Below are 57,671 nucleotides of genomic sequence, written 5' to 3'. Positions count from 1 at the left end.
AAGATCGAGTAAACGATGAGAATAATCCCCAGTGGGATGGTGAGAAATCGGTACTCTTTCAGGCTCAAGCTCTGGGCGAAACCGATAACCGAAATATAGTACAACAGCGTCAGTTTGAAATAAATCGTGAAAAACCAAATGATGGCCATCAGCCCTTCAATACGTTCCAAGAAATTGCCGATGCTTATCTTTTTTGCAAGCGCATAGCTCGGATATATTAAGCGGGCGGTCGTATCTGGGCCCATTACCAGCACGGACATCATTGTAATAATGAACAATACCGCACCCCCAATTACAATTCCCCAGAACAAGGCGCGTCCTACCCTATCTGGGCGATTGACATGCGGAAAAATCATCAAAAATACTGCAGTCTCCATAAACGGGAAGGCGGTGAACGGGACTCCCGCTCCGATGACCGGCTTCATGCCGCCTTCAAGCACCGGCAAAATGTTCTCCCACTTAATTTGCGGAGAAATGAAGATGACAAAGCATACAAATAGCAGAATGAACCAGGGAAAGATAATTTCCGCTGCCCGCATAATCGGTTCCAATCCCAGTCTCACTCCGATGATGACCACGATCAGAAATATAATATGAATGGCTTGAATCGGAGTATCGGGCATAATTTGCGTCGTCATGAAATCCCCGATATTTCTCAATGAAAAGGCAGCCATGGTAAATGGAAAGGCAGCCAAAAAGAAAAGAGACACCGCCTTTCCGAGCCACATGCCGAGGATATCTTCCATAAATTGAGCCAGCGTCTTGCCGGGATACTTATTGCCCAGTGCAATATATAAGGGCAACACCGCCAACCCCGTCGCTATCGACAAAAGTGCCGAGATCCAAGCATCTTGGCTCGCATAAGTCGCAAGATATGACGGAATGATTAAGATGGAGCTTCCGACCATAAATAAGGCGACGATGATTGTCAATTGACGCGTGCTGATTTTTCCTTTGTCCAGCATATATGCTTCCCTCCTTCCTCCACAAACCGCTAGAAGCCGCTATTTTAGCACACTGGTATACCAATCGCTCAAGGGCTTATAGACCGCATGAACCAAGCGCATCGGGTTCGGAAGTTCCACATTCATCAGCATGGCGATGCTCAAAATCGTTCCCGACAAGAGGAGAAAGTAAAATACCCGCAGCTCTTTTGTCAACTGTCTCTTCTTCAGGTATGGGGCCTCCAGCTTCAGAATCGCCGCAGCAACCGCTATCATTGCCAAGCTTGACCACATGTCCGGTTACTCCTTTAATTGATTGAAAAACGGGCTGCTGACTGTCCCCATATGTCTGATTTTCACATCCACCTTGATGTGTACGGGCAAATCGACGAACTGGCGTCTCCAATCATTCTTGATCGTGTTCCAATAACGTGGATTGCTTCGGTGAATCGCTTCCCCGAACCCGAATATATCCGCTTCTAAAGACTTCGCTTTTTTGATTGCTTGCTCCGCATTTTGTTGAATGATCTTCTCGAATTCCTGTTCCAGTCTGTTGATCGTTTTTTCTTTCGTCAGGTCCAGCTTGCATTCAACTTCGCCGATATTGGCCTCAGTGCGGATCTCAACCTCTGCTTCCGGTTTGCCGTTTCTGACCTTTCCTTTCATTTTCGATTTGGAGTGAATCACTTCAATTCCCACCCTTCCCCCCTCGGGGCAAGGCGCATTAATAATCGTGCTTTTCAACGTGTCCGTAATGTTGCTGTATCCCTTACTTTCTCTTTCATTTAGCCAGCCAACCAGCTTGTCCTCCTGAAATACGCCAATTCCTGAATATTTTAAAAATGCAGGCGAATCGATCATTTGCACATTCTTCCTCTTGGTGCCCTCTTCCGGATCCCCTAGAATGGTAATCCCCGTCAATACCGCCTCTTTCCCGTCGCTTACAAGATCCTTAATCAGCTCATCCAGCTTCATGGCTGCGGTCGGTCCCCAAGATTTATCCGACACGTCGAGTGAATTATGCATCTTGCTGGCCGGTATTTTCTCTAATGGGGTGTAGAACGACAATATTTCTTTCGCAGTCAAATCTTTGGCTACGGCAATGTAGAAGTCGGTGCGCAGCTCGTGATCCCGCGACAAGAAATCCAACCCTTCCCTGATTCCTTCTCTGGCTAGTTCGTCCCCGATAATGAACATCCGAAGCTGGGAAAAATAAACCTTTCTCGGAGTGACCGTCGTCATTCTCCGAATGGCCTCGAACACCGTCTTTCCTTTTGCATGGTACATGGTGACCGGAGAACGCTGACTGCCCGGCCTCTTGGTGGCCACTTCGCCCGGATCCACCACCTGGACCGACACCTCATATTGCTCCCCCGACCGATCGATGCCGAATCCCACCGCAATCGCAAGATCGTTCAATTCACGACGGCTCCAGCATCCGGCGATGAATACCAACAGAACACATATTAACAAGGCTGCCTTGCGCTTCACGGCCCCAACTCCTTTTCTGCCGATGACTCTGAAGTGCTTCATTCTCTTGATTTGGGCTTCTGATTTTCAGGAATTTGCTTGCGAATCAAGTTCTTCTTGCCGATAAGACGCGGACGCGAAAGTAAAGCCCACTGCGGCAGCCGGAATATCGCATCCTTCTGATCCGTCGGAATTAACGGCGCAAATGGACTCATATAGGGAACACCAAACGAACGCAAGCTGCTCAAATGAAGCACAATCGCGATAAGCCCGATGATGATGCCGAACAACCCAAAGGAAGCGGCCAGAATCATGAGCGGAAATCGCAGCATTCGAATCGAGTTAGACATGCTGTAAGAAGGGAACACAAAGCTGCATATGGCCGTTGTCGAGACGACGATAACCATCGCTGCCGAAATAATTCCCGCCTCTACAGCCGCTTGTCCGATAACGAGCGTACCGACAATAGATACCGCCGGTCCAATCATTCGCGGCATGCGAAGACCGGCTTCCCGCAAGATCTCGAAGGTTACCTCCATCATGACCGCCTCGATAAAGGCGGGAAACGGAACACCTTCCCGTTGCGCCGCCAGACTAATCAACAGCTGCGTCGGCAGCATTTCCTGGTGGAACGTCGTGATCGCGACGTACAAGGACGGACCGAGCAAAGCGATAAAGATGCCGATGTAGCGCAAAATACGGACAAGGCTGCTGATATCAGCGCGAAAATAATAATCCTCCGCTGAATGGAGGAAGCTGACGAACAAGGCTGGAACGACAAGAACGAATGGAGTGCCGTCTACCAGAATGGCTACCTTTCCCTCCAGCAGTTCCGCGGCAATCACGTCCGGACGTTCCGAGTTGTAAATGGTGGGGAATGGTGTGTACGTCTCATCTTGAATGAATTCTTCGATATATCCGCTCTCCAGAATGCCGTCCGTATCGATTCGGTCCAGACGCGCATGAACCTCCTTGACAACCTTGTCGTCGACGATACCCTTGATGTACATGACGGCGACGTTCGTCTTCGTTACCTGCCCGATTTGCTTCGTTTCCAACCAGAGATTCGGACTCTTGATTTTGCGCCGCAGCAAGGCAGTGTTCGTACGCAGCGTTTCCGAGAAGGCTTCGCGCGGTCCGCGTACAACGGATTCACTCGACGGTTCACTCACTCCGCGGTCTTTCCATCCTTGAGTGCCGACAGCGAGCCCCGTCGCATAACCGTCCAGCAAAATAAATGTGTCTCCCGACAATATCGAATTGAACAACGACTCAAAATCTGCGACTTCTTTGATTTCACCTACCGTGATCACATAATCTTTCAAAATTTGAACGATATTCGGTGCTGAAATTGCCGTTTCACTCATATCCAGCTGCTTTACGTCCAGCATTAACGTCTCCATAATGAAGTCGATAACAACTTTACTGTCCGCCAAGCCATCTGTATAAATAACCGCGATTTTTTGTTCACCGGTCTTGCCGATGGGCACTTCCCTTATAATGATGTCGGTGCTATTCCCGACTGTCTCTTGAATATGCTGCAAATTTGCTTGCAGGCTGGTCTGTAGCGGATGTGTTGTGGCCTCAAGCGCCTGATCCGGGGCAAGCGCTGCCTCATCGAAGTTGATTTCCATTGCTTCTCCCTTATTTAAAAAGCATTTTTGGATACATTATTTCCTTGCGGCGTCATAGATAAACTTAGGTGCCCTTCGTTCAGACAGAAGGTGCTTCGCTCCATCCGCCCTTTTGCTTCATTCTCCCCTTCCATCAGGAGGCAGCAAATCTGATAACGACTCTGGACCCCGTTAGGCTAACTGCCGTCATAATCGGCCGCTTCAAATCATGGTGAACGAAATCTGCCTTATCCTCGGTATTATCCTTTCCAACTGTATGGGAGAGTTGTAAACAACGTGAAACAACCAAGAGAGCGGCTTGCTGCTGTTCTGAATAGAGGGGAGAGTGAGGCAAAGAATCGAACGGGCATACCTTCTTCAGGAAGATAGAAGACATCTTCCACCCCGAATTGTACAAAAAAAGAACCGATAGCATATTGCTACCGGTTCACAACTGTTATTTGAGTTGATCAATCAGTTTCTCGGCCAGACGTTTATAGATGTTAGCATGATGAGTCAGGGCAAGAACCGTCAGCAGCATTCGTTCCTGCTCATTATCCACACGCTCCAGCGCCGCAATCTGTTCGTTCATCTGCATTTCAATTTGTCTGGACTGCTCTCCTTTATGTTCCAAGAAATCACGGTACACCTGCCACAAGTCGACACCGTCTTGATGAAGCGTGCTTTGGAAGAGGGTCTTAATATCTCCGATAGAGAGCGATTGCTTCAAATGATAAATAAGAACCATCTGAATGATGTGCTCGGGCGAATACTTTTTGTTTTGAGCCGGCTGCAAAATCTTATCCTTCGTATAATTGTTAATCATCGTCTTGGTCAACAGCTTGTCATCAGCGTTCCGTTTCGTCTGCTCCAACGTGTTCTCGAATAACGTAATGACCTGGTCCATATATAAATCAAGCTTCGGAATGTCGGATACTTCAATCTCCGGTGTATTCACGAGTTCCCGTAATAAGTCTTGAATAGGTTCGTTCATCATTATCTCCTCTTATTTGATCCCGTTTACGCGATCTCCGTCTCTGTTTCCCATCATCATACTACGAACTAATATATTCAAACAACATTGCGCGTGTATAATATTTGATATTTACACATCTATATTTCATGATATAATACAGTTATTACTTTACGTGGTTTTGAATACTACATACCGATATGTTCATATTAATAGATGTATCATTTAATTGGAGGGGAGATGGAAGCATGCAATTTAAGGAGCACTACAACGTTGTCTTATATGGAGACTCGATTGCCAAAGGGATTGTGTATGATGATGAGAAGGGAAAGTACTCGATGTCTGGCAACAGCTTTGCCCAAATCGTGCAGCATCGTCTCAAAGGAATGCTGCACAATGCCGGAAGGTTCGGCTGTCTGATTACAAAAGGGGCGGAGAAGCTGCAGCATGATGTGCTGAACAAGCGGCCCGACATCGTACTGCTGGAATTCGGAGGAAACGATTGTGACTTCGATTGGGGTCAAATCGCGCAGCATCCGTCCGAACAACACGAGCCTCGCACGAACTTGGATCGGTACACGAACACGTTGCGAAGCATGATTGCCACCTTGAAAGACAACGGCATTGTTCCTGTGCTCATGTCTCTCCCACCGCTTGATGCGGATAAATATTTCCGCTGGATAAGCAACAATAACGAATCTTCCGCGGCCAACATTCTTTCTTGGCTGGGCAGCGTCAGCCGCATCTATTGGTGGCATGAGCGCTATAACGCCGCCATCATTCAAGTGGCGGAGGAAATGAACACGAAGTGGATTGATGTAAGGGGAGCCTTTCTACAGGCATACGATTTCCGCAAATTCATTTGTTCCGACGGCATTCATCCGAACGAGCTGGGCCACCGTTTGATCGCCGACAAAATTACCGATTATATGAAAGCCCACTACCGCTGTCTGCTCAAATCCGTGTAACCTCCAGCCTGATGGACCAAGTGAAGCAAAAATAAATAAAAAGCGGAGGCGCCCAGGGCGTCTCCGTTTGCATTTTCACCGTATGCTATTGAACGATCGTGGCATTGCATGCTACAATAAAGAGTGGCAGCGAAGCTCGCGAAAGATATTATTTTATCCCAATATTATATTATCACAAAAGGGCTCGCTTGTCAAACCTTTCTCTAAAATCGTATGCAAAGGAGCGGTACCATGAGTACGACGAAGCAAACTTGGCGTGAAGAACAACAGCGGGTCGATCGGATTGTCGGCAAAATTCACAAGCGAATGGCTGTCCTTGAGCAGCAGGTCGGCGACATCAACAAGGATATTGTGGACTTCCGTAAAACTTTCTGGGACGATGTGACCGTGAATCTAGACGAACCGGATGATGCGGTGGAGACCTATGCGAGCATGAAGCAGCAGGCAGAAGTACTGTCTGAGCGGGAACGCATTCATCGTCATGCCCGCAACCAACTGACCACGCTGCAGCGGCTTCAGGACACGCCCTATTTCGGGCGCATCGACTTCACGGAAGATGGAGACAAGAATGGAGAATGCGTCTACCTCGGCATCGGCTCCTTCCTCAATGAGAGCGGCGATCAATTTCTCATCTACGATTGGCGCGCCCCGGTGTCGAGCCTGTATTACGATTACCCGCCTGGACCAGCTCACTACGAGACGCCAGGGGGCACCATTTCGGGCACGATGGATCTGAAGCGCCAGTTCATCATTCGGGAAGCCTGTATCCGCAGCCTGTTCGATACAGGCGTAACTATCGGCGACGAGCTGTTGAAGGAAGCGCTCAGCAAACAGGCAGATGCACAAATGAAGAGCATCGTCGCCACCATTCAGAAGGAGCAGAACCGAATCATCCGCAATGAACGCAGCAGATTGCTCGTCGTTCAGGGCGCGGCAGGCAGCGGCAAGACGTCCGCCGCCTTGCAGCGGGTCGCCTACTTGCTCTATCGCTACCGGGACACGCTGCGGGCAGAGCATATCGTTCTATTCTCCCCCAACCCGATGTTCAACAGCTACGTCTCCACCGTACTGCCCGAACTCGGAGAAGAGAACATGCAGCAGACGACGTTCCAGGAATATTTGGAGCATCGGCTTGGCCAGACCTATCAACTCGAAGATCCGTCTGCGCAGATCGAATATGTGCTTACTGCGAGAAATGATGCCGACTATGGAGCACGTATCGAAGGAATTCGCTATAAAGCTTCCAGTGACTTTATGGAGGTTGTTGATCAGTATCTCACGTATCTGCTGCAGGAAAGCATGCAATTCACAGATGTAACGTTCCGCGATGAAGTGCTGATTACTGGAGAATGCATTAAGACGCGCTTCTACGCCATCGATGGCTCCTTGCCGATTCCGAACCGAATCGGACTGCTGGCCGAGTGGCTCCTTGATGAGTTGAAGAATCTGGCTCGTCGTGAACGCAGTAAACCGTGGGTAGAAGAGGAAATGGAGCTGCTTGATAAAGAAGATTACTTGCGTGCTTTCCAGAAGCTGCAGCGGAACAAGCGCTATACTGAGGAATCGTTCGACGATTTCAGCCGCGAGCAGGAGCTGCTGGCCGCCATGATCGTGAAGGAGCAATTCCATCCGTTGCTGAAGCAGGTGAAGCGGCTGAAGTTCATTGACATTCCCGCTATTTACAAGCAGCTATTTGCGGATCCGGAATTCGCCATCTCATTCGCTCCCAACGGCGCGCTGCCGCAGCAGTGGACATCCATCTGTATGCAGACAGCCAGTAAGCTGGAACGTTCGGAGCTGGCGCATGAAGATGCAACGCCTTATTTATACTTGCAAGAGCGGATTGAAGGCTTCCGGACCAATACATCCGTCCGGCACGTATTCATCGATGAAGCGCAGGACTACTCCCCGTTCCAGTTCGCCTTCCTGAAGCGGATGTTCCCGCGCAGCAAGATGACTGCGCTTGGCGACTTGAATCAGGCGATATATGCCCATAGCACCGCCGGATCCGGTCTCGCACCGCTCGCTTCGTTGTTCGGGGCCGATGAGACCGAGATGTTCGTGCTGACGCGCAGCTATCGCTCTACGAGGCCGATCGTCGAATTTACACGCCGGTTGCTCGATACGGGAGAAGCGATAGAGCCATTCAACCGTGATGGCAGCATACCATCAGTAACAAAAGTCGCCGATATGTCGGAGCTAATCGACAGGATTGCACATCGTATCCACGCGCTGCAGGAGGGCGGACATCGCACGATTGCGGTCATTTGCAAGACAGCCGAGGAGAGCCGCCAAGCGTATGAGACGCTGCAAGAGTTTACGCCGCTGCGCCTGATCGGGAAAGAAACGACCTCCTTCGAATCCGGGACGCTCGTCATTCCTTCCTATCTCGCCAAGGGTGTCGAGTTCGATGCAGTCGTCATTTACAACGGTTCCCATGCACAGTACGGAGAAGAGGATGAACGCAAGCTGTTCTACACCGCCTGCACCCGGGCCATGCATGAGCTGCACATCTATTCCGTCGGAGAGTTGAGTCCCTTTATTACCGATCCTGATACGTATGCTCTTGAGTCCTGAAGCTTTCTCTAATGAAAGACAACCTTGGTCCGGAGATGCGCCGGCTGAGGTTGTCTTTTTCCTTCATGAAATCGAACAAGACATACTCCCATTCTGTTGAGGATGGCTATGATAATCAACATAGCGCGATATATATTCTGGAAATGTCAGCATCTCGCTGCCAAGTGTATATTTTCGGTCTCCCGGCCTCACAAAGCGCAAATCGAGGTGTTTGATGACACTTGGGTATATCGGGTGTATCAAATCAATAAAATCAACATCATGAAGAACGTGAGCGACCTCTTGGCCTGAGATGCCCAACCGCTCCAAGATGTTCATCGCCAAGTATCGGATGATGTGGTATCTGGGGTGACATACCGTGCAGAACAAATGGCTTTCCCGGTAATGGCGCTCGATGAAATCGGTAAGCGGGATGTCGATGCCGACTTCTCTGGTTCGCAGATCCGCCATGAAGTTCGCATACATCTGCTTTAAATCCTGAGAAGAGTAGAATTGTTCGTCTGACAATAGAGTAACGATTCGTTCTTTGCTCACTCCGCCCTGCAGTAATTGAATCACATTCTGATCTCCGTATCCGAACAACGGTTCTTTGTTGTCCGGGGTGAACTGAGGATAATAAGGCATGAAGTAAGCATTGCCAATGCTGATGCGCTTGCATCGTTCGGGAAGCCTGCTTAAAAGATACTCGGTGGACAAGTAGGGGCCGAATGCACTGCTCGTTCTCTGATAGATGAACACATCGCACTGATTCAACAAGTGATCGCCTACACCGATTGCCTGATTGCATGCTTGGATTGGAGGAACATCAACCAGCTGGTACGATTGCTGAAATGTTCTGGAGGACGCCAAATATCTGCGAATAGGAAATCCATGGCAGTTCCCAAATACAATACAGTTTTTCATTTTGCTACCTCTCCCATGACATGCCTGCAAGGGCAGAATGATAAATGAGCTCTCATTGCGGTTCAGTCCTTTCGGCAAACATGCCGAGATAGTCTTGCACCGGATTGAGAGGATAGTGACCGAAGGGTAGAAGATAGGTCTCCTGTCCCAAGACGCCTCCCCACTTCATTTCGTAGTAACGAAAATACAAAGGGAACGTAACTTGATGAATATGAGTGAGAAGCGGATCTGATTTTACCGTCGACGCCCCGTCGTTATGGTGTGTGACGCCAAGGACGGTATACATGGTTTCATATCCTGCCAATCCCACTCTCCGGTACCTTAACGTAAAAGATACCAAGGATGTATTTCATGCGTTCCATCCCCTCCTCTATTCCAGAACATGGCGCTCCCCCTCTGGTGAATTCTCTACATTTAATGCAGAGCAGATGCCGCTTGTCAGGGACAAAATGCACCTTCCGTCGAAAATACCATCGCACCCCTTGCTTCCGCTAGATGAGGCATAACAATGAATGCTTGATCAGGCGGCAAGCGCCTTTTTACGATTACACGGACAATCCCCGAGTCTCTTTCCTATTCCGGTACATAGAATAATTCAGATTGTCTCTTCATGCGGTAATTCTATTAATGGGGGAATGATGAATGGCTATTGAGGATGAACATGTCCTACAGCAGAGCCAGCCTAAATTCAATGCTGGGCAGGACGAGGAAATGGAGGGGCTCAGCGCCGTCGGCAATCAAACGGATCGTACGAACATAACGGTGCATCCGGACCCGAATGTCAATCAGAATGCACTGTACGGGATTGTTGCAGATACTTCAACCAACCTGCCTATCAATAATGCAACGGTCGAGCTGTTCCGGGTGCAAGGCTGCGAATCGCTCAGTGAAGGGCTTGTCGTGACCAATGCCGAAGGGCAGTATTTATTTGCTGATTTACCAATTGGACAATATTATATCGTAGCAACGAAATCCGACTTTTTGCCAAACCAGAGCGATCAGATCCATCTAGCTGCACAGGAGTATGCCTCTGTAAACATCCACCTGAACGTCGATGAGAACGTAAATACTGGAACCGTCAGCGGGATGATAAAGGATAAGGCAAGCGGTGCACCGATTGCCGATGCGATTGTCGCTTTATATGAACTGACTGGTTCTATCGAAACGCTAACGTTAATTACGAGAACGAATGCGGCCGGATTATATATGTTCGGAAATCTTCCGCAAGGACAATATAAAGTAAAGGCAACCGTTCACGCGGTGTCGGAGTGATTCCTATGACAATACGAGACCTTTACACACTGACGGCAAGTGCGCCTTTTTCATTAGAGTCAAGAGAAACAGAGGATATAAGTCTCCTGCTGACGAAAGTGCCGCCCAGCTTAAACACCCTCCTATACGGAAAAGTAGTCAAAGCAGCTGGCGGAGAGCCTATCGAAGGAGCCACTATTAAAGTATTCAGTTCGGATCTGGAACCGCTCTATCACACATTGACCGATGCAGAGGGAAATTATTCATTCGTAAACGTCATTCCCCCCGGAACATACAAGGTTGCGGCCGTTGCGGAAAACTATTTACTCTCTGAAGTCAAAAGTTTCTCGATTCGAAAAAGAGTGCCTCTCACAGATAACTTTAAACTTGCATTCAATCCTTTGGCCTTTTATGGAATTATATATGGGAAAATAGTCGCTCAAGAAACAGGGGTGCCATTGTCTTATTGTACGATTGTACTATCACATCCCGATGAGACAGCTTATGCCGAAACGATAACCAATGAGAACGGAGAATACTTGTTCTACCATATACCGCCCGGCCATTATGACATCATTGCGAAGGCAACAGGACACCTCGATTCTGACACGTTCTCTGTCGAGCTTCATCCGAATGATCGGATCCAAGTCAATATGGGTCTTCGAACGGCAGCGATGGCCGAAACCGGGGCTATCAGCGGAGTTATTCAAATCAATAATTCGCCTGCATCCAGTATCCCCGTCTTCTTATACCGGAAACAAGGGGAAGGCGAGGAAATCGTTCAAGTGCAAATGACCCAAGAAGATGGCCTGTATCTGTTCGGCGCAGTGGAGCGCGGAGAATATGTAGTGCGGGCAAAGCTGCAGGAAGGCGGCGTATATATCGAGGTTCTGTCGGTTACCTAAACCAACAAGTAGAACGGCTGAAATTGAATTCGCGTCATCCGTTCTACTTGTTCTTACATACGAGAAATGAGCACTTCATTGACAGGTCGTCTTGGACTCGGCAGCGCCTCCATCTTCGGGTAACCCATCCGGAATTGTATAACACTGTCCCAGCCGGGCTCGCCTATCATATCACGCAGCTTATCTCCGAAATAAGGAGTCAGGTTCAAGGACAACTCCCGGTTCAATCCATAGAGAGATTGAAGGACGTCTTGCGGAATCGGCCTATGTTGATCATAGGGCCCCCGGTTCATGTGGCGATGGGGAATGGCTTGATACAGCTCGAAATGAACAGGCTCCGCAGGTACGCGATGTGGGCGATATGAGCGGCGTCATGTCGTTGCACCATTAGTTTACTTTGTCAGTTTCGATTGCATTCTTTCCATTTCTCTTCTGCCTTACTTCCGCCCCCATCATAACTGATTCGAATAGTTCCATTTCCCCAATTACGAATATTAATATTAAAAATACCCGTATCAATCGTGTTTCTAGTTATAATTTTGAAAATATTGATTTATTATTGCTCTAAAAAAGAAATGTATAGACAAAAACACGAATATTAATTATTATGTTAATCGTGTAAATCACAACGACATACTAGAATCCGCTCAAGGGGTGTGCTTATGAAAAAAGTAGTAATGCTATTATCCATGTTGATGATGATATGTATCGGATTGCCAAGTTACGGAGCGGCAGCGGCCAGCAGCGATGACCAGCCAATCGCCGTTCAAGGCGCTATGGATGTAGAAGTATCGGCGCTGCTCAAGCAAATGGGAAGCTATCGAACGGAAACCTACGGCTCTTATACCTATTATATTGGCTTCATCGACAGTGTTCCTGTCGTCGTATCGAGAACCGAAGTCGGCATGGTCAATGCCGCCGCATCGACAACGCTGCTTATCGAGAAATATCATCCGAAAGCGATTGTTAATCAAGGCACGGCGGGCGGACACGATCCGAACCTGCACGTCTTCGATACCGTCGTAGGCACGAAAGTGATGAATATCGGAAACTATCGAACCGAACGCCTTGCCGACGGTCAAGGAATTAAGCCGGAAACGTGGATTTTTCAGGAGACCTCGATACGCGAGCATGACCAAGAAACGTCCTATGAGACCTTCTCTAGTGATCCCGAGCTCGTCAAGGCCGCTCTAAGCGCCGCTCCTTCGTACAAGCATGGCAAAGTGACAGAAGGCTTTATCGGCAGCGCCGATGTGTGGAACCGGGAAGTCGACCGGATTCAGTGGTTCCATGATAAGCTCGGCACGAGCGCAGAAGAGATGGAAGCAGCAGCGGTAGCTCAAGTGGCGCAGGCGTTCCACGTTCCATACTTATCGCTCCGAACGATCTCGAACTCAGAAGTGTCGGGAGATACGATTGAAGATTTGACAACAGCAGGTCAATACGGGGCGGAATTCGCCGTTGAAGTCGTCAAAGCTATCGATCAACAAATTCAATTCACTTCGCTGCCGTCGATCTATGTGAAGCAAGTCAAGCTGCGGGACCAACAGGCCGTATGGAACAGCAACGGCGAATGGTTAGTGCCAGTACGCAGCGTAACGGAATTTATGGGTGGTCAAGTGAAGTGGGACGATGCGAAGCAGCAATTCATCATTCAACTGAATGATGCAGAAGCTATCGTATCCCTTGCAGATGGCACGGTTGCCTTAGACGGCAAGCCGTATTCCCATACGGTGCTGAAGCAAGACGGAAGCGTCTGGGTCGATGCAGATCTGTTTCATACCGCGTTAGGCTTAAGCGTCGATGTATTAGGCTCCGAGGTATATATTCAATAGGTTATTAATTGGTAATTACGCCATCCCTCTTACCCGGTCGTGACGGAGTGCCGCGGTCGACATCGGCTGCGTTCCGGTGATAGTATAAATACGTGTTCGGGAAACTTAGGCACGCAGCGACATACCGCCCGGAACAATGATGATCCGGCTGTACGAGGAGGAAATCATAATGGCAAACCGTTCAAAAGGATTGACGCTCGTCTATACGGGTGATGGGAAAGGGAAGACGACAGCCGCAATCGGCCTGTGCGTCCGGGCCGTTGGCCGAGGCTTTAAAGTGCTCATTCTTCAATTCATTAAAAGTCCGCAGCGCACATATGGAGAGCAGATTGCCCTCGAGAAGCTCGGAGTGGAGGTCAGACAGCTCGGCATCGGATTTACTTGGACCAAGACCCCGGAGGAACACCGGGAAGCTTTCGCGAAAGCTTGGGCGGAGGCGAAACGGGAAATCACGTCAGGAAGCTACGATATGATCATCTTAGACGAATTGAACAATGCGCTGGCGATTACCAGCTTTCCGATCGATGATGTGCTGCCGTTGGCTGAGATCACCGATGTGATTCAGCAGCGTCCAGAGAAGCTGCATGTCGTCATCACCGGACGTTCGGCCTTGCCAGAAATTAATGATATCGCCGATCTGGTTACGGAAATGCAGCCAGTGAAGCATTATTATGAGGAAGGCATTCCAGCGGTGCTCGGTCTGGAGTTCTAATACAAACGCCCGGATTGCTCTTACAGCAGTCCGGGCGTCTGTATATTTTAATCTTTTAATCCAACACTTTGTCTTTCGTCTCCGGCACGAACAGCAGCATGGTGAGCAGTCCAATCGGGTAGATGATGAATACAAGCGACATCGCTCCCATAATATTGCCGCCGACCGCCAACGCGCCGATAATGGTCGGTCCAAAGCCCGCCAAGCCGCGCCCTGTACCGAAAATGAAGTTCTCTGCCGTGGAACGGGCCTCCGACGGGTAATTCTCCGCCAGAATCGCGCCGAAGCCACCCATCATTCCGTTAGCGAAAAATCCGAGCAGCGCACTTCCCCACAGCAAGGCGGATTCACTCTGAAGGACAAAGAAATAAATAAGGCAAGATACCGTACCGCCTATATAATAGATGGTAAATGTTTTGCGGCGGCCGATCTTGTCCGCCAAAATGCCGAAGATGGCGATACCAACCAGCATCCCTACCGTAGAAATGAGCATCCACCCACTTGCTTTTGCCAGAGAATAACCGTATTTCTGCGATAAAATCGTTGGCATCCATGTAAATATCCCATAATATCCGAAATTCTGAATGAAGGACATAATGATAAGACCGAGGGTCGTCATCGTAATCTTCTTGTTGGCAAACAATTTTTTCAACGGGAATTTCCGGACCTGATTCAGCTGCTGTTGTTCCTCAGCGGTTATCGTACCTGCCGCTTCCTTCTGCTGCAGTTTCCGCTTCATCTCCTGCTTCCGTTCCCACAGCTTCGGTTCAGAAATGCTCTTTCGTACGAACACGGCCAGCAATGCTGGTATGAGACCGAACAGGAATACGGCTCTCCAGCCGAATTGCGGCACGACGAGCGCTGGGATGATGGAAGCGCCAAGCACCCCCAGCTGCCACCCGAGAGCGACACAAGATGTTGCTTTTGCACGCATTTTTTTCGACCAGGTTTCGGTAACGATGGCCATCCCCACTCCGAACTCACCTCCGACACCCATGCCGACCAGAAAGCGCAGGCCGAGAAGCTGCCAGTAACTATCCGCAAAATAAATGAGCGCCGTGGCGACGGAAAACAGCAAAATGGTCACCGTCATCACGCGAATCCGGCCGAATAAATCAGCCAAAAAACCGAACAGATATGAACCGACCATCATTCCGATAGTCGTCGCCAATGTCAAATTGCCGGCTTGCACCGGGCTTAGTGAAAAATCGCGAATAATAAACACAAGCACGAAGGACAGGAGCAGCATGTCCAATCCTTCTGCGGCGTAACCTAGGACAGAGCCGATGAGCGCCTTATAACGCTGCCCCTTGCTTTCTGTCGGCTCCGACGCTTGCCGTTGTTGCGTTACAGCATTCCCCATGATGTACCCAGCTCCTGATGTTCGTTTTTTGCACAAAACTACAAACATTTAATCATAAAGGGAATTAAATTACAATTTATAGTTTCATCCAATTTATATAATCATATGTATTCCATTACAGACACTTCCAGTTCCTTGCTGTATGTATGCGTTTCACCCAACACTTTTGAAGAAAATGATACTTGTATGGGTTGAAATGGATGATTCACACCTTTATAATGATAATGATAATCCTTATCAACTATTTGTTATCATTTTGTATACCGTTATTGTGATTGCGGCTTACTGTAACCGCTATTTAATAGAGTATTATGAATATAGAGGGGGAATCCCGCGTGGAACGATTATACACGGAGCAACTCGATATCGCATATGGAGAGCTGTCGATTGTCAAAAACCTGAATATTGGCATTCCTTCAGGAAAGATTACAGCGCTGGTCGGAGCTAACGGCTCAGGCAAATCGACCATTCTGAAGGCCATGGCGCGTATTATGAAGCCAAAGGGCGGAAATGTCTTTCTAGACGGAAAATCGATTCATCAACAATCGACGAAAGACGTCGCCAAGCAGTTGGCCATTTTGCCGCAGAATCCGGTGGCTCCTGATGGATTAACCGTGTCAGAGCTCATTACCTACGGGCGGTTCCCGCATCAGAAGGGCTTCGGCTCTTTAACGAAAGAAGATAAAGAGATTGTGCAATGGGCCATTGAAATGACAGGCATGGCCGAGTTCTGTGACCGCCCCGTCGATCAACTGTCCGGCGGACAGCGGCAGCGCGCCTGGATTGCGATGGCGCTTGCGCAAGGAACCAACATCTTGTTCCTGGATGAACCGACGACATTTCTCGATATGGCTCACCAGCTGGAAGTGCTGAAATTGCTGCAAAAGCTCAACTCGGAGCAGCAACGCACCATTGTCATGGTCGTCCACGACCTCAATCATGCTACCCGCTACGCCCAGCATATGGTCGCCATCAAACGCGGTCAAGTCGTCTGCAGCGGATCACCGGCAGAGGTTATGACCCATGATGTACTGCGGGAAGTATTCGGGATTGAAGCGGACATCATTCCTGACCCGCGCACTGGCGTTCCTCTGTGCCTGCCGTACGAATTGGGCCGGAGCACCGCAGCTTCGACCTCTGCTGCTTCCAGCAATGCGATGAAGAACATGCAACGCCCACAGCCGATCGCGGCTGGATAGATAGCTGCATCCGAAGTAAAGGTTATGCCGCTATGGCAGCAAAGTTAGTTAAATACTTGTAGCAACGCTATCCACATGTGGACAACTTTTTCAGACACAGTTATCCCCCTTTATCCACATATGAAATGTGAGTTATGAACAACAAAAGCCGTCTCTTTCCGGTAAGCACACTGGAGAGGGGCGGCTCTGTATATTTCCTGATGGCGTATCAACAGTGGCACGTGCAGACAGCTCAGACCATTTGCGAGCGAATACACATCGATTGATTCCTTACTGGTGAAAACAGACCTTTGTCCAGTTGTACAACCCCACGCCGATTGTTTCTGCTGTCATATTTATAAATGGTGTTCATTACACTTAATATGAATAGCACGAAGATATGAGCCTGCGACGGCTTATATGTTCTGATAGGGAGAGAGTGGGGTTGAAAAGAAGAACAATGATGGAGCTTGTGTCCGGGTATGAGGCGAAGCGGTTCACCCCGGTAGAGATTACGATACAATACTTGAAGACGATTAAAGCGAAAAATCCGAAGCTCAACGCGTATATTACCATTACGAAGGAGCTCGCTCTTCGGCAAGCCCAAATGCTCGAAATGAAGCTGATGGCTGGCGAGCAGACGGGACAGCTGTTCGGAGTTCCCTTGTCCTATAAAGATAATTTCGCAACGAAAGGCATCCTTACCACAAGTGGTTCCTTCATCGACCGGAACTTCATTCCGGACAAGAATGCCGCCGTCGTGCAGCAGATGGCCACAGAAGATGCTATTACTTTGGGAAAGACGAACATGCATGAGTATGCGTTCGGCATTACGTCTAACAATCCGCATTACGGCCCCGTCCGCAACCCATGGAATCCCCAGTATACGCCCGGCGGATCAAGCGGCGGATCAGGAGCGGCAGTCGCAGCCAATATGTGCGTGGCTTCGCTCGGCTCGGATACGGGGGGCTCGGTGCGGATACCGGCAGCCTCCTGCGGCGTCATCGGTCTCAAGCCGACCTATGGAACGATATCCACGGAAGGAGTATTCCCGATCTCGTGGACGCTCGATACGGTCGGACCGATTACAGCCAATATGAACGATCTCGCGGTCATGATGGAGGCTTTGACGAACCGTGCCTATACCTCGTTCCTCGTGGAAGACATACGTGGAGTGCGCATCGGTGTGCCTGCGAATTATTTCAATGAGCGCATCGATCCAGAGACATACAAGTTGTATTTGCAAGCCGTTACAGCACTGTCAAGCCTTGGCGCAATACTCATCGATGTCGACCTTCCCTTTCTGGAAGGCAATCAGGAGGCCGTACTGACCATTGCGACGGCCGAAGGCGGGTATGTGCACCAGAGCAGAATGGAGTGCTGCCTCTCTCAGTACGGTGCCGACGTAAGGGCGGTACTGGAATCCTCCGCGAACATTACGGCGGTGCAGTATATTGCGGCTCTGAAGAAGAAAGAAGGCTATATCCGGGAATTTCGGCGGGTATTTGAACGCATCGACGTGCTGGCCACACCTGCCCTGCCGATTCCGCCGCGGAAAATCGGCGTGGAGGAAGTGCAATTCGGCTCCGTAACTGAGACGATATTCGATACGATGACTCGATATACGGGTATTTTCAGCTTGGCGGAGGTGCCGGCGATGTCCATCCCGTGCGGCATTACTAGCGAGGGGCTCCCCGTCGGCTTGCAGTTGGTGGCTGGCTTGTACCGGGAGGATCAGCTTATCCGGACCGGGTATGCCTTCGAGCAGAGCCAACTCGCTGATTTCTATAAGAAGAGAGACAGTCTGGAGACCTAGGCTGTCCGGGTAACCCTAGCAAGGCTGAAAACGAAACAAATACGGGTGTGAGGACTGTATTGTCCCCAGATAATACTCTGATTGGAGAGCCCTTGATTGATGTGCAAAGGCTCTTTTTGTTTTGGGTTTCTGGACAAGCTCAAGAGCCTTCCTGACGGAAGGCTCTTGTTCGTTGTATCGCGCTATTGCTGCTTCGTTCACCCGGCTGTGTCTCTCGTTGCGGCTGATGCAGAAGGAGCTTGGCTGCGACGTATCATAAAGAAATAGCACGTGACGGCACCCATGCCGCAGCAAGCGATGACCACTCCCATCGGAACGGCAGTCTGACTGCCCGCGATGCCGACCAGAGGGGCCGCAGCAGAACCAGCGATGAACGGCAGCAGGCCGAGCATAGCCGAAGCGCTGCCTGCCGTCTTTCCTTGATTTTGCATAGCCAGCGAGAACCCGGCGGTATTGACCATCCCTGTGCTGGATAACATGACGAACAGGCAGATTAAGACTGCAATTAGCGGAGCCTGCAGTAAAATGACCACTAGCAAGGCCACACCGCTAGAGGCAGCTAGCAAAATTCCGGTCAGGAACAGTCTGGACTCGTGGAACCTTGCAGCCAGCCGACCCGTCACTTGGGTAGCGAGAATGAGGCCGAAGCCATTTATCGCAAAGAACATGCTGAACGCTTGCGGCGATGCGCCATAAATATCCTGCAAGACGAACGGGGAGCCTGATATATAGCCGAACATTGCGGCCGTTACGAGTCCCTGCGTGCAAGCATAACCCATAAACACGCGGTCACCGATCAGGCCGCGGAACGTCGATAAAGTTGTCTTCACGCCTCCCGTTGAACGACGCTCGTGAGTCAGCGTTTCTGGAAGACCAAGCGCAGCTGATATAATCATCACAATGCTTAGCAGTCCGAGCACGACGAATACACCGTGCCATGAAGTCACCTTAAGCAGCTGTCCGCCTGCGATCGGCGCAAGAATGGGCGCAAGCCCGTTAATGAGCATTAGCAAGGAGAAGAACTTCGTTAGCTCCGTCCCGGAATACATATCACGCACCATCGCGCGTGCGATGACGATCCCGCCGGATCCAGCCATTCCTTGAACAAAGCGCAGAACGATAAGTCCCCAGATAGAAGGCACGACAGCACAAAGGAACGACGCGATCGCATAAACGATTAGTGAAATAATGAGCGGAATTCGACGACCGCGTGCGTCACTGAGCGGACCGAGAAACAGCTGCCCCACTGCTAACCCGAGCAAGCATGCTGTCAGACTGAGCTGGACCAGCGATGTGCTCGTATTCAAATCATTCGCGAGCATTGGCAACGACGGCAAGTACATATCAATGGAGAGCGGGCCGATAGCCGTCATCGACCCGAGAATCATAGCCATGGACAACCGTTGCTTGCGCGTGGAACGCGTGGAAGAAGGCCCGGGAGTATCCAGACGATTCGTGCGTATGTTCATTTCCGGCTTTCCACCTTTCTTTCATACAGTCTAGCTGTTGATTTTCATTATAACATTAAATCTTTTCATCATATAAAAAGGGTGGCTTCAACCATTGAAGTCACCCTGTTCATTACATAAATCTGGCTGCAGAGCGTTATATTGTGTCTGTTAGAGGTTGTTCAATAGGCCCCAGTGACCAATTTTGAACATGCACTTTTAGTAGAACTTCACTACTTCATCATGAGGCAAGAAGGAACGTTCCCCCGGCTGCTCCGCAGGCCATCCGAACGGCATTTGCCCGATCAAGGTCCACTGCTGCGGAATGCTCCATTTCTCTTTCACCTGATTATCAATGAGCGGATTGTAATGCTGCAGCGAGACGCCGAAGCCTTCCGCAGAGAGCGCTAGCCATACTGCATATTGCAGCATGCCGCTGCCTTGCTGCGACCAATTGTTGAAGTGCTCCTTATAGAGAGGGGCTTTCTCTTTCATAGTATCCACCGTCGCTTGATCCTCGAAGAACAACACGGTCCCTAATCCATCCTTAAACCCTTGCAAGCGCGCTTCCGTAGCTGAAAAACTATCAGCAGGCACGATAGCCTGCAACGTTTCTTTCACGAGAGCCCACAATTGTTCATGACTCTCATCCATGAGCACGACCAGCCGACCACTCTGCATATTGAATGCAGATGGCGCATGAAGAGCCAATGTAACAATCTCATCAATGCGCTCCTTCTCCACCTTCGGGCTATTCGTTACAGCGCGAATCGAACGTCTGCCTTGAATGGCTTCGACTAAAGTGCGGCTTTCCATTTGATTAGCCATCATCCATCATTCCTCTCGTAAGTAAAAATCTGAATTATATTCCCCTGAAACACGAGCTAGCATGCAAATACGCGCAAGTGATATGTTTATTTCATCCTAAACCCCAATGTAACTATTATAGTTACAACGAGAATGATAATCAAGCATTGATTATTCCAGCATCAACACAAGCCTTAAATCATGGTTTAGACGCACGGGCCATTAAGGATACAATCAGAATCCAATGTGCTGGGATGGAAAATACTTAATAAGCAGTATGTTGCGCGCAATAAAAAGAAGCGCCGCGGCGTTAATATCGTCGTGGCGCTCCTCCTGTATTCGTTCATTGCGACGCTCTGCTAGTCTACACGGAACCCCCGCCCGGACGATCGAGATGGTACAGCTTCCGGTAACGCGGAACACGCTCCATTAAATCAGCATGCGAGCCTCTCATTTCAATTTTTCCGTTCTCGATAAAAATCACTTCATCCATCTGCTCTACCCCGACCAAATGGTGCGTAATCCATACGAGCGACTTCCCTTGGATCGTCTCAAACATGGTGGCCAGCAGCTCCCGTTCCGTCCGCGGATCGAGTCCTACGGTCGGTTCGTCCAGAATAACGACAGGCGTATCCTGCAGCAAAATACGCGCCAAGGCGATCCGCTGCCGTTCGCCTCCGGAGAAGCGCTGCCCAGTCTCCAGCATCGGCGTATCATATCCCGCAGGAAGCGAATCGATTAATGCATCCAAGCGGACTTGCTTCGCTACGCGGCGGATATCCTCATCCGATGCATCCCGCTGGCCGAGCCGGATATTATTCGCCACCGTAGTGTCGAACAAGTGTGGGCTCTGGTTCAGCACGGAGATGACGCGCGGGATGGCCTCGCCGTAAGCGGACGCGGGGACACCGTTAATGGCGACGCTGCCCTGGCCCGGTGCAACCGCCCCTTGAATCAACTTCAGCAAGGTTGATTTGCCTGCCCCGCTACGGCCGATAAGCGCAATCTTCTTCCCTTGCGGGATATCCATTGAGATGCCATCGATGGTCCATGCATCCGCAGCATCATAACGGTAGCGCACCTCATCCATCGTTATGTGGGCATTGGTCTCCGCCGTCCGCAGCACTTCAGCCGGCACCGCCTGTTCAGCGGATCCGGCAGCTAGGCTGGACGAATCTTGAATTTTGCCAAGCCGCTCAAGTGAATCCTGGTATTGTGGAATCTTCTCGACAGCCTCGGATACGGGCAGGAATGCATCCATCAACGGGAACACAACGAGTGTGAAGGCAGCGATTAACGTGACAGAAATATGACCGTCCGCAGCCTGCTGTCCCGCCCAATAGGCCATAGAGACGACTGCCAGGCCTACCACGCATTGACCGATGAAGGTTCTCCATCTTGCCCACCCGCGCAGCGTCCCGTCCACCCGGGCGACAGCGGCTTCGTCCGTCTCATACGAGGCAACGAATTGTGGCGACCGTCCGCTGATGACCCAGTCGCTCATGCCGAGCACTGCATCGGTCAGCTTCTGATAGAGCTGGTTGCGTTCCTGCTTAACCTGCTTCTGCTTCGTTCTTGTGACCAGCAGAGAGATCCAAGGCAAGACGAATACAATAATGAGCAGATACAGCGCCATCAGAAGGGCAAATGGCACGTCGAACCAGCCCAAAGCCGCAATGCACACCACATACATCACGACAGCGATGATGCTCGGAAAGACGGTACGCAGGTACACATTTTGCAAATATTCAATATCATCCGCCAGCATGCCAAGAATATCCCCTGTACGGAATCGGGAACGGATGAACAAGGCTTGCGGCTCCAACATGCGGTAGAGGCGAACCCTCATGCTTGATAAAATGCGCAGTACCGCATCATGCCCCACTAGACGCTCGATATAGTGTACCGCCGCTCTCCCGATCCCGAACGTTCGAACTAAGACGATTGGAACGTACACCATTAATATATTTTCCGGGCGAAGCGCAGACTTCGAAATGAGATAACCGGATGTGAACATAAGTGAACCGGCGCATAACGCGGTTAACATGCCGAGGGCAATGATGGTTGCGAAGCGCCAAAAATAGGTTCGTAAATAGGGGCGAAACCATGCTTCCCGTTTCAATGTACTCCCTCCCCCTGAGATGCCATCATTTCGTAGTACACGCCTCGCTGCGCGAGCAACTGTTCATGCGTGCCGGTCTCGGCCACGCGGCCATGATCGAACACGATAATCCAATCCATATCCGGCATCCAGTGCAGACGATGGGTCGCCAGAAAGACCAGCTTGTGCTCGAACAAGGAAAGCATCGTCTCTTTTAATTCATACTCCGTTTCAATATCCAAATGCGCAGTCGGCTCATCCAGCAACACGATCGGACGATCGCACAGGAACGCGCGCGCAAGCGCGACACGCTGCTCTTGACCGCCGCTTAAGGCTCGTCCGCCATTGCCGATCATCTCATCGCAGCCCTGAGGCAAGCTGGCTGTCAGCCCGGAAAGTCCAGCCGCAGATAAAGCACGTTCCACCTCTTCACTCGACGCCTCTGGGGCATAGAACCGGACATTGTCCGCCAGAGAGCTGCTAAAGAGGTAGGGGTGCTGCGGAATGTAAGTCGTTTCCTTGCGCCACGCTTCATCGGTCAACGCATGAATGCTCTTGCCGTTCAACTCGAACTGCCCTGCCGAAGGATACAGGAAGCCCGCCAGCACATCGATGAGCGTCGATTTTCCGGCTCCGCTCTCTCCGATAATGCCGATTTTTCGCATTCCTGTAACCTTGATCGAGACGTCTTCTAAGGAAGACGGCCCCTCTTCTTCGTGCCGTACGTGAATTCCAGATAGCGTCAGCGTGCTTTCCTCTGTCCACGTGAAGGATGACGGCAGATCGGATGACATAGTCGACGCCGCATCATGAGCGAGAATGGAATCAATTGCCTTCCCAGCCTCTTTTCCGTTCAAGGTGGCATGATAATCGGCCCCCACCATGCGAACGGGCAGAAAATATTCCGGCGCCAATATAAGGATCGTCAACCCCGTTACCAGCGTCATGTTCCCTTCCACAAGGCGCAGCCCCAAGCTGACCGCCACCGATGCTACAGACAGCATCGTGAAGAAGTCGAGCGAGAAGGAGGACAAGAAGGCAACGCGAAGCGTCCGCATCGTCGCCGTCTGGTACTGGTCACTCACCCGTCCGATCGTGCCGCTGTGCGCGCGGCTGCGCCCAAGGAACTTGAGCGTTTCCAGTCCGCGAAGCGCATCGACGAAGTGGTTCGATAATATCCGGTACGACTCCCATTGCCGATCCATTTGCTTACGCGCGGCCAATCCGACCAGGATGAGGAACCCGATCAGAATGGGCATCGTCACGACGAGGATAATCCCCGCGACCAAGTCCTGCGTGAAAATATAAGCGACCACCATAATCGGTGTAATCGCCGTGCCGATCATACGCGGCAGAAACAGCTCCAGATACGTACGGAACTGCGCTACGCCTTCCAGCACAAGCGTTACCAAATTGCCGGTTCCTTCTGACTTGGCAAATCTCGGACCGAGCTGAAACAGTTTCTCCATCAGCCGTTGCCGCACATCCGCTCCTGTCATTTCGGCAAAGCGGTACGCCACCTTCTGTTGAAGGAGAGCGGTAGCTTGACGGACAACAAAAGCAAGCAGGAACAACATTGTCGTTCCGGCCTGCTCCTGCAGCGGCTCCCCGGCAAAGAGGGCGGAAATGACTTCCGCCAACCACTTCGCCAGAAATATTATGGAAATACTTTGCACGAGGGCAAGGACGGTCAATAAGAACAGAACCGGCTTGATCCCTTTGTATCCGAGTAAGTTGTTACCCATTAGTATTCCAAATGCTCCTTCTCATGTACGCGTTTGTGAAATACGAAATAGCTCCATATTTGATAGCCTAGCACGAACGGCAGCAGGGTTAACGTTACTATCGTCATCACCTTGAGCGAATATGGGCCAGAGGCTGCATTATGAATCGTCAGGTCGAACGCTTTGTCAATGGAGCTGACCATGACGCGCGGGAACAACCCAATGAACAGCGATGCAATAGATAATACAATGACCGTCCCCGTCATGCCGAAGGCCCAGCCGTCCTTTTTCTTCGAAGTAAAGGCGCCTGCCAGAACAAAAGCCACCACACCGAGCACCGCTACCGCGAACAGGATGCCTCCGTGCGCTTCGAACACATCAGTCATAAAGTAAGTCATCGTTCCGAACGCAACCAGCAGTATCGCAAGCGGGATCAACAGCTTATGAGCCAGCTTGCGCGCCCGTGCCTGCAAATCGCCGATCGTGCGCAGCGTCGTGAAGAACAACCCATGCACGAGACAAAGCATTGTAACGGTGACTCCGCCAACGAGCGTATACACATTCACCATGTCGAACAAGCCGGCGTTCATCTCCATGTTCTGGTCGATAGGAACCCCTTTAATGAGCCCTGAAAAGGCTACACCCAGCAGGAACGGAGGCAGCAGGCTGCCAAGGAAAATGGCAAGATCCCACGTCTTTTTCCAACGTTCGGTCTCCACCTTGCCCCGGAACTCGAACGCGACACCGCGCCCGATTAAGGCAAGCAGAACAACGACGAGCGGCAAATAATATCCGCTGAACATGGTGGCATACCAGTTCGGGAAGGCAGCGAACATCGCTCCGCCTGCCGTCAGCAGCCACACTTCATTCGCATCCCAGAACGGTCCGATGGAGTTGATGAGCACGCGGCGTTCTCCATCCGTGCGGGCCAGAAATTTCGTGGACATCCCTACCCCAAAATCAAATCCTTCCAAGAAGAAGAAGCCAACGAACAAAACAGCGACAAGTAAAAACCAAAGTTCATTAAGAGAAATCATGGTGTCCCTCCCGATCAAATGGGTCATTTGAATGTGCTGCCTTTACGGTTTCATTCGGACCCTTTTTGATGACACGAACGAACAAATATACCATTACTATACCAAGTATCGTGTAAATAGTTGAGAATGTGATTAAGGAGAATAGAACCTCTCCCCCGCTCACGCTCGGAGAAATGCTGTCCTCCGTCCGCATCAATCCGAATACGGTCCAAGGCTGACGGCCAAACTCAGTCATAATCCAGCCTGTCGTATTGGCGATAAATGGAAGCGAAATGGCAAACAACATAAAGCGCATAAACCAAGTGTTCTTGTTATCCAGCTTCTTGCGATAAGACAAGTACAAGCCATACATGGCGAGCAGAATCATGAGCGTTCCCGCGGCAACCATGATGCGGAAGCTCCAGAACGTCGTGCGAACCGGCGGAATGTAGTTGCCAGGACCATAGGTCTGCTCATATTCCGCTTGAATTTCGTTCATGCCCTTTACTTCACCAGAGAACTTGCTATAGGACAGGAAGCTGAGCAAATATGGAACCTTGAACTCCATACTATTCTCTTTCTTCTCCGGATCAATCGCCGCAAACACGGTCCAAGGCGCCGGATCCCCGCTCTCTCCCCACAAGCCCTCTGCGGCCGCCATCTTCATCGGCTGCGTGTGAACCAGATACTGCGCTTGCTGGTGGCCGAAGACGGCAACCAGGATGGACGAAATGAGCGCTACGATAACGCCGAGATGGAACGACTTTTTGAAAAATTCCGTATCTTGCTTCTTCAGCAGCTTATAAGCGCTAATACCCGTGATAAGGAACGCGCCCGTCGCAAAAGCAGCAAATATCGTATGTGGAAATTCCACCAACAGCTGGCCGTTCGTGATGAGGGCGAAGAAATCATTCATTTCCGCGCGCCCGTTATTAATCGTAAAGCCAACCGGTCTTTGCATGAACGAGTTTGCCGCCAAAATCCAGAATGCAGACATCGTCGTTCCAAACGCGACTAGCCAAATGCAGAGCAAGTGCAGCTTCTTCGATAACCGCTCCCAACCGAAAATCCACAAGCCGATGAAGGTCGATTCCATGAAGAATGCCAACAACGCCTCAATAGCGAGCGGCGCACCGAAGACGTCACCTACGAATCGGGAGTAATCTGACCAGTTCATCCCGAATTGGAATTCCTGTATAATCCCTGTTACTACACCGACGGCAAAGTTAATGAGGAACAGCTTCCCCCAGAACTTAGCCATTTTCTTATATTCTTCTTTTCCTTTGACGACATACATCGTCTCCATGATTGCGATTAGCAGCGCTAATCCAATCGACACTGGCACGAAGAAGTAGTGAAAAATCGTCGTCGATGCGAATTGGATGCGTGACAATATAACCGTATCCATCAGTTTCCCCTTCCACCTTTCTCTTCATAATTACAAATCATTTAAGTCTATTAGGTCCCGTTCAACCCTAAGCGGCTTCTAATTGTATTAGGCGCTATTAGGCAAAAATCGACATTGGCTTACCCCTATACCGGAGTCGAACACGGGATCAATGATGTTGATTACACGATTCATGTGATATTTTGTCAGATTAAGGCCTCTGGTAATGTGATTTATGTCACATCTTTTGGGGGAGAGATTGAGCAAAATGCGAACTTTGTGCCATTCGTCACAAAATAGTAATAATTGAAATATAAAAAGAAGAAAAATGACATTGAATTCTGTCCATCTCACTTCGTTCGGAGCCTATCCCTATCTGGTTGCTTCATCCATTCATGTATGAATTACCGTAAATTGGAATGCGCTAGACCCGCCGAAGGTCTAGGATACGAACCGAACCGCAGACCATTTTCATGCAACCCTTGTTGCATTAGGATGAAGATAAGAGATAAACAAGTACGACATAATGCATCGTGGTGCTTAATATAGAGTTCTCAGGGGTAAAGGAGTGGCTAGAAACGATGATGGAACGAGGAAATAAGATGAAGACACAGCGGAAAGCACAGGTGCTTGTATTGACAGGTGCCATTGGGCACGGCCATGTGCAAACGGCCAATGCGATCCGGGAATCGGCCGCAGCGTGGTTCCAGGAAGATGTCGATGTGCACGTCGTTGACTACATGGAACAGGTGGCCCCCCATTTGCACGGGGTCGGCTCCTATTGCTTCATTCAGTGGCTGAAGCTGTTCCCGAATATGTACGGCTATCTGTTCGAGATGACACGCAAAGATCGCGGACTCGCCCAGTTGTTGAAAAGCGTTCGGCTGACCAGTCTGCGCCCCTTGTCCAAGCTGGTGCAGCGTATGAGACCAGACGTCATCGTCAGCACGTTCCCGGCTGCAAGCGCGGCCGTCTCGAAGCTGAAGGAACGCGGCCTCGTCGATTGCCCAGCCGTTACCGTCATTACGGACCATACGGATCACAGCTTCTGGATCCACCCGTACACCGATCTGTATATGGTCGGGTCACAGGAAGCACAGAACGTGCTTGTCGCGCAAGGCATCTCCGCGGCACGTATAGAGGTGACGGGAATTCCCGTACGTCCAGCCTTCTATAATACCTATGACAAACAAGAGCTGCGTGAACGCCACGGGCTAGACGGTTCCGCAATGACGGTGCTGATGATGGGCGGCGGATGCGGCCTGCTCGACGCATCGTTGCTGCGGGAGTTGGAGAAGGCTCCTTGGGCGAGCAGCATGCAATTCATCGTCATCTGCGGGCGCAACGAGCGGCTGCAGCAGCAGTTGGAACGATGGGCGGAGCTGACGCCCTTGCGCGTGCACATCGAAGGCTATGTCGAGGCCGTACACGAGTACATGGCAATGTCCGACCTGATGATTACGAAGTCAGGCGGCGTAACGACAACTGAAGCAGTCGTGCAGAAGCTGCCGCTGCTCGTCTATAAGCCGCTGCCCGGACAAGAGCAGGATAACATCCGCTACTTGCTTCGGAACGGGCTAGCCCGCCGAGCCAAGAGCGCGGACGACCTGCTGTCGAAGCTCGCTTCCTTCGAAGCTCACCCGGAGCAGTTGGAGCGAATGCGCGAGCGCGCACAAGCCGAGCAGCAGCATACGCCTGTCAGCGCGTTGCAGGCTATTCTGAACGTGCTGAATCAGCCGGCGATGCAGCGCAAAGCGGCTGGGCAATGGTTCCGGCGACGCAGAATCGTATAAGCGACTAATCGTCTAACCATCTATTCAAGCAGCTATTCGACCACTCGATAACAATTAGTCTATTAGTCTATTAGTCTATTAGTCTAATCGTATGTGTGACTGGTTATATGTGTGCCTAATCGTCAATCGCCGTCCAACTTTGGTCTGGAGCTTATGCATGGACGAATATAATCTAGCATACATGTCTGGACCAATTGGGTCTGGCGCTCATGCCTAACCGGCTTATATTTTGCGGTCAACCTAGACAACCTCGTCTGTGCCTATGCACAGACGACTTCGGTCTTATGCTCACGCCCAGCCAACCTTCACTCTAACACTTGTGCCAACCAGCTTAACTCTATCGTCACGCCTAGATGACTCATTCTAACCACTTCGGTTGTCATTCTGGCCTAACTGCCCTCACTCTGACGCTCTCGTCTGGCCCGGTTCTTCCTGTTGAGATGCTTGGTAACGCGAATATGGATGAATCGGGATGCTCTGAGCCCAATGGAGGCTTCGATAAGAGCATCCATTGGAAAACATACACCAGAATGGCCTGTCGCATGCAGAAACTCTCCTTTTCGTTGGAAAACATCCAATCAAATCACACCCTATACATGCTCCGCAGCCATTTTGGGTAATTCCATTGCACATTTTCCAATGGATCGCCCCGTCTACTGCCTTGACTCTAAGAAACATTGGACAAAATCCAACGGAATCAAGCGCCCCATACTATAATTCAAAAAACAAGCTATTCCTCCGGCTAGTTCCACCGAGCCAACTGGACGAGTAGCTTGTTTTCGTTGCATGACACGATTATCCTACACATTATTTCCGCTCCTGCTTCGAGGGGGCATACAACCGCTCCACCTTGTCATCGGGAATTTCCTTCTCTCCGTACCGCACTTCATTGTACGCTTCACCCAACTCGGTCAAGACGCTAATATTCGCTGCACGGTCCTGCCGTCCGATCTCCTGAACTGTCTCCTTCGGCGTCAGATAGGAGCGGTGCTCGTATCCCTTCGCCTCAGAGCGCTGCAGCTGATCCCGATACAGATAACGCACGCGTTCGCGATTGGTCTTCAGTTCCGAATATTTAGCATGCGGCCTCCCCCATCTCCGCATGGCCTGGTTCCAAGGCTGCATGACATTGCGGCGCAGCTTCTCCCACTGAAACATGCTCGTTTGCTCATCGATATACCCAACTTCTGACGGTGTCTCACCCTTTTGGCTGAAGAACTGAAGCAACCATTGCCATAGCTTCGGGAACCATTTCTTCACGGCAAATCGGAACAAGTAAATGAAGCCAGCAATGATGGCGACCGCGAGAGCGCACCAGACGGCGACGATGGCGATCCGCTCCAGCAGCTGCGCGAACGCGCTCGGCTCCTCGGCTTCCCCCAATCCCAACAGAGGCGGCGGCTCCGGCATTGACGGCGGTATGTCGGGCACGGCATCCGTCGGCGGACTGCTGCGGAACAGCCACCCGAGCAGCGCTCGGGTCCAGTTCATAAGCGTATCCATCGCCGAACCGAACGTGAGAGCGACAGCCATCATAATAAAGGCAAAAAACGAACCAGCATACCACGCATTAATATGGCTCACCTGGGCCGGAACCGAGCTGCGAACACCTCCGGCATCGCCAGATCCGGCACTAAGGTTGGCCTTGCGCAATTGGCTCCAATTCATTTGAAACAGCGTGACGACGATGGCGATTATTCCAGCCCCTACCAGATGATCTTGAAACGGCATCATTTCTGGACGAGATATAGATACGATATAAACAATGAAATAGACAGCCAACGCAATTCCGTTCCAATGCACGGTATCCATCCATAAGTCTAATTCGGACACAATCTTTACACCCCGGCCAAAGAGAACGAAGCACATTACAAGAGACATGATGCGGGGGATATCTATCGGTCCGGACGCAGCATACAGCACGCCCCCGATAACCAGTACCAACATGAGCCATAGGTTATCCCGCTTCCAGCGGAAGATCTTTTTCGCCATGACGCCGAGCAATGCAAACAGAGGCAATATGCCATACCAGAACGAGGCTCCCGCCTGTTCGGGAAGCAAATATACAGTAAGCAGAAATACGATCGGAAACGCCAACACGTATTCCAACAGGCCGCGACATCCGTCCGATATCCATTTGGATTTATCCGGCATTCGGATTCACCTCTTTCGCTTCAGTCACTCGCAGGCTCGGCTCGGGCAGGACGACCAGCTCGACACCGTTGCCCCTCATTCGAATTCGGGATAGAACCGCGTTGCCATCGCTCAGCCGAATCGGCGTAATGATGACGAAATCAGTATTCGCCGCATCCTCCCACTGCTTCATTAGTGATTCGAACGACAAGGTCAGCTCCAGCTCCAGCTTCGACATTAGATCGAACATGGCGGACAGGTGGTGCGATCCCGCAGCCGGTGTTAGCGTTACCGCTTGCCCCTTGGGACGGTCGTGCAAGCTTCCGTTACAGCTGAATCCCGTCTCGATGCCTTTCATCACAGTCAGGTTCGCAATGGAAGCCGCGTATGAGAGCGCCTGCTCGACGCCTTCCGGCCTCGTAACCTTGGACCACATCCGTTCGCTCGTTTCAAAATTAACGATAATCATCAGCTTGCGGTCCGCTGTATAGTCGAACTTATGCACTTGCAGCTGGTTCGTCCGGGCCGTCGCCTTCCAATGCACCGACTTCAGTGAATCGCCGGCACAGTACGGTCGTACGCCTGATTTCCAAAACGGATCCTCCAGTATCCACCGGCGCACGGTAATGTCCCCAATCCAGCTTTTATTAGAAAAAGGGATGTGCTCGATCGGCACCAATTGGGGAAATACGACGATTTCCAAAGAAAGCGGGATCCTTCTGACCTTATCGATAATTCCGAACGGATCGCCCACAGTCATCGTCGCACTGTCCAGCTGGTACACCCCCCGCCCCATGCAAGTAATGTGGTGCCTTCGCACGATTTGGGTATAAGGCATCAGCGCGAATAAGCTCTTATGGTTCTGCGAGATTTCCCCGACATCCACATCCAGGTTGCTCTGACTCTCGAACCGGAGCGAGCTGTGGATCATAGATTCCAGGCGCACCCAAGGCAGCGGCAACAGCTTGTCATTTCCGATAGTCTCAATCATCTCTACGCTCTCACCGACGAACAGCTTCTGCTTCGTGAACGTGCGCGTGTAGTATACGTTCTTCAACGCCCACTTCTTATACACTATCCCAAGCAGCGCCAAGGCGATGCCCAGGAACAATATCAACCAATGGAGCGGCATCATGATGCCCCCTTACTCCGTCAATTGCGGTTCCGTCGGCACGGGAACTTGGCTTACGATGTGCTGCAATACCGACTCCGCATAGGATGTTTGGAGCTGGGATGTGTTGTGAAAGAGCAGCCGATGGGCCAGCACAGGAACGACCATGGCCTTCACGTCATCTGGTGAGACATAATCGCGGCCGCCTATAACGGCATACGCCTGAACCGCGCGCAGCAGCGCTTGGCCGGCCCGGGGGCTGGCACCGAGCGCTATCTCATGATGCTTGCGTGTCTGTTCCACGATTTTGAGCAAATACTCCAGAATCGAGTCATCGACGTGCACGTTCGTGTAATGCTTTTGCGCATTCACGATATCTTCCTTGGAAGCGACGGGCTCGATGCTTTGCAGCGGGTTGCCGGAGCGGAATCGTGACAGGATCGCTTTGCTCTCATCGAAAGAGGGATAACCCATCTTCAGCTTCAGCATGAAGCGGTCTAGCTGTGCTTCCGGAAGCGGAAAAGTCCCGTAATTGTCTAGCGGGTTCTGTGTTGCTAACACGATAAACGGCTCCTCGAGCACGAGCGTGTCCCCGTCAATGCTAACTTGCCGCTCCTCCATGCACTCCAAAAGACTCGATTGCGTCCGCGGTGTAGCCCGATTTATTTCATCTGCAAGCAGCAGATTGGTGAATACAGGACCTGGGTGGAATTGGAACTCACTGACCTTCTGGTTGTACACATTCATTCCGCTCAAATCCGTTGGCAGCAGGTCGGGCGTAAATTGAATGCGCTTAAAGGCACCGTCAATCGATTTCGCGATTGATTTCGCGAGCAGCGTCTTTCCTGTACCGGGAACGTCTTCCAACAGCACATGGCCTCCCGTGATCAGGGCGACGAATATCATATCGATGGTCTCGTCTTTACCGACGATGACATGTTGCACATTTTCCTTTATCGATTGGGCCAAAGCATGAATGTGGGATAACTCCATGGAAGCAGGCACCTCGTTTCGTATGGATTTCACAGGAAACCGTTTTCTTGGATCCATCCTTCTTCCTTCTCCATTATCCTGCTGAATTCCTTTTCGATCTCCATTTCCCTCACTTACGAATTGGACCATGGAGATTAATAAATTACCACCTATATACTCACGCCTCTGTTTACATTACATATTTATTATGGAATTATTTCCAACATATTTCATACATCTATATTGAATCCATTATACTGTATAGGCGAATTGTTCCTAGAGGAGGAGGTTGTAGTAACTTAAAATCGATGAACACAAATAAAAAATAACATTTTAAAAAGCCATTGACATTTAACCAATTGATAACTTACCATAAATATAGAAAAATAAAACAAATTTAGAAATTGGAGGGTTCATTATGGGTTTGTCTGTGCGCAAAATGAAGTTCGTAACTGGTATTTTGCTGTTTAGTGCAATGCTGCTGCTAGTTGTAACTGTTTTATCGCCTTTCGCCACTGCTCAAGCTCTTGCTGGAGACAAAAGTAACGAAGCTACTTCTCAATTTGAAGAAGAATTAGCGTTTATTTTTGAGGAAGCATCCACGCTAAAAGATGGACTATTTGTTCTTGACACTGAGAAAATTGAGCAACGATTCGGCAAAGATCAAGTAGAGGGTATTGCTTTATTAGTTGAATTTATCAACAGTACTGCCCCTGGTTCAATGTCTACATTTAGCTTTGGATCCTGTATGTTGGATGCTTTGAAGGATTATTTGGGAATATCGGTTGTTGAGGCAGCACTAAGTGGTGGGTTGTATGCTTATTTAGTAAAAAAGGCATGGAAAGATGCTGCCAAATTACTTGTTCGCTATGCAATTACTATGAACGTTGCGGGTTTAACAGCTACTCTTATTTTCTATAGCGGCAAGTGTGCCATTTGGGGTTACAAAGCAGACGGCGAGATAGCTTATGGATAAAAGCAAGTTACCGAGCAGATTTAGTTTCATTATTTTCCCTATTATATTCTTCCTATCCTTTGTTGCAATAAAGCTCTTATTTTCCTCCTTAGATTTCACAGAGATACTCACTGATATAGCCTTGATTTTAGTTATTTATTACATCATAGTAGCAATTTATTGGTTTTTTTTCAGAAAAAAATAGCGATGCTTTCTACATAACAAGACTTCTCCAATTAGGAGGAGTCTTGTTATCAATTAGAGACAAGGCCGGATCTGCACCCGATTTAAATACGTTGTTGTAAATATTTGCCTAATCTTATTTTTACTTGTATCGATTCTATCATCAATCTGTATTCCAATCAATCAGCCCCTCGCTCGTGAGAACGCCCGATCCACGAAAGACACGTCTAACTGAAATCATGATTGGCCGGTAAATTGGTTATAGTAACATCGACACGATGTCCAAGGAGGAATATTCAATGGATAATACGCATGAATTTGTAGAAAAACTGCACGATGCGCAACAGAAGAACGAGAAGAACAGAAAGAGCGGCAAAGGCAATCCCGGCCACAGCTTGCCCGGCAAGAAGAAGAGCACAAACAAATAACGGCGGGAAGATAGATATACTGCCTGCTTTGCGAATGGAAGCACCGTCCCTGCGATCTGAATCATCGCAGCCTATGGTTAAACACCTGCCTTTTTCTTCATGCAAAAAAGCCATGATCCCGAGGATCAGGGCTTTTTGTATACGAAACATGTTCATGTATCCTCGGTATTTGAATAAACCATGCAATATTGCTCCAAATCGCTGTTCGGAAGCGGAATGACATCAACGATGCTAAAGCCGTAATGCTCATATACCGGGATGTTGTCCGGATTTTGCGTTTCCAGCGTGCATGCGATGCTGCGTTTGTTGCATTCCTCTATTAGAGGCTTCATGATGCGAGAGACGAAGCCTTGCCCCCGATATTTGGATTGCACCACGAGCATGTCGAGGTGAATGTACTCCCGATTGCCGAGCATGGACAACCATTCCGAGCTCATGCTGTGCAAGATGGCTAGCCCTCTTGCAAATTGCCTGATGCCGATGTAACGGCATATCGGAATGGACTTAATGATGGCAAGCAGCATTGCAGATACGTCCTTGAATCGCGATACGATGGATAATCCAGTCCGATCTGTTCGGAATACGAGCGCGACCGCCTCCATGTTGCCGGAAGTCGAGTAAACGTCGGAATACGGATACAGCATCGTGACATAATTGCGGAAAAAGATTCGGAGCACATCGAGTCTTGTCGAGCGGTCGGGCAAGATATGCTGGTACAACGGATCTTCCACAAAGCCTTCGGCAAGTACATCGGCTGCTCTGCGGATGTCTTTACGGTCTAGTGTTATCAATGGCGTGCTACAAATAGTTCCACCCCGGATCTGTAAAAGTGTCGTTCTTGGATGCGAAGCGCCCTTGTCCAGCGCTTGCGTTATCATCGTACCGCCGGAGGAACGACGAGTCAAACCCGCTGCGCGCATGTCCCGATCGGAGACGTGGCTAGTCCCCTATCTTTTGCAAAAGACCATATATTGCTATATCTCAACTAACTATGCTAAACTAAAAGCACAAAGCAATTTGATTAAGGTAACCTTATTCAAAAGAGGTGGAAACCGGTGCCGAACAATAAAATAAAGCTTGGTGTACCCAGCGATGAAGGACAAGTCAGCATCATGTTCACCAGAGGAGGTCCCCGCGAAGGCGCAGGCCGCAAAGGATTCGGGGAAACTAAGAAAATATCTTTGACTTTAACCAAAGAGCTATGGGGAGAAATCGAACAGCATTGCAGTTCGCGGAGCTGCTCCCGTTCGGAAATCATTCGAGACATCATTGAATCTTATTTCAATGCAGAGTCGGAGGGATAGGTGAATTCATTTGTTGATTGAAGTACCGCAGCCTATTCTAGCCGAAGCGCTGCAGCACGTAATTAAAGCAGTGTCAGCCAACTGTCCTATTCCCATAATGTCTGGAATTCTACTGCGAGCGAATCGGGATGGATTGACGCTCGTTTCCGGCAATTCGAGCATGATGGTTCAATATGAGATTCCTGCCACGGAAAATGTAAACGTTCAGCGCACAGGAAGTATTGTCATCCCTGCAAAATATTTTAGTGAGATCATTCGCAAATTCCCTGCAGGCGTTGTGACACTAGAAATGAAGGAGCCCCTTATCATTACAATTCAAAGTGGGAATGCGGTTTACCGTTTGTGCGGCATGGATGCGGAGCATTTTCCTCAAATGCCAGAAATCAATGACGGCATTCAAGCTCACATTTCTAGCACCGCGTTGAGAAACATGATTCGCCACGTCGTGTTTGCTGTCTCTCCCTCGGAGAAAAGACCTGTATTAACAGGCGTATCCTGTCAAATTGATCGCGATGGCAGCCTCCGATTTCTGGCAACTGACAGCGTACGACTTGCCTCCCGGCTCACCCACGTGAGCTTGGCACAAGACATGGTCATACCGCCCGCAATCATCATTCCAGGGAAAAATGTACATGAATTATCGAAAATGCTGAACGAGGAACAGGAAATGGTTGAAATTACGATTGGCAAAAGTCAGATTGGATTTAGAACAAAAAACCTATTGTTTCAATCCGCATTAATCGATGGATCATATCCATCCGTGGATAGGTCAATACCGCAAACCCATTCGACGGAATTGATCGTCGACTCGGTTGAATTGCTGCATGCGATGGAACGGGTCTCCCTCTTGGCCGGTGACGACAATATGATCCAATTGAGCATCAACGAGCATAACGACATCGAATTGATTTCCAATACTGCAGAAATAGGGGATGTATTAGAAGGAGTGCATGCCGAGGAAATGAGTGGGGAACGCCTATCCATTTGTTTCAACGGAAATTACATGAAGGACATCCTTCGTTCCGTCGATAGCGCCAAATTGAGACTTGCATGTTCTGGAAAATGGAAACCGATAGTCGTGCAGCCAGTTGATGACACCGAATCTACATACATGATTACCCCATTACGGTCACATATGTAGCTTCGAGCGCACAACAGGTTGTGTGGTATCTGCAGTTGCACAACAGCCCCCCATCACAGGGGGGCCAACATGCCGTGCGAAGCCCGGTCAGAGGTCAGTGTCTACCATCAGACCGAGACATCGTCACTTCAAGCCTGTCGCAACTTGAAGCAACTGCTCCTTCGTGACGTGCGGCGAATCGCTCGCTACTCGCAAGATGAACTGCTGTCCTGCCTGCCCGCTCATCCAGAACAATTCCTGATACCGATTGGACTCGCTGAACAGGAACTGGTCATTGACCGTATAGTGCGCCTTCGCGCCTTGGACGTCCAGTTCTTCGTATTGCACCGATTCCGAAGCAAGGCCTTTGCTCGTGACGTTCATGTCAGGCATAACCTCAACAGTCACGTAGATTCGATCGTTGTCTGCATTTTTATAGGTTGTGGTATAGCTTTGAAATGGCAGCTGCGGCCCCGGCACGACACGCCAGGCTACGCCATTCCCGTTCTGCTTGCTCTCCTGGCGCAGCTCATCGAGAAGGCTGTACCCTTTCTCATCGACCATGGACTCGTAAGGATTCCCTTCCTTCCCTTCAGAGAAGGTGAAGCTGTCAGGCAACACACGAGGCAAGGAAAGCGGAGCATGCAGCTTCTTAACAGTCTCATTCCACTCCTCTGCGTCCTGCACTTGCTCCTGCTTAGTTACACCGAGCAGTGGATGTCGCTTGTATAGAGGGTGCTCCTCTTTCTCCAATGACGCCACGTATACGACTGCGGCTTGCCCGACTGCCAACTGCTGTTGCACATCCGCCAACGCGTGGCGGATATCTTCGGCGGACGTCCGGGTTAATACAAATTTGGCATCAGTCCGCATCTCTATGTTCATCGTTCCCTGCTCGGCGCTGAACAGCAGCTTCTGTGCCGAATAGGCGAACCCGGTCAGAAGAACGACGGCGAGTGCGACTGCTGCCATTTTGCGCGTGTTGAACTTGCGAACTGTGTAACCCTGTCTCCCCTCTGCCTGAATATGGATGTGATACAGTGCTCCTATTCGTTCATCAAGCGAAGAAGGGCAGCTGACCAGATTGGTTGCCAGTTCATATTCACGCTTCAGTCTTTTTTCCATTGACATAGGTAGACGACTCCTTTCCTGCATTCCGCACCTCGAAAAGATGGCGCAATCTTTTCAGTGCGAGATGATGTCTCGATTTCACCGTTCCCACAGGAATGTGAAGAATGACCGCGATGTCCTCTAAGGAGCAATCCTGATAATACCGGAGAACGATGACTTCCTTCAGCTTCTGGGACAGCTTCTCCACGGCCGGTGTCACTTCCAATTGATCGCTTAGAGCAAGCAAATGCTCCTCTATGTCGTTATGCTGCGGCGCATCAAGCCCCGTCGTTACCCGCTCCAGCAGGCGGAACCTTCTCCACTCGCTTCGTTTCCAGCTGCGCACCTGCCTTACGATCAAGCCGTTGAACCAAGCGTGGAATGGCTGTTCAATATCATATTTGGATAAGCTGCGAAACAGTTCCAAGTACACTTCACTCATGATGTCACCCGCGTCTTGCTTATACGGGGCAAGAAAGTAAATGAGTCGGTACGCATGATCGCGGGTCGACTGGTAGACGTATTGGAACGCTTCGTCATCCCCTTGGCTCATCCGGATAAGCCAAGGCTTCAAATCGGATTCCTTCATGTGGCCAGCCTCCATTCAGGTCTTACACGATATATTGGTCGCATCCCTCATTTAGGTTCACTGCAATGTGTCGAGCCAGACCTCGCTTAACCGTCGAATTCCCTCCTCTATCCGCTCCAATGGAATACCGCCGAACCCGATGAAAAATTCCAAGGCGCCGTTCACAGGAGGATGCAGCCATGTAAACGAAGCAGAGGCAAGACGAATGCTGGCAGCACCCGCCAACCGGATCAACTCTTGCTCCGTGCGGGAACTATCGACTCTCATCAGAATGTGGAACCCGGCATCTTCCCCAATAATGGAAGCCCGCTCCCCGAAATAGCTGTGGATGGAGGCGATGAGCCGATCATGCTTTTGCCGATACAGGTTGCGCATTTTACGCACATGCTTCTCTAGGTGGCCCCGTTCCATAAATAACTGCAGCGCATGTTGGTTCCACCGCGATGCCGACTGCTCGAAGAGCGTCCGATGCTCCATCCGCTGATAATCGCCGAGCAGCGACTTCGGCAGCACCATATAGTGAACGCCGATCGCCGGGGACAGCACTTGGGCAAATCCGCCCAAATAAATGACGTCCGCGTCTGGATTCAATCCTTGCAAAGAGGGAATCGGGCGGCCGTAATAGCGCAGTTCACCGTCATAGTCATCCTCGATGATGAATCCGTTCGTCTTCCGGGCCCACTCCAACAGCTGCAATCGCTTCGCGATCGGCATAATCATCCCCCGCGGAAATTGATGTGACGGAGACACGCAGACGATGCGGGCGGAGCTATCGTATAATTCACCGAGGTTGATTCCGTCTTCCTCCAATGACACGGGCGTCACTCGATAGCCGTGCTGGCGGAAGGTGGACGGACATAGCAGATATCCGGGGTTTTCTACAGCTATATGGTCCGTATGCTCTATCAATATCCGGCTGAGAAAAGATAGCAGGAAGTGCGGATCGGAACCGATCACGACTTGCTCTGGACTGCAGCGCACCCCTCTGAACTGGTGCAGATACGTTGCAATTTCCTGCCGTAGGCCGGGCTCCCCCTGTGGATCCCCGTACCAGAGTAATTCCTCCATACCCGAGCGAAGAGCATCATGGAACAAGCTGCGCCACACCCGAAACGGGAAGTGGGAACCGTCTATGTTCGACATGTGAAAGTCATATTTATATACCTTCGTATCGCGGGCTGGAGCCGCTCTATTCGAGGCTTCATGTGGCTGAATCGGGCGGTCCCCTGCCCCGCTTCCCAGCCGCAAATACGGCTCTGGCAGATGCTGCACGTAGTAGCCCTTCCTCGGCACACTGGCAATGAACCCTTCCGCAACAAGCTGACTGTACGCCAGCTCAACCGGCGTCGTGCTCAGCGCAAGGAAATCAGCCAAGGCGCGAATCGAAGGAAGCCGGGTATGTTCGGCCAGCCGGCCAGATACAATTTCATCCTTAATATATTCGAGCAGTTGCACATATTGGGGAATATGGCTGTTCTCATCAAGCTTGGGGATGAGCAGCATGTAAGTCCCCTCCTCTGTCCTTTTGTTTTTTACAAATCTGTCTATTTTCGAGTATACAAGATTTGACTATAGTTGGAATAGAACAAACAGGAGGGTTGCAAGATGAACACTATGGAACAAGCAGGAACACCCGTACGATTTTTGGAAGGCGCAGGCGTCTATTTACGGCCTATCGGCTTGGAGGATGCGGAGTCCTATTATTACAAGCTGTTCGATCCGGAAGTCAGAAGACTGACCGGTACGCAGAAGCATTTTTCGAAGGAACAAGTTGTCCGTTACATCGAGGGCAAAACACAGGACTCATCCGGCATGCTGTTGCTAATTGCGCTCTGTGAGACGAATGAGGTCATCGGGGACATCGAGCTGCAGGATATCGACGGCATTAACCGCAGCGCTAATATACGCATCGCCATTGGCGGCTCGGCCCATCAGGGGAAAGGATACGGCAGCGAAGCGATTGGCCTGCTGCTCGAATACGCATTCGGTACATTGCAGCTGCATCGGATCGAGCTGAACGTATTTGCCTTCAACAAACGTGCCATCCATGTGTATGAAAAGGCAGGGTTCAAACGCGAGGGCGTGCAGCGCGATGCGCTCTACTACGACCACAAGTACCATGATTCCATCATCATGAGCATCCTGGAGGATGAATACCGGAGCACCAAGTGACGGCGCGACACTAGCGTCATATCGGCAAGCCAGGGAGCGCGATGCTCCATGGCTTTTCTTATCTGATGATGTAATCGCGCCCATCCGTTATGACTAATCGTTGACTATTATCATAATGTATTATAATATCATTATTGAAATTAATAATGGTAAAAATAAGCATTCAATTACAACGGCTCATCCAAGCCGCTTGACGAACAGAAAGGGGCATCGTATGAACACAACGACCGGCAAGGCAAAGCGAACCAGTCGGAAGAACTGGGCTAAAATGCTGGTGACAGCCCTGGCTGTTCTCGTGTGCATCATCGGTCTCGGCTTTGTGTATGAATGGGTCGCATCCTTGCAGGCCAAGCAGAACTATCCCCCGCCGGGCAAGCTGGTCGATGTCGGTGGATTTCGCCTGCATGTGAAGAAGATCGGGATTGGCTCGCCGACGATTGTCTTCGAGGCTGGCAGCCGGGAGTCCAGCCACATCTGGAGAGATATCCCTGAGCAGTTGGCGAAGGACGCGACGGTCGTCACATACGACCGGGCCGGCTATAGCTGGAGTGAGCAGGCGGATACGGAACGGACCGGTAACCGTATCGTGCAAGAGCTGCATACCGCGTTGCAGCAGGAAGGCATTCGCGGGCCGTATATTCTTGTCGGCCATTCCCAGGGTGGCATGTATTCCCGACTGTTCGCGCAGCAGTATAGGGATGAAGTCGCCGGATTGGTGCTGCTGGATGCGCGACCGGAACAATTCTCGCAGGCAACGGATGCTATCTTTGAGCGGGAAGGACTGGATCCGGATAAGGCGGGAATTCCACCTACGGCCTTGGTGAAGTTATTAAAAGCGTCGGGGGCTATGCGACTGTTCCAGAATTCCCTATTAGCTCAATTGCCGACTGAGGAGAGGCCGCTCTATGTCAATGTGGATGCAGCGTCAGCTTACTTGGAGACGGCGGAAGAAGAAGACAGGCACATGACCGAGGTGGAAGAGGCTATCCGCGATCAACAGCTCGGATCCCTTCCCGTCAGAATCGTCACTCACGCCATTCCGAACGACGCCACCGCATTCGGCATGTCCGCAGAGAGCAGCCGCCAACTGGAAGATATATGGCAGGATCAGCAAAAGGGCTTGCTGGACATATCCACCGACAGCGAACTAATTATAGCTCAGAACAGCGGTCATATGATTATGCATGACGAGCCCGATCTGGTAGTTGAGATCGTGCAGGGATTATTGGCACAACACCGGAATTGAAACCCGTTGTTGTGTCATTTTGCATTTGATAAGCCTCGCTTCTCTTGGCTGCCGCAGCCATTTCACACGATTGACAAATGTTAGTTGATTGACAAGTCGTATACATGGGCATTATTATATCTATAAACACGATGTGTAACCGGTTACACATGGAAGGAATTGAAACCGTATGGCCACAATCAAGGACGTGTCCAGACTGGCGGGCGTATCGGTGGCCACCGTCTCCCGGGTCTTGAATCAGAATGGTTATGTCCACGAAGACACTGAGAAGAAGGTGTTGAATGCCATTCGGGAGCTCAATTATATCCCGAACGATGTGGCGCGAAGCTTGACGAAGAAATCGGCGAAGATGCTGGCGCTTATTGTGCCTGACATTACGAACCCGTTTTTCAACGAACTGGCCCGCGCTGTGGAGAAGGTCACCCAGTTGTACGGATATGCGACGATTCTGTGCAATTCCGATGACACCCCAGCCAATGAGAAACAATACATTCATGCTTTGAAGCAGAAATATATCGACGGGTTTATTTTAGCCACCAACACCTTGTCGCCTGAAGAAATACAGCAATTGGATGTCCCCGTCGTCATGCTTGACCGGACGATCTCCAGCACTATCCCGACGGTAGCATCTGACAACCGCGAGGGCGCGCGCATGGCCGTACAGTTCCTTCTGAACCAAGGCTGCCGGACTATCGCTCACATTCGCGGACCGCTCGAATTATCGATTGCCGACGAGCGATGCCAAGGCTACCTCGATGAGGTGGGACAAGCGGATTGGTTCCAGCCGGACTTGATTGTCAATGGAGACTTCAACTTGCATCATGCAGCTGATGCTATCCACGAGCTGCTGGATCGCCATCCAGACATTGACGGCATATTCGCTGGCAATGACATTATGGCCATGGGTGCCCTCCGCGCCGTACAGAAGCGCGGTGTCGCTGTTCCCGATGCGATGCAAATCGTCGGTTATGACGGCATTACACTTGGCGGGATGGTCTATCCTGAGTTGACGACCGTCGCACAGCCAATCTATGAGATGGGCTTGCTTGCCGCACGCATGCTCATCAAGCTCATTGAAAAGAAGCCATTGGACGTCATGCACTATAAGCTCGATGTGGAGCTCGTCCAGCGGGGAACGACCCGCGGAAGTGCAAATCAGCCGTAATAGAAATACAACCGTTGGGAAATACTACATGCCATCGGCACCTTTCCCTCCGGTCACATGCATCATGTTGTCAAATCCTCTTCATACCCGTTCCAAGCAGAAACGGCTCGGCAGCCCTTATATTTACGGGATGTACCGCACCGTTTCTGCAGAGTGAATCAGCACTCGCTCGGTCGCACAGGTTCATATACAAGCAACCGTTCTGATTCATATACAAACGTCTGGGATGAAGAATTTCTTTGTTCGATGTGTAACCGGTTACACATATAAAACACTCGCTAATATTCGTTATTCATAGAGCTGTGCCCAACAATCCATTCACTACACTAAAAGGAGTGCATTTACATGGAAAACTTGAAAAAGACCCCTATCATCTTGGATACCGACCCTGGCATTGACGACGCTGTCGCCATCGCCGCCGCTCTCTTCCACGATCGCATCGACGTCAAGCTGATGACGACGGTAGCAGGCAACGTGGGCTTAGACAAGACAACGAACAATGCATTGAAGCTGCTTCAATTTTTCGGCAAAGATGTTCCCGTAGCTCAAGGCGCCTCCAAGCCGCTCGTACGGCCAGCAGAGGATTCGAGCCACATTCACGGAGAATCCGGCATGGATGGCTACGAGTTCGACGTACCTGTTCAGGCTCCGTTGGCTCAGCATGCCGTGGAGGCCATGCGCGACGTCATCTTGAACAGCCCCGAGCCGATTACGATCGTGCCGATTGGACCGCTCACGAACGTGGCTCTGCTGCTTACCTTGTACCCAAATTGCGCATCGAACATCGAGCGCATCGTGCTGATGGGCGGATCCGCATCGCGCGGCAACCATACGCCGAATGCGGAATATAACATTTTCGCCGATCCGGAGGCAGCCAAGATCGTCTTCAATGCAGGACTGCCGATGGTGATGGTCGGCCTCGATGTAACGAGCCAAGCCACATTAACGACGGAAAATGTGGAAACGATAAGAGACATGAACAAGACGGGCAGCATGCTGTACTCTTTGTTCCAGCATTACCGGGGCGGCAGCCTCAAGGCACGCGGACTGAAAATGCATGATCTGTGCGCCATTGCCTACTTGGTCAATCCCGCGCTGTTCGAATCGCAAGACTGCTTCGTCGATATCGAGACGGTGGGCCTCTATACGGCTGGCACGACAGTAGTTGATATTAGCGGCCGCTTGGCCAAGCCAAGCAACGTGACGGTATGCTTGGACATTGACGTTCCGGCTTTCCGTGAATGGGCACTGGAAGTGCTTCACAACGCGATTTAACCTCAACTTAGAAAAGGAGCGTGTTCCACGTGTTGGAGATTATTATTAGCTTAGTTCTCCTTGTCGCAACAGGTTATTTAATCGCCAAAAACTATGACGCCAAATTCGTGCTCCTCGCTGCCGGTATCGGGCTTATGATTGCTGCCGCGCTGCTTGGTCACCCTGTGCTGAAGCCGGAAGATTCCACCGGTCTCGCCCTGTTAGATCCGTTCAAACAGATCGGGCTCATCTTCGTCAAGCAGTTGGGCAGTGTCGGTTTAACCATCATGGTTCTGTTCGGCTTCTCCAGTTATATGACACATATCGGTGCCAATGATGTCGCCGTGCATATGATGACGAAGCCTCTCGGGAAGATTAAGTCGCAGTACATTCTCGTGCCTATCATCTTCCTGCTTGGCAACTTGCTGTCGCTGGTCGTGCCGAGCGCTTCCAGCTTGGCGATCTTGCTGATGGCGACGCTATATCCCGTATTGAAAAATACGGGCATGTCCTCGCTGACGGCCGGCGCTGTCATTGCGACGACGGCTACGATTATGCCGACTCCGCTCGGGGCGGACAACGTCGTAGCAGCGGAGAAGCTTGGCTTGAACTTGGTCGAATATGTCTTCTCGTACCATGCCAAAATTTCGATTCCGGTGCTCCTGATTATGGCGGTGGCGCACTACTTCTGGCAAAAATATATGGATAAGCGCCAGCAAGGTACGCTCCAGCAGGACATTAATGACGAGAAATTGAATGTGAACAAGGATCTGCCGCCGGCTTATTACGGATTGCTGCCGATTCTGCCGCTCATTCTCGTATTGGTATTCGGCTTGTTTATTACGAGCGTCAAGCTCGGTCTTATCGAAATTACGTTTATTTGTATGGCGCTTGCCATTATAATCGAGATTATCCGCAAAGGCTCCTTCAAGGAAACGTCGAAGCAGCTCTCGATCTTCTTCACCGGCATGGGTGCCGGACTGGCACAGGTCGTCTCGCTTATCGTGGCAGCAAGCATGCTGGTTGAAGGTTTGAAGACGATTGGCCTCATCGATATGCTCATCGAATCCGTGCAGCACGTAGAGAGCGCTGGCGTCATCCTCATGTTCATCTTCGCGGGCGTTGCGGGCTTGATCGGATTCATTAGCGGTAGCGGCTTGGCTGTATTCTACTCGTTCATCAATATCATTCCGGAAATTACGGAAAAAATCGGTGTCAGCAGCATCATGGTCGCGCTGCCGATGCAATTGACTTCGAACTTGGTTCGTTCCATATCGCCGGTGGCGGCGGTCATTATCGTCGTTGCTTCGATTATTAAGGTTAACCCGATACAAATCGTCAAACGCACATCCGTGCCGATTCTGGTCGGGATCGTCTCTTGCTTAATCTTATCGTTCATCTTTTTCGCATAAGGCAGCAAGAGGCAGAGACACTGCCATAAGGACGTGTCTTGGGTAGGAAGGAGAGATTTCATATGAACCATATATGCGTACTGGGGAGTTTAAATAGAGATACGAGTCATTTGTTAACCAGATTACCCATGGTCGGAGAGACCGTTCACGGCATCGGCACATCATCAAGCGCTGGAGGAAAAGGGTGCAACCAGGCGGTGTCTGCCGCACGTCTGGGCGCCCGCGTATCCTTCATCGGCAAGGTCGGTGAAGATAAGGGAGGCGAGCAGCTGCTTAAGGTACTGCGGGAAGAGAACATAGACACCTCCCATATTCAAGTCGATCCGGACGTCCCAACGGGAGAAGCCACCATTCTGATTCAAGAGGATGGGAAAAATGCCATCATCGTAACGGCGGGCGCCAATATGAGCATCCGGGATGAAGATATCGAGCAGGCGTATGCGGCGATCGATCAAGCCGACATCGTCATCGCCCAGTTCGAAATTCCGATCCCGGCGGTGACGAAGGCATTTGCCTATGCCAAGCAGCAAGGCAAGGTGACCATTCTGAATCCGGCGCCGGCGAAAGAGATTCCGGATGCGCTGCTGCAGGCAACCGACATTCTCGTGCCGAACGAAACGGAGATGCAGGTCATTACAGGCGCCGAGCTGAACGGCGATGACGCCATTCGCACAGCGGCCGGCCAATTGCTCGGCCACGGCATCCGTTACGTCATCGTGACGCTCGGCGAGCAAGGCGCGCTCATCTGCCATGCAGATGGTGCCGAGCACGTACCGGCGCAGCTCGTCTCGGCCGTCGACACGACTGCGGCAGGCGATTCGTTCATCGGCGCGTTGTCCAGCAGACTTGATCTATCCCGCTGGCACGATCCGCAGCATCTTCGGGAAGTCGTGTCCTTCGCCAATTCCTTCTCAGCGTTGGTCGTACAGCGGAAAGGGGCTATCGCCTCCATTCCCCACTCACATGAGCTGGAATCGTAATAACAGGTTACATCAAGGAAAAAGAGCAGGCGCAGCCGAACAGCAGGATTGTTCAGGCTGCGCCTTCGTGTATGTTCCATGTTCATACCATATTGCACTCTCGGCGGACATCCGATATGCTGAGAACAGCTTCACTACATGACGAATAAAGGATGACTCTACATGGAGAAATGGATTGAATACTGTCTTAGCAAACAAGGTTCTCTTCTTACCTTCCCGTTCGGCAGCGACATTCCCGTCGTCCGCGTGGGCGGCAAAATGTTCGCGTTATTCCGCAGGACGGACGGTTCGTCCAGCGTCAACTTGAAATGCGAGCCTTTCCGCGCCGAGGCTCTGCGGGAACAATTTGCCGAGATTTCTCCAGGGTACCATATGAACAAGCGCCACTGGAACACCGTACAGCTCCAAGGCAGCCTGGGTGATTCCGAAATCAAAACGCTTATCGATCACTCCTATGAGTTGGTCTATAAAGGACTGACGAAAGAGGAGAAAAAGGCGATCAGCTAACAAGGAACATAGCCCTTTGCTTGAGTTGCCCTTAACTAGCTATTGAACCTACCGTCAGACTTCAGACCGCTAACTTGTTGCTTGTCGCCAAGAAGTGCTTTATTATTATTTTTGAAAATGATAATAGTAAGATGAGGGGGAGCCCATGAATAAGAAAGCCCAATTAATTCTGCACCCAGTCCGCATGCGCATCGTGCAAACCCTGTTGGGAAATCGCAAGCTGACCGTACACGAGATAGCCGAACGGCTGCCGAATGTTCCTCAGGCTACGTTATACCGTAACTTAAATAAACTCGTTGCAGGCAACATCCTTGAAGTCGTCGATTCGAGACAAGTGCGTGGAGCCGTAGAGAAAATATATGCGCTTGGGGACAGTAAGGCGAATTTTACGACCGAAGAGTTTGATGGCAGCACCAAAGAAGAGCAAATGAATTGGTTCATTCAATTTGCCACCGGCTTGATTGACCAGTACGGCCGCTATCTGGAGCAAGACCAGATTGACTTGGCCAAAGACGGCCTCACGTTCCGCGAAGCCGATCTATACATGAGCGATGAAGAATTCGAAGCCTTCAAGCTAGACATTCTTGCCGCCTACGGGAAAGTAATGCCGAACGAACCTGCACCGCATCGCAGCAAGCGGACCGTGTCCTTCATCATAATCCCTGAGGGCGATAACACAGGAAACAGCGGCCGGCAATAACGACTGTTGCGACCGCCAAATTCAGAACTTAAGAGTTCAAATAAGAAGACAGCTTTATTATTATTTCCGTGCTTCAACAACGGATTGTCTCTCCACCAATACCGGCGGAACACTCTCTCTTCGACCCGTTCCCCCATTCAGCAGCTCGATCAGCATCTCGACAGCCCGAATGCCGATCCGCTCGTTGGCATGCCGAATTGTCGTTAGCGGCGGGTTCGTGTAAGCAGTGAAGAACGCGCCATCGTAGCCTGTGACAGATATGTCCTCAGGCACGCGAACCCCTTGCTGGGATAGCGCCATTATCGCACCCATGGCCATCAGATCGTTAGCCAATCTGGCGATGTCCCTGCTGAAGCAACAACCGGCCGGCAAGGCGTCCTCCCGCTCGGTCATCGGAAGAGATGAGCGAGCAGTTGGCTCCAATCGCATCCCGAAGTTGACACAAGGCACCTTCATGCGAAGCGCATCCTTAACCAACTGATGATCTTTCCAGAAGGCCGGCATGAAAATGCCGATCAGTTGCTGCTCTTGCCCACGAGTTGCTTCGCTCCGAGATCGGGACATATCCCATCTCCCGAGCCTTCTGCTGTACGCGTTCGATCGTCTTCGGATGGACGCCGTAGCTTCCGTTCAAGGCGCGTGATATCGTGCTGACCGCCAAATTCAATTCCTTTGCGATATCTTTAAGGGATATCTTCATTGATGCTGTGTTCCCTCTTCAATCAAAATATTGCCAGCTTCTTCTTTCGTTAATTTCGACACATCCCGCTGCTGCCCCCTATCCCTATCTAATTTCTGAATGGCTGTGATTTGGGTCGCTGTTGCCTTTTGAAAGCGAATGAGCCTTTCCATATTGCCCGATGCAATCTTCGTCGCCAGTTCACGATCCTGAAGCGCATCCATCATCTGATACATCGCTTCAATCGCTTGCTCTTCCGCTGCCAATCCAAAGCCTGAATCGGTGCTCAACAAAAATCGATCTGGAAAGTCCTTTATTACCGGAATGAAATCAACTAGCTTGTTTGCACTTTCTGGGTTAAACGCAGTAAATCCAGCGAAAAAATCCGCATAAAGGTTTGGATATTTCTCCAAAAGCATGCGGATATTCTCCGGAGAGTTATACGCATTGGAATGCGCGAAAATGATCGTCGTGTCCGGATATGCTTTCAAAGCTTCTTCCAGCTTGGCAATAACCATCCCGTTCGGCGGGTCAATATGGAGAAGCAAAGGCGCATTATATGCCGCGCACAGCTCATACAGCTGTGGGAAGATGCCATCCATCGGATGCTCTGTCTTCCACGCCACATTAGCGAGAACCGGAGAGTAAGTCGAAGCGGCTGCCAATTCGCCCAGGCCGAAGTAACCCTGCTCCAGCTTCTCCTTCACCATATCCAGACTTGCAGGGTCGTGGAGATCAATCCCTGAGAAGAAGGGAACGAACCGCTCCGGATATTGCTGATACGCTTCCCAAGCATACTGGTCAGTCTGAATGGCACTCGGTTCGGACACATTGCCGAACAGAACGACTCGATCCACCCTATACTTATCCCACATGTGGTCGATTTTCCAATCATAAGAACGATTGCTTGCGCTATGATTATGCGCATCGATTAGCGGGATATCTCCATACCGCTTGACCAAGTTGTCGAAGCTGTCTTGCGAATCCTTAGAAGACGCATCTGCCACCTTCGACTCATTCGCGGTCGCGGCAGCGTCCCTGGAAGAGGATGGGGCTGGATCTGACGGCGGTAGAACCCAATACTTTAAGATTAGTGCCGCTCCAATGATAACAATCGCGTACATGCAGGCGAGTAAAAGCTTTTTACCTTGAGACATTATTCCACCACTTCCCTTCGACGCTGTACTGTACCCATTTTCTTTGTACTAACGATCCTTGGTTACATCATTGCAGCTATCCCTATGGCAGCAATGCGGGCGATGTTCGTCAGCATGAAATTTTGCACCGCCAAGCCGAACGTCTCTGCTTTCGTCTGCTTCTCTGTGAACAGCTTGATGTTCTTGCGAACCGGAATAAAGGTGAGCAATACGAGCAGCGGAATGATCGGATTCACTTGCAACAGCAACAAGGCGATGAGGTCTAAATAGGATGCATAGTACAAACAACGGAACAAGATTAACGCGTTCGGTTTGCCAATATAGACAGGAAGCGTATATCGCTTGTTCTCAATGTCTTCTTCAATGTCGCATATATTGTTGGCCAACATAATATTCGCAATGCCCAATATGGCCGGGATAGAGATGAAGAATATTAATATTACTTCAATGATGTTGATATGTATGTCGAGATATCCATTTTCAATAAATAGTGTAACTAGCTGTTGATTGTCAATGTGGATATAGGTCGAGATAAATATAATGACAAAGCCCATGAACAACCCCGAGAACAGCTCACCAAGCGGCATTCGTGAAATCGCGATCGGGCCTAAGGAATATAAAAATCCAACCATGAATGACAGGCCGCCCAGCAGCAAAATTATGATGTCGGTCTGCAAAAACAGCACAAACCCCGACGTCATCGCCGCAAGGAGCAACGTGACAATGACACCGACGACCGTGCTCTCTTTTAATTTGTGCTGGACGATGGCATTATGAACTTCATATCCGTAGCCATGGGTCTTGACCGCCTTTTTATAATCGATATAATTGTTGATCGCCGTCGTGGCCATATCAAAGGACAACAACGAAATCAACATGAGCAGAAAATGAGTCAACCGAAACTCTTGGAACCGAAACACCGCATAGAGGGTGCCTATGCAAAACGGTATCATGCTTGCCGCTTTGGTCTTAATTTCAACCAGCTTTAAATATTGTCCGACTGTCACAACCATACTCCCTTTTGTTTGAAAATTGAAACATCATTTTTGAAATCTTTCACCATTTTATCGCAAAAAGCGGCAAATTACAGCATATTCCGTTCAATTGTTCCCTGTTGTGTCGACAATTTGGGCGACATGATGTAAGAAACGGTCGAAGTCTTGCCTGTTCGGATAATGGGCCGAGTTCTCCAGCACGATAAATCGCTTGCCTTTGGGAGTCTTTACGTGTTCATAATATTTCTTAGCCATTTCAAAATTGGCCGCCATATCGTGTTTTCCTTGAATGAAATAAACCGGCACCTTGATCTCAGGTATCGTCGCAAACAAATTGGTGCTGATAATCTCCTCCTGCAGTTCCGTACTCTCGAAAATGCTAAACTTAGCTCCAGATACCAACGTCTTATATATGTCCGTAATGGTGTAATCGGGAGATATAAATGCGCCCGTTATCAACCCGAAAATACTCGCTTGATCGGTATGTTCATCCTTATAGTTGTACCCGGTAGATTGATTCAGCAATTCTCCAAATTGTTCCTCGCGTTTACCGAAATAAGGAGCTGCGCCCAGCTTATGCAGCTGCTGCATCGCCTTCTGATCCTGATCTTCTTCTGCCTGGTTCAAAAGCCACTGGTAGGCCAACTTTTGACCTTCTATTATATTGGTGATTTGTCCGAGAGCGATATAAGCATGGAACTTTTCCGGAAAGCGATAGGCTAATTCTGTTCCGATTATGGTGCCGAATGAATTCCCGATAATATATATTCGATTTTGATGAAATTTGGTCCTGACATAATCGACGACCTCATTGGCATCAGTAATAAACTGCTCTATATTCATCGTTGCGATATCGATGTCCTTCGAATAACTCTTCCCTGCTCCCCTCTGATCATAATATACGGCGACACAACTGCCGGTGATTTCGGGGTATAGAGAACGGGAGCTCACGCCAAAGGGGAAAGGAGACCCTGGTCCCCCATGCAAAAATAAGCAGACCGGCTTCGTTTTGTCTTCACCTTCCATGAGAATATATTGTTTGATTCCGCCGATTTGCAGCTCTTCAACGACGCTAATGCCTCCGTTTTTCGTAAGTGCCTCGCCATTCTGTACAATCTGCTGCTGCATCACTAATCTGTAACCCAAGGCGAAAAGAACGACGGACAGGAGGACAGCAACAATAATGAATATGAACCATAACATTCGCGATCCCATCCTTTTTCTCGCTATGCTCATCAATCGTTGTCTCCTTGAACCTGAAGCACGAACTTCAACATATCCCGCAGAACTTGCAGTTGCTTAGACACATGAATGTTCTCTGTCCCTAGATGAACGCTGTTGAACCTTATCCCTTCCAGAGCAGACAGCATCATTTCGACAATATCCTCTACCTGATGCAACGGTGCAAACTCTCCCGTGCGGACACCTTCGCGAATGACACCTGCGATCCATTCCATGGCCTCGGAGAACCGCTCCTGCAGCTGCGCCGATCGTTCCTCGTTCCTCCAAGCGGTAATGAAATACTCATAACCAACCGCAAAAAGAGGATCACCCGCCTGTTCCAGCATCTTTTCCTGAGTGTCCAGCATCCATATTATTCGATCCCAAGCCGTCATGGCCTCATCCGGGAACGCCTCTAACACTTGTTCATCTTTGCCTAATATCAGGTCTTGCAACATGTCCTCCGTATTCGAATAGTACATATACACACCGCCAAAGCTTTTCCCAGATTCCTCCACAATGTCTTTCATCGTTGTCGGCTCGAATCCTTTCCGGCTGAATACCCTTCCGGCTGCCTCCAGAATTTCACGGCGACGTTGTTCTTTGTAATGCGCAGATACTTTAGGTGACATGTTAGAACGACCTCCCATTATTGAATAGACAACAAAACGAGAAATGTCTCGTTTATTTTAATGTTTTTATTATAACGAGAAGGTTCTCGTTTTTCAAGAATGTGAGGCATTGACTCTGCACCATTAACGAAATGATCCGTTCGTGCAATGACGCGCTCAGATTGACGGTGATCCGCTTCATCCACCCCTTTGCTTCATTCTCCCCAACCTTCAGGAAGCGGCAGTCCGATGACAACTCAAGCTAACTGCCGTCATGATTGGCGCTTCATGATATGTCCTATACGAATCGGCATGTGCTTTTATTCATGACAATATCTCACACTGGAATTGATTTGGAACTATTTCTACAGTTGGGGCGTCTATATATATAGAAATAGATAAGGGGGATTTATCCAATGGTACCTGATGCCAAATGTAGACGGCGGGATATCATCATCCTGCTGCTGTCGCTCGTCGGTGCCGTAGCACTGTTCATAGTCATATTCGTTACCTTTTCCTTCAAACACGTGGAAGCACAAGTGCAGAAGGAGCAGAAGGATAATACCGGTCCCGACATCAAAATCTTGCAGGACGGTGTGGAAATGAAATTAAGTAATCCGCCCTTCCTCAAATCGGGCAGAATTTTCGTACCGCTGCGCGATCTGTCTCAACTGCTGGATTTCAGAACGGACTGGGATGCCACACATCAGATAATTACTGTAATTGGAATCAACCATGTTGTAAGGGTGGACCCATACAGTATACAGGCTCTCGTTGACGGGAAATCGGTCAGAATGGATGCTGATCCGGTTATTAGAGGCAATTCGACCTATGTTCCTCTGCAATTTTTCGCCTCTGCCTTCGGAACTCCGGTTACATGGGATACGTATACGAAGACGGTCAACATCAATAATCAATCGAAATATCTTCATGCCGTCCATCCAGACGGAACAATGTTCTGGGTCAGCAAGCAAAACGGCACGCTCTATATGAGGAGCGCTGGCATGGGAGCCAAACTCGTAACCGTTGGTCAAATCCATTTGAACACGATCGAGATCGACAAAGGGAATATGAGGGTAGAAAGCTTAGACCCCCAAGGGTATGACATTGAAATTGCGGTTTCCATGAAAGATATGACGGATGTTGTGTATAACGTGCGTGTCCTTGGCGGTGCAATCGCGAGGGAAACGATAACTATTCCAAGCGACTGAGGCCGACTGCAGCCGCATTTTATTCTCTTGACTTTCGAATCTATCAGCTTTAATCTAAAGATAGGTAGATAACTAGATTCATTTTCCAATTACATATATTTATCTTTATTGATAAAGGCAAACCCATCGAAAGATGGCGACGCAAAGCTACAGGGGCTACGGCGAAGTTTTTCGCTAAGCCAGCCAGTTACCGATATAGAAGCTTAACGTTTCTTTGCGACGTTATGAAGCCCTTCTTATTTCGGTAAGAAGGGCTTTTTCATTTACAATTTTACAACTGCATATGTCAACTCCGTATTGACAAGGGCAAACCCACTGAAAGGTGGGGACGCAAAGCTACAGGGGCTTCAGCGATATTCGCAAAGCCAGCCAGTTACCAATAATGAAGTGTAACGTCTTGTTGCATGGATTATGCCCTTCTTATCTCGATAAGAAGGGTTTTCTATTTTCAGACGCGGCCTTCGATTAGGAGAGATTGTAATGAAGTGGGACAAGCGTTTACTAGTCTTCCTAGCATTTATTACTCTAATATTTGCTTTACCTACATACACGGTTCATGCAGAAGACAGCACAATTGATAGATTAGTCGTTCTGCCAAGCGGCGACTATAACGTCAATGAGGCAACCGCTATGAAGCAACGGCTAGAGAAGATTCCAGCCAACATCTTGAGCGCGCTATTCAACAAAGGCGTAAAAATTAAATTAACGAACGACATCATTACGAATGAGCCTGAATTGAATTATTTAAAAGGCGTGACGCCAAGAGGGTGGGAAGGCACAGGATTAACGTGGGATGATGTTCCAGGAGTAAGCGAGAGAGTCGTCGTCGCCAGAATTGGTTACAGCAACAAAGGCAAAGGCCATAACTCGCTCAATCTGGAAATTCACGAAACGATGCATGCGGTAGATCGGTTCGTATTTAACGAAGTTAGCAGCACAGAAGAGTTCAAAAACATATTTAATGCAGAAGCTAGCGTGAAATACAGCGGAGACAGCTATGTCTCGGTTCAACCGACAGAATACTTTGCGGAAACCGCCAGCTTGTATGTATATAGCGAGAACACACGCAATGATCTGAAAAACAGCATGCCGCTCACGTATGAATTTTTGGACAAGCTGTTTACCAGCTAATATCGATAAATGAGAAAAGCTCCTCTCTGGTCACGCCAGAAAGGAGCTTTCTTATTGCTTAGCGGTGATATCCTACAGGTCTTAAGGGTACACCCGATCCGGATTGACTTGATCCCAGACTTCGGTTTCATCCGCATTTCTCTGATACTCATGATGATTCGTAGCTTCCAGCACATCCGTGTAGTACCACTTGGTCGGCGTATTGTCCGGCCACTGCTTCGCGTCCTTGTGAATGCCGTCTGCCTTCACCTTCCGGTTCAAAACGCTGTTGATGAAGGACATGGCTTCCGCACGGGAAATGTACTGGTTCGGCTTGAACGTTCCGTCTGGATAGCCTTTAATCCAGCCTTTGTTAGCAGCTGATACGATATATTTTTCTGCCCAATGTCCGCTAATGTCGGTAAACATATCGTTCTTCTGCTCATCCAGCTTGTCGAAGCGTGATGCGATCGCGGCAAATTCCGCTCTCGTAATCGAACGTTCCGGCTTAAAGGTTCCGTCTGGATAACCCGTGATAATGCTCGCATTTTCCATCGTGGAGATATGTTTGTTCGACCAGCGCTTGCTGTCGACATCTCCGTAGGAATTGCTGCCTTTCATGTAGTTGCTGCGGGCCTCATTCTCCATCAGTCGGTAGAAGATAACAGCAACTTCCTCGCGGCTGATAAGGTTCTCCGGCTTAATCGTTCCGTCCGGATAGCCGTTAATGTAATTGTAGTGATTATCCATTTCCAGCTTCGGTGGAACTGGCGGCAATGGCGGTACCGGAGGCAACGGGTTGACCGGGTTAGTCGGGTTGGTCGTTACTGTTGTCGTCGAGCCGCCCGGGCTTCCCGTTCCAGGATTCCCCGGATCAGGATTGGTCGTATTTTTCGTGTAGTAGAAAACATACTCCTGCCCTTCGCCAGTCGTAAAGGTATACGTGTCACTTGCCTTGACAGGTGTGTACCCGGATACCGATACAGCCGAAAGAGCTACCTTCTCGCCAGCTTTGCCGCTCTTCGTCGTCGGTTCGGCCAGTTGCTTGCCTGTGCCTTGCTCCAAGTACTTCACGGTGACATGTTGGTCTACATTAGATGCATCCTTGGTGTAGTGAATCTCCAGTAACTGATTCGGTTCACTCGTAAAGGTATAAGGGTAAATGGACTGTTCAGGCGTATATACCGCCCCAGTAACGGTAATCGGTGTCGGTCTTACATTGATGTGTTCTCCGGTTCTGCCCTTAACGCTTGTCGAGTCCTTTACAGGCTGGTTTGTTTCCTTATCCAAGTGCATGATGGTGAGCAGTTGCACATCATCAGCGCCACCCTTCGTATAGAAGAAGGTGTACTCTTGATCCGGATTAGCGATAATTACATATTCATGATTAAAGTTCAATGGCGTATACACCGCATCAGACACTGTAATCTGATAGGCAGTCAGCCAGAGAATATCTCCAACCTTGCCTGTATGGAGGGTTGGTTCTTGCAAGACTGCATTTGTATCCTGCTCCACATAATGAACAGTGACCGTATAATCTTCACCTTGATTTACTTTGTTGTAGAAGAAAGTGTACTCCTGTACGTCTGCATTTGTGATAGTGTAATCGACGCTATAGCTTTCAGGAGCGTATACGGCATCAGATACCGTAATATCTGTTGCTGTTAACTTGATGCTTTCTCCAACTTTTCCGATATGTGACGTAGACTCTTGCAACACCGCATTTGTCACACGCTCCACATAATTCACTGTCACAGTACGTTGTTCATCCGTTGGAGCATCCTTTTTGTAGTAGAACGTGTATACATTGTCTTCCGCTTTGAAGGTGTATTCAACCTCTGACTTTTCCGGGGTATACCCGGCTATCAATACAGCCTTCAGCGTGATTTGCTTGCCTGTATAGCCTTCTTGCATAGTTGGCTCAGCCAGTTCTTTATCCGTATCTTTTTCAAAATACTGCACGGTCAGAACCTGCCCTTTAGGCGCGTAGTAGAAGGTGTACTCGTTCCCGTCTGCTTTGAAGGTATACTCGTAAGATTTAGCTTCTGGCTCGTATCCTGCGATTTCCTTCGCGTTCAGCGTGATTGTTTTGCCTGTGTATCCCGCTTCGCTCGTTGCCTTAGCCAATTCCTTGCCTGTTTCCCTATCTACATATTTCACCGTCACGCTTTGCTCGCCTGCAGTGTAGTAGAAGGTGTACTCGTTCCCGTCTGCTTTGAAGGTATACTCGTAAGATTTAGCTTCTGGCTCGTATCCTGCGATTTCCTTCGCGTTCAGCGTGATTGTTTTGCCTGTGTATCCCGCTTCACTCGTTGCCTTAGCCAGTTCCTTGCCTGTTTCCCTATCTACATATTTCACCGTCACGCTTTGCTCGCCTGCAGTGTAGTAGAAGGTGTACTCGTTCCCGTCTGCTTTGAAGGTATACTCGTAAGATTTAGCTTCTGGCTCGTATCCTGCGATTTCCTTCGCGTTCAGCGTGATTGTTTTGCCTGTGTATCCCGCTTCGCTCGTTGCCTTAGCCAGTTCCTTGCCTGTTTCCCTATCTACATATTTCACCGTCAC

Annotated in this window: 52 protein-coding genes and 2 riboswitches (1 of these 54 cut by a window edge); of the genes, 23 read left to right on the top strand and 29 right to left on the bottom strand. The window is 49.9% G+C overall.

All coding sequences use genetic code 11. From position 1 onward, the window contains the following. The 5 genes from LQV63_RS13375 to LQV63_RS13355 all read right to left on the bottom strand — a co-directional run. Positions 1 to 965 carry the 5' portion of a GerAB/ArcD/ProY family transporter gene (locus LQV63_RS13375; protein WP_233697082.1) on the bottom strand. It extends 178 nt beyond the left edge of the window, so 965 of the gene's 1,143 nt are visible here — the first part of the coding sequence; it begins with the start codon at positions 963 to 965; the stop codon falls past the left edge of the window. Positions 966 to 1,004: 39 nt separating this feature from the next. Next, positions 1,005 to 1,238, bottom strand: coding sequence for a hypothetical protein (locus LQV63_RS13370; RefSeq protein ID WP_019421254.1), 234 nt, complete (start codon positions 1,236 to 1,238; stop codon positions 1,005 to 1,007). 6 nt (positions 1,239 to 1,244) lie between these two features. Next, positions 1,245 to 2,435, bottom strand: a complete 1,191-nt coding sequence (locus LQV63_RS13365; protein ID WP_019421255.1) for a Ger(x)C family spore germination protein — start codon at positions 2,433 to 2,435, stop codon at positions 1,245 to 1,247. Positions 2,436 to 2,473: 38 nt separating this feature from the next. Continuing rightward, a complete protein-coding gene (locus LQV63_RS13360; RefSeq protein ID WP_233697081.1) occupies positions 2,474 to 4,048 on the bottom strand; it encodes a spore germination protein in 1,575 nt (524 codons plus the stop codon). Between the two features lie 436 nt (positions 4,049 to 4,484). After that, on the bottom strand, positions 4,485 to 5,024 hold the full coding sequence (locus LQV63_RS13355; RefSeq protein ID WP_157259539.1) for a DUF1836 domain-containing protein: 540 nt from the start codon (positions 5,022 to 5,024) through the stop codon (positions 4,485 to 4,487). Positions 5,025 to 5,248: 224 nt separating this feature from the next. Between LQV63_RS13355 and LQV63_RS13350 the strand changes: the two genes are divergently transcribed. Both LQV63_RS13350 and helD read left to right on the top strand, forming a co-directional pair. After that, positions 5,249 to 5,968 carry an SGNH/GDSL hydrolase family protein gene (locus tag LQV63_RS13350; RefSeq protein WP_019421258.1) on the top strand — a complete coding sequence of 240 codons (720 nt, stop codon included), beginning with the start codon at positions 5,249 to 5,251 and terminating at the stop codon, positions 5,966 to 5,968. 231 nt (positions 5,969 to 6,199) lie between these two features. Beyond that, on the top strand, positions 6,200 to 8,545 hold the full coding sequence (gene helD, locus LQV63_RS13345; protein WP_233697080.1) for an RNA polymerase recycling motor HelD: 2,346 nt from the start codon (positions 6,200 to 6,202) through the stop codon (positions 8,543 to 8,545). A 63-nt stretch (positions 8,546 to 8,608) separates the two neighbouring features. Here the strand turns inward: helD and LQV63_RS13340 are convergent, their stop codons facing one another. Together LQV63_RS13340 and LQV63_RS13335 are read right to left on the bottom strand one after the other, a co-directional pair. After that, positions 8,609 to 9,448 carry a WcbI family polysaccharide biosynthesis putative acetyltransferase gene (locus tag LQV63_RS13340; RefSeq protein WP_233697079.1) on the bottom strand — a complete coding sequence of 280 codons (840 nt, stop codon included), beginning with the start codon at positions 9,446 to 9,448 and terminating at the stop codon, positions 8,609 to 8,611. A gap of 52 nt (positions 9,449 to 9,500) precedes the next feature. Then, complete coding sequence (locus LQV63_RS13335; protein ID WP_233697078.1) at positions 9,501 to 9,752, bottom strand: hypothetical protein; 252 nt, start codon at positions 9,750 to 9,752, stop codon at positions 9,501 to 9,503. Positions 9,753 to 10,090: 338 nt separating this feature from the next. On the opposite strand from LQV63_RS13335, the gene LQV63_RS13330 reads away from it, so the two are divergent. Continuing rightward, a complete protein-coding gene (locus LQV63_RS13330) occupies positions 10,091 to 10,720 on the top strand; it encodes an MSCRAMM family protein (protein ID WP_233697077.1) in 630 nt (209 codons plus the stop codon). A gap of 5 nt (positions 10,721 to 10,725) precedes the next feature. Further along, complete coding sequence (locus tag LQV63_RS13325; RefSeq protein ID WP_233697076.1) at positions 10,726 to 11,604, top strand: MSCRAMM family protein; 879 nt, start codon at positions 10,726 to 10,728, stop codon at positions 11,602 to 11,604. 53 nt (positions 11,605 to 11,657) lie between these two features. Here the strand turns inward: LQV63_RS13325 and LQV63_RS13320 are convergent, their stop codons facing one another. Continuing rightward, on the bottom strand, positions 11,658 to 11,813 hold the full coding sequence (locus tag LQV63_RS13320) for a hypothetical protein (protein WP_157259540.1): 156 nt from the start codon (positions 11,811 to 11,813) through the stop codon (positions 11,658 to 11,660). Between the two features lie 453 nt (positions 11,814 to 12,266). Between LQV63_RS13320 and LQV63_RS13315 the strand changes: the two genes are divergently transcribed. Continuing rightward, on the top strand, positions 12,267 to 13,439 hold the full coding sequence (locus tag LQV63_RS13315) for a phosphorylase family protein (RefSeq protein ID WP_233697075.1): 1,173 nt from the start codon (positions 12,267 to 12,269) through the stop codon (positions 13,437 to 13,439). Between the two features lie 169 nt (positions 13,440 to 13,608). Next, positions 13,609 to 14,151 carry a cob(I)yrinic acid a,c-diamide adenosyltransferase gene (gene cobO, locus LQV63_RS13310; RefSeq protein WP_019421265.1) on the top strand — a complete coding sequence of 181 codons (543 nt, stop codon included), beginning with the start codon at positions 13,609 to 13,611 and terminating at the stop codon, positions 14,149 to 14,151. Positions 14,152 to 14,206: 55 nt separating this feature from the next. Here cobO and LQV63_RS13305 read toward each other — a convergent pair whose 3' ends face one another. Beyond that, the gene (locus tag LQV63_RS13305) at positions 14,207 to 15,514 is read right to left on the bottom strand and encodes an MFS transporter (RefSeq protein ID WP_019421266.1); all 1,308 of its coding nucleotides are present in this window, start codon (positions 15,512 to 15,514) and stop codon (positions 14,207 to 14,209) included. A gap of 335 nt (positions 15,515 to 15,849) precedes the next feature. Here LQV63_RS13305 and LQV63_RS13300 point away from each other — a divergent pair, with 335 nt between their 5' ends. Together LQV63_RS13300 and LQV63_RS13295 are read left to right on the top strand one after the other, a co-directional pair. After that, on the top strand, positions 15,850 to 16,713 hold the full coding sequence (locus LQV63_RS13300) for an ABC transporter ATP-binding protein (protein ID WP_019421267.1): 864 nt from the start codon (positions 15,850 to 15,852) through the stop codon (positions 16,711 to 16,713). Between the two features lie 424 nt (positions 16,714 to 17,137). Next, on the top strand, positions 17,138 to 18,508 hold the full coding sequence (locus LQV63_RS13295) for an amidase (RefSeq protein WP_233697074.1): 1,371 nt from the start codon (positions 17,138 to 17,140) through the stop codon (positions 18,506 to 18,508). 197 nt (positions 18,509 to 18,705) lie between these two features. On the opposite strand, the gene LQV63_RS13290 is transcribed toward LQV63_RS13295, so the two are convergent. The 6 genes from LQV63_RS13290 to LQV63_RS13265 form a co-directional block, all read right to left on the bottom strand. After that, positions 18,706 to 19,977 carry a multidrug effflux MFS transporter gene (locus tag LQV63_RS13290; RefSeq protein ID WP_233697073.1) on the bottom strand — a complete coding sequence of 424 codons (1,272 nt, stop codon included), beginning with the start codon at positions 19,975 to 19,977 and terminating at the stop codon, positions 18,706 to 18,708. Positions 19,978 to 20,175: 198 nt separating this feature from the next. Then, positions 20,176 to 20,787: a nitroreductase family protein gene (locus tag LQV63_RS13285; protein WP_407672919.1), complete on the bottom strand. Its 612-nt coding sequence runs from the start codon at positions 20,785 to 20,787 to the stop codon at positions 20,176 to 20,178. Positions 20,788 to 21,127: 340 nt separating this feature from the next. After that, a complete protein-coding gene (cydC, locus tag LQV63_RS13280; RefSeq protein WP_233697072.1) occupies positions 21,128 to 22,885 on the bottom strand; it encodes a thiol reductant ABC exporter subunit CydC in 1,758 nt (585 codons plus the stop codon). Then, complete coding sequence (cydD, locus tag LQV63_RS13275; RefSeq protein ID WP_233697071.1) at positions 22,882 to 24,609, bottom strand: thiol reductant ABC exporter subunit CydD; 1,728 nt, start codon at positions 24,607 to 24,609, stop codon at positions 22,882 to 22,884. Before cydD ends, cydC begins: the two co-directional genes overlap by 4 nt. Beyond that, a complete protein-coding gene (cydB, locus tag LQV63_RS13270) occupies positions 24,609 to 25,625 on the bottom strand; it encodes a cytochrome d ubiquinol oxidase subunit II (RefSeq protein WP_019421273.1) in 1,017 nt (338 codons plus the stop codon). Before cydB ends, cydD begins: the two co-directional genes overlap by 1 nt. Next, the gene (locus LQV63_RS13265) at positions 25,612 to 27,012 is read right to left on the bottom strand and encodes a cytochrome ubiquinol oxidase subunit I (protein WP_233697070.1); all 1,401 of its coding nucleotides are present in this window, start codon (positions 27,010 to 27,012) and stop codon (positions 25,612 to 25,614) included. The genes cydB and LQV63_RS13265 overlap by 14 nt, the downstream gene beginning before the upstream one ends. Before the next feature lie 560 nt (positions 27,013 to 27,572). Here LQV63_RS13265 and LQV63_RS13260 point away from each other — a divergent pair. Beyond that, positions 27,573 to 28,784 (top strand): MGDG synthase family glycosyltransferase, encoded by a 1,212-nt coding sequence (locus LQV63_RS13260; RefSeq protein WP_233697069.1) that lies wholly within the window; start codon positions 27,573 to 27,575, stop codon positions 28,782 to 28,784. Between the two features lie 807 nt (positions 28,785 to 29,591). Here the strand turns inward: LQV63_RS13260 and LQV63_RS13255 are convergent. Genes LQV63_RS13255 through LQV63_RS13245 form a run of 3 tightly spaced genes read right to left on the bottom strand, consistent with a single transcriptional unit; the run spans position 29,592 to position 33,021 of the window. Next, complete coding sequence (locus tag LQV63_RS13255) at positions 29,592 to 30,938, bottom strand: DUF4129 domain-containing protein (protein WP_233697068.1); 1,347 nt, start codon at positions 30,936 to 30,938, stop codon at positions 29,592 to 29,594. Further along, positions 30,928 to 32,052, bottom strand: coding sequence for a DUF58 domain-containing protein (locus LQV63_RS13250; protein WP_233697067.1), 1,125 nt, complete (start codon positions 32,050 to 32,052; stop codon positions 30,928 to 30,930). Before LQV63_RS13250 ends, LQV63_RS13255 begins: the two co-directional genes overlap by 11 nt. Positions 32,053 to 32,061: 9 nt before the next feature. Further along, complete coding sequence (locus LQV63_RS13245) at positions 32,062 to 33,021, bottom strand: AAA family ATPase (protein WP_233697155.1); 960 nt, start codon at positions 33,019 to 33,021, stop codon at positions 32,062 to 32,064. Between the two features lie 397 nt (positions 33,022 to 33,418). On the opposite strand from LQV63_RS13245, the gene LQV63_RS13240 reads away from it, so the two are divergent. Continuing rightward, complete coding sequence (locus tag LQV63_RS13240) at positions 33,419 to 33,976, top strand: hypothetical protein (RefSeq protein ID WP_019421279.1); 558 nt, start codon at positions 33,419 to 33,421, stop codon at positions 33,974 to 33,976. 440 nt (positions 33,977 to 34,416) lie between these two features. Beyond that, a complete protein-coding gene (locus LQV63_RS13235) occupies positions 34,417 to 34,566 on the top strand; it encodes a DUF4023 family protein (RefSeq protein ID WP_311295110.1) in 150 nt (49 codons plus the stop codon). Positions 34,567 to 34,718: 152 nt separating this feature from the next. Here the strand turns inward: LQV63_RS13235 and LQV63_RS13230 are convergent, their stop codons facing one another. After that, positions 34,719 to 35,444 carry a GNAT family N-acetyltransferase gene (locus LQV63_RS13230; RefSeq protein ID WP_233697066.1) on the bottom strand — a complete coding sequence of 242 codons (726 nt, stop codon included), beginning with the start codon at positions 35,442 to 35,444 and terminating at the stop codon, positions 34,719 to 34,721. Between the two features lie 177 nt (positions 35,445 to 35,621). Between LQV63_RS13230 and LQV63_RS13225 the strand changes: the two genes are divergently transcribed. Together LQV63_RS13225 and dnaN are read left to right on the top strand one after the other, a co-directional pair. Next, entirely contained in the window at positions 35,622 to 35,870 is a 249-nt protein-coding gene (locus LQV63_RS13225; RefSeq protein ID WP_019421283.1) for a ribbon-helix-helix protein, CopG family, read from the top strand. A gap of 13 nt (positions 35,871 to 35,883) precedes the next feature. After that, positions 35,884 to 37,011, top strand: coding sequence for a DNA polymerase III subunit beta (gene dnaN / locus LQV63_RS13220; protein WP_233697065.1), 1,128 nt, complete (start codon positions 35,884 to 35,886; stop codon positions 37,009 to 37,011). A 123-nt stretch (positions 37,012 to 37,134) separates the two neighbouring features. Here the strand turns inward: dnaN and LQV63_RS13215 are convergent, their stop codons facing one another. The 3 genes from LQV63_RS13215 to pdxR are packed head-to-tail and all read right to left on the bottom strand — an operon-like array spanning position 37,135 to position 40,192. Further along, positions 37,135 to 38,121 (bottom strand): hypothetical protein, encoded by a 987-nt coding sequence (locus LQV63_RS13215; protein ID WP_233697064.1) that lies wholly within the window; start codon positions 38,119 to 38,121, stop codon positions 37,135 to 37,137. Beyond that, positions 38,093 to 38,689 (bottom strand): sigma-70 family RNA polymerase sigma factor, encoded by a 597-nt coding sequence (locus LQV63_RS13210; protein ID WP_233697063.1) that lies wholly within the window; start codon positions 38,687 to 38,689, stop codon positions 38,093 to 38,095. The genes LQV63_RS13215 and LQV63_RS13210 overlap by 29 nt, the downstream gene beginning before the upstream one ends. A 57-nt stretch (positions 38,690 to 38,746) precedes the next feature. After that, positions 38,747 to 40,192, bottom strand: coding sequence for a MocR-like pyridoxine biosynthesis transcription factor PdxR (pdxR, locus tag LQV63_RS13205; protein ID WP_233697062.1), 1,446 nt, complete (start codon positions 40,190 to 40,192; stop codon positions 38,747 to 38,749). Between the two features lie 102 nt (positions 40,193 to 40,294). Between pdxR and LQV63_RS13200 the strand changes: the two genes are divergently transcribed. From LQV63_RS13200 to LQV63_RS13165, 8 genes are all read left to right on the top strand, one after another. After that, the gene (locus LQV63_RS13200; protein ID WP_233697061.1) at positions 40,295 to 40,861 is read left to right on the top strand and encodes a GNAT family N-acetyltransferase; all 567 of its coding nucleotides are present in this window, start codon (positions 40,295 to 40,297) and stop codon (positions 40,859 to 40,861) included. A gap of 214 nt (positions 40,862 to 41,075) precedes the next feature. Continuing rightward, positions 41,076 to 42,107: an alpha/beta fold hydrolase gene (locus LQV63_RS13195; protein WP_233697060.1), complete on the top strand. Its 1,032-nt coding sequence runs from the start codon at positions 41,076 to 41,078 to the stop codon at positions 42,105 to 42,107. A 169-nt stretch (positions 42,108 to 42,276) separates the two neighbouring features. Next, entirely contained in the window at positions 42,277 to 43,272 is a 996-nt protein-coding gene (locus LQV63_RS13190) for a LacI family DNA-binding transcriptional regulator (RefSeq protein WP_019421290.1), read from the top strand. Positions 43,273 to 43,617: 345 nt separating this feature from the next. Further along, on the top strand, positions 43,618 to 44,547 hold the full coding sequence (gene rihC / locus LQV63_RS13185; RefSeq protein ID WP_233697059.1) for a ribonucleoside hydrolase RihC: 930 nt from the start codon (positions 43,618 to 43,620) through the stop codon (positions 44,545 to 44,547). A 29-nt stretch (positions 44,548 to 44,576) separates the two neighbouring features. Further along, positions 44,577 to 45,938 (top strand): C4-dicarboxylate transporter DcuC, encoded by a 1,362-nt coding sequence (gene dcuC, locus LQV63_RS13180; RefSeq protein WP_019421292.1) that lies wholly within the window; start codon positions 44,577 to 44,579, stop codon positions 45,936 to 45,938. 62 nt (positions 45,939 to 46,000) lie between these two features. Further along, complete coding sequence (gene rbsK, locus LQV63_RS13175; RefSeq protein ID WP_233697058.1) at positions 46,001 to 46,918, top strand: ribokinase; 918 nt, start codon at positions 46,001 to 46,003, stop codon at positions 46,916 to 46,918. A 162-nt stretch (positions 46,919 to 47,080) separates the two neighbouring features. After that, the gene (locus LQV63_RS13170; RefSeq protein ID WP_233697057.1) at positions 47,081 to 47,425 is read left to right on the top strand and encodes an MmcQ/YjbR family DNA-binding protein; all 345 of its coding nucleotides are present in this window, start codon (positions 47,081 to 47,083) and stop codon (positions 47,423 to 47,425) included. 145 nt (positions 47,426 to 47,570) lie between these two features. Continuing rightward, complete coding sequence (locus LQV63_RS13165; RefSeq protein ID WP_019421295.1) at positions 47,571 to 48,125, top strand: helix-turn-helix domain-containing protein; 555 nt, start codon at positions 47,571 to 47,573, stop codon at positions 48,123 to 48,125. 60 nt (positions 48,126 to 48,185) lie between these two features. Here the strand turns inward: LQV63_RS13165 and LQV63_RS13160 are convergent, their stop codons facing one another. The 6 genes from LQV63_RS13160 to LQV63_RS13135 form a co-directional block, all read right to left on the bottom strand. Next, positions 48,186 to 48,581, bottom strand: coding sequence for a substrate-binding domain-containing protein (locus LQV63_RS13160; RefSeq protein ID WP_233697056.1), 396 nt, complete (start codon positions 48,579 to 48,581; stop codon positions 48,186 to 48,188). Between the two features lie 13 nt (positions 48,582 to 48,594). Next, on the bottom strand, positions 48,595 to 48,825 hold the full coding sequence (locus LQV63_RS13155) for a LacI family DNA-binding transcriptional regulator (protein ID WP_233697055.1): 231 nt from the start codon (positions 48,823 to 48,825) through the stop codon (positions 48,595 to 48,597). Then, positions 48,822 to 49,961, bottom strand: coding sequence for an amidohydrolase family protein (locus tag LQV63_RS13150; protein WP_233697054.1), 1,140 nt, complete (start codon positions 49,959 to 49,961; stop codon positions 48,822 to 48,824). Before LQV63_RS13150 ends, LQV63_RS13155 begins: the two co-directional genes overlap by 4 nt. A 62-nt stretch (positions 49,962 to 50,023) precedes the next feature. Continuing rightward, positions 50,024 to 50,968, bottom strand: coding sequence for a prenyltransferase (locus tag LQV63_RS13145; protein ID WP_233697053.1), 945 nt, complete (start codon positions 50,966 to 50,968; stop codon positions 50,024 to 50,026). Between the two features lie 93 nt (positions 50,969 to 51,061). After that, positions 51,062 to 52,159: an alpha/beta fold hydrolase gene (locus LQV63_RS13140; RefSeq protein WP_233697052.1), complete on the bottom strand. Its 1,098-nt coding sequence runs from the start codon at positions 52,157 to 52,159 to the stop codon at positions 51,062 to 51,064. Positions 52,160 to 52,191: 32 nt separating this feature from the next. Further along, positions 52,192 to 52,809, bottom strand: coding sequence for a TetR family transcriptional regulator (locus LQV63_RS13135; RefSeq protein ID WP_233697051.1), 618 nt, complete (start codon positions 52,807 to 52,809; stop codon positions 52,192 to 52,194). A 395-nt stretch (positions 52,810 to 53,204) separates the two neighbouring features. Between LQV63_RS13135 and LQV63_RS13130 the strand changes: the two genes are divergently transcribed. Both LQV63_RS13130 and LQV63_RS13125 read left to right on the top strand, forming a co-directional pair. After that, complete coding sequence (locus LQV63_RS13130; RefSeq protein WP_233697050.1) at positions 53,205 to 53,999, top strand: stalk domain-containing protein; 795 nt, start codon at positions 53,205 to 53,207, stop codon at positions 53,997 to 53,999. A 106-nt stretch (positions 54,000 to 54,105) separates the two neighbouring features. Further along, positions 54,106 to 54,194, top strand: a riboswitch (cyclic di-GMP riboswitch). A gap of 100 nt (positions 54,195 to 54,294) precedes the next feature. Beyond that, positions 54,295 to 54,380: riboswitch (cyclic di-GMP riboswitch) on the top strand. Between the two features lie 99 nt (positions 54,381 to 54,479). Beyond that, positions 54,480 to 55,130, top strand: a complete 651-nt coding sequence (locus tag LQV63_RS13125; RefSeq protein ID WP_233697049.1) for an anthrax toxin lethal factor-related metalloendopeptidase — start codon at positions 54,480 to 54,482, stop codon at positions 55,128 to 55,130. Between the two features lie 81 nt (positions 55,131 to 55,211). Here LQV63_RS13125 and LQV63_RS13120 read toward each other — a convergent pair. After that, a partial coding sequence (locus tag LQV63_RS13120; RefSeq protein ID WP_233697048.1) for a MucBP domain-containing protein occupies positions 55,212 to 57,671 on the bottom strand: 2,460 nt, incomplete at its 5' end.

This window comes from Paenibacillus profundus, assembly GCF_021369635.1.
GTDB lineage: Bacteria > Bacillota > Bacilli > Paenibacillales > Paenibacillaceae > Paenibacillus_B > Paenibacillus_B profundus.
This window is presented reverse-complemented; position numbering and strand designations above follow the sequence as displayed.

What these genes read in the sequence shown, in the direction of transcription:
- LQV63_RS13370 (WP_019421254.1), bottom strand. Translation starts at nt 1,238, where the DNA reads ATGTGGTCAAGCTTGGCAATGATAGCGGTTGCTGCGGCGATTCTGAAG.
- LQV63_RS13360 (WP_233697081.1), bottom strand. Translation starts at nt 4,048, where the DNA reads ATGGAAATCAACTTCGATGAGGCAGCGCTTGCCCCGGATCAGGCGCTT.
- LQV63_RS13355 (WP_157259539.1), bottom strand. Translation starts at nt 5,024, where the DNA reads ATGATGAACGAACCTATTCAAGACTTATTACGGGAACTCGTGAATACA.
- LQV63_RS13350 (WP_019421258.1), top strand. Translation starts at nt 5,249, where the DNA reads ATGCAATTTAAGGAGCACTACAACGTTGTCTTATATGGAGACTCGATT.
- helD (WP_233697080.1), top strand. Translation starts at nt 6,200, where the DNA reads ATGAGTACGACGAAGCAAACTTGGCGTGAAGAACAACAGCGGGTCGAT.
- LQV63_RS13340 (WP_233697079.1), bottom strand. Translation starts at nt 9,448, where the DNA reads ATGAAAAACTGTATTGTATTTGGGAACTGCCATGGATTTCCTATTCGC.
- LQV63_RS13330 (WP_233697077.1), top strand. Translation starts at nt 10,091, where the DNA reads ATGGCTATTGAGGATGAACATGTCCTACAGCAGAGCCAGCCTAAATTC.
- LQV63_RS13325 (WP_233697076.1), top strand. Translation starts at nt 10,726, where the DNA reads ATGACAATACGAGACCTTTACACACTGACGGCAAGTGCGCCTTTTTCA.
- LQV63_RS13315 (WP_233697075.1), top strand. Translation starts at nt 12,267, where the DNA reads ATGAAAAAAGTAGTAATGCTATTATCCATGTTGATGATGATATGTATC.
- cobO (WP_019421265.1), top strand. Translation starts at nt 13,609, where the DNA reads ATGGCAAACCGTTCAAAAGGATTGACGCTCGTCTATACGGGTGATGGG.
- LQV63_RS13305 (WP_019421266.1), bottom strand. Translation starts at nt 15,514, where the DNA reads ATGGGGAATGCTGTAACGCAACAACGGCAAGCGTCGGAGCCGACAGAA.
- LQV63_RS13290 (WP_233697073.1), bottom strand. Translation starts at nt 19,977, where the DNA reads ATGAACATACGCACGAATCGTCTGGATACTCCCGGGCCTTCTTCCACG.
- LQV63_RS13285 (WP_407672919.1), bottom strand. Translation starts at nt 20,787, where the DNA reads ATGATGGCTAATCAAATGGAAAGCCGCACTTTAGTCGAAGCCATTCAA.
- cydD (WP_233697071.1), bottom strand. Translation starts at nt 24,609, where the DNA reads ATGGGTAACAACTTACTCGGATACAAAGGGATCAAGCCGGTTCTGTTC.
- cydB (WP_019421273.1), bottom strand. Translation starts at nt 25,625, where the DNA reads ATGATTTCTCTTAATGAACTTTGGTTTTTACTTGTCGCTGTTTTGTTC.
- LQV63_RS13265 (WP_233697070.1), bottom strand. Translation starts at nt 27,012, where the DNA reads ATGGATACGGTTATATTGTCACGCATCCAATTCGCATCGACGACGATT.
- LQV63_RS13260 (WP_233697069.1), top strand. Translation starts at nt 27,573, where the DNA reads ATGATGGAACGAGGAAATAAGATGAAGACACAGCGGAAAGCACAGGTG.
- LQV63_RS13255 (WP_233697068.1), bottom strand. Translation starts at nt 30,938, where the DNA reads ATGCCGGATAAATCCAAATGGATATCGGACGGATGTCGCGGCCTGTTG.
- LQV63_RS13250 (WP_233697067.1), bottom strand. Translation starts at nt 32,052, where the DNA reads ATGATGCCGCTCCATTGGTTGATATTGTTCCTGGGCATCGCCTTGGCG.
- LQV63_RS13245 (WP_233697155.1), bottom strand. Translation starts at nt 33,021, where the DNA reads ATGGAGTTATCCCACATTCATGCTTTGGCCCAATCGATAAAGGAAAAT.
- LQV63_RS13240 (WP_019421279.1), top strand. Translation starts at nt 33,419, where the DNA reads ATGGGTTTGTCTGTGCGCAAAATGAAGTTCGTAACTGGTATTTTGCTG.
- LQV63_RS13235 (WP_311295110.1), top strand. Translation starts at nt 34,417, where the DNA reads ATGTCCAAGGAGGAATATTCAATGGATAATACGCATGAATTTGTAGAA.
- LQV63_RS13230 (WP_233697066.1), bottom strand. Translation starts at nt 35,444, where the DNA reads ATGATAACGCAAGCGCTGGACAAGGGCGCTTCGCATCCAAGAACGACA.
- LQV63_RS13215 (WP_233697064.1), bottom strand. Translation starts at nt 38,121, where the DNA reads ATGTCAATGGAAAAAAGACTGAAGCGTGAATATGAACTGGCAACCAAT.
- LQV63_RS13210 (WP_233697063.1), bottom strand. Translation starts at nt 38,689, where the DNA reads ATGAAGGAATCCGATTTGAAGCCTTGGCTTATCCGGATGAGCCAAGGG.
- pdxR (WP_233697062.1), bottom strand. Translation starts at nt 40,192, where the DNA reads ATGCTGCTCATCCCCAAGCTTGATGAGAACAGCCATATTCCCCAATAT.
- LQV63_RS13200 (WP_233697061.1), top strand. Translation starts at nt 40,295, where the DNA reads ATGAACACTATGGAACAAGCAGGAACACCCGTACGATTTTTGGAAGGC.
- LQV63_RS13195 (WP_233697060.1), top strand. Translation starts at nt 41,076, where the DNA reads ATGAACACAACGACCGGCAAGGCAAAGCGAACCAGTCGGAAGAACTGG.
- LQV63_RS13190 (WP_019421290.1), top strand. Translation starts at nt 42,277, where the DNA reads ATGGCCACAATCAAGGACGTGTCCAGACTGGCGGGCGTATCGGTGGCC.
- rihC (WP_233697059.1), top strand. Translation starts at nt 43,618, where the DNA reads ATGGAAAACTTGAAAAAGACCCCTATCATCTTGGATACCGACCCTGGC.
- rbsK (WP_233697058.1), top strand. Translation starts at nt 46,001, where the DNA reads ATGAACCATATATGCGTACTGGGGAGTTTAAATAGAGATACGAGTCAT.
- LQV63_RS13170 (WP_233697057.1), top strand. Translation starts at nt 47,081, where the DNA reads ATGGAGAAATGGATTGAATACTGTCTTAGCAAACAAGGTTCTCTTCTT.
- LQV63_RS13165 (WP_019421295.1), top strand. Translation starts at nt 47,571, where the DNA reads ATGAATAAGAAAGCCCAATTAATTCTGCACCCAGTCCGCATGCGCATC.
- LQV63_RS13160 (WP_233697056.1), bottom strand. Translation starts at nt 48,581, where the DNA reads ATGAAGGTGCCTTGTGTCAACTTCGGGATGCGATTGGAGCCAACTGCT.
- LQV63_RS13155 (WP_233697055.1), bottom strand. Translation starts at nt 48,825, where the DNA reads ATGAAGATATCCCTTAAAGATATCGCAAAGGAATTGAATTTGGCGGTC.
- LQV63_RS13150 (WP_233697054.1), bottom strand. Translation starts at nt 49,961, where the DNA reads ATGTCTCAAGGTAAAAAGCTTTTACTCGCCTGCATGTACGCGATTGTT.
- LQV63_RS13140 (WP_233697052.1), bottom strand. Translation starts at nt 52,159, where the DNA reads ATGTTATGGTTCATATTCATTATTGTTGCTGTCCTCCTGTCCGTCGTT.
- LQV63_RS13135 (WP_233697051.1), bottom strand. Translation starts at nt 52,809, where the DNA reads ATGTCACCTAAAGTATCTGCGCATTACAAAGAACAACGTCGCCGTGAA.
- LQV63_RS13130 (WP_233697050.1), top strand. Translation starts at nt 53,205, where the DNA reads ATGGTACCTGATGCCAAATGTAGACGGCGGGATATCATCATCCTGCTG.
- LQV63_RS13125 (WP_233697049.1), top strand. Translation starts at nt 54,480, where the DNA reads ATGAAGTGGGACAAGCGTTTACTAGTCTTCCTAGCATTTATTACTCTA.